Consider the following 55,682-nt stretch of genomic DNA (forward strand, 5'->3'; position numbering starts at 1 on the left):
TCCCCCGAAGGGGAACGCTCTATCTCTAGAGTTGTCAGAGGATGTCAAGACCTGGTAAGGTTCTTCGCGTTGCTTCGAATTAAACCACATGCTCCACCGCTTGTGCGGGCCCCCGTCAATTCCTTTGAGTTTCAGTCTTGCGACCGTACTCCCCAGGCGGAGTGCTTAATGCGTTAGCTGCAGCACTAAAGGGCGGAAACCCTCTAACACTTAGCACTCATCGTTTACGGCGTGGACTACCAGGGTATCTAATCCTGTTTGCTCCCCACGCTTTCGCGCCTCAGCGTCAGTTACAGACCAAAAAGCCGCCTTCGCCACTGGTGTTCCTCCACATCTCTACGCATTTCACCGCTACACGTGGAATTCCGCTTTTCTCTTCTGCACTCAAGTTCCCCAGTTTCCAATGACCCTCCACGGTTGAGCCGTGGGCTTTCACATCAGACTTAAGAAACCGCCTGCGCGCGCTTTACGCCCAATAATTCCGGATAACGCTTGCCACCTACGTATTACCGCGGCTGCTGGCACGTAGTTAGCCGTGGCTTTCTGGTTAGGTACCGTCAAGGTACGAGCAGTTACTCTCGTACTTGTTCTTCCCTAACAACAGAGTTTTACGACCCGAAAGCCTTCATCACTCACGCGGCGTTGCTCCGTCAGACTTTCGTCCATTGCGGAAGATTCCCTACTGCTGCCTCCCGTAGGAGTCTGGGCCGTGTCTCAGTCCCAGTGTGGCCGATCACCCTCTCAGGTCGGCTATGCATCGTTGCCTTGGTGAGCCGTTACCTCACCAACTAGCTAATGCACCGCGGGCCCATCTGTAAGTGATAGCCGAAACCATCTTTCAATCATCTCCCATGAAGGAGAAGATCCTATCCGGTATTAGCTTCGGTTTCCCGAAGTTATCCCAGTCTTACAGGCAGGTTGCCCACGTGTTACTCACCCGTCCGCCGCTAACGTCATAGAAGCAAGCTTCTAATCAGTTCGCTCGACTTGCATGTATTAGGCACGCCGCCAGCGTTCATCCTGAGCCAGGATCAAACTCTCCGAAGAAATGTTTGACTTGCTCAATTTAAAAAATAAAAATTAACGTTGACGTTTGTCGCTTTGTTCAGTTTTCAAAGTTCAACCGCCGCTCTTAAGCGACTTTACTATCATAACAAGTTGCAACCTAGTTGTCAACAAGTTTTTTTATTTATCACTTCGATGTTTGCTTCAGCAGTTCATCTTAGCGACATTTAATAATATACCATGCCTTCTTTTATTGTGCAATAGTTTTTCGATATATTTTTAAAAACTATTTTCTCATACACGAAACGTTAGCCAATTAATAGATACTAGCATATCTAGACCCAAACTAGCATAATGTCTATTAAATCATTATCCGCCAAGGAGGCGTTCACTTGGATACCTTAATTGCAGCTGCACTCTATTTGTCCTTTTGTATGTCTATTCTCTTAATTTCACTTGCTTATTGGGAATCAATTCAAATGTCTAATAAAGAAGGCAAAGTCAACGGCCTTTCATTTATTTCACTTTCAACATTCAGCATGATTTTTTGTTTGTTTACTTCATATTTTTATACCATTCTTTATTAACATGATGTTACGTTGTCTTCTTATAAAAAGGAGACATTTCTTTATTTTATTACAATATTCGCATTCGGTATACTTACTTATTGAAATCAATACGATAAATTTAGTCCCCCCCCCTTCTTCATACCTGCGATGGACAGTGAAGGAATTTGTCGAATGATTTTTTGGAACACTTTCTTTAAATTTGATAAACTACTTTTAGAAAACGCTTTCATGTATACTTTAACATTATTCAAGGAGGAAACCAAATGAAACCATTGCTTGAATTAACGGTTGGAGAACTTTTAAAAGAAAGTACAAAAAAGTTTGGGCATCAAGAAGCGGTTATCTACTCTGAACAAAATATTCGCTATACGTACGCAGAGTTTTATCAAGAAACCTCTCGAGTTGCAAAGGCACTTCTAGCCACCGGTCTCAAAAAAGGCGATCATATCGCTATCTGGGCTACCAATGTGCCGGAATGGTTGCTTCTGCAATTCGCAGCAGCTAGAATAGGCGCTGTTTTGGTTACCCTTAATACAAGCTACCAATCCTCTGAATTAGAGTATGTATTGAGTCATTCTGATACAGCAGCGCTATTTTTCATTGATGAATTTAAAAGCACTTCTTATACGTCTATTATCACCGGTATTGAACATAATCTTCCCAAACTAAAACATCTTATAAACTTAAGTGGATCAAGCAAACATACTTCTTGGGACGAGTTCTTAATGAGTAGCTCAATGGTATCGGATGAGGTTCTCGATAAGCATGAGCAATCCCTACATATCCATGAAGTTATCAATATGCAATACACTTCCGGAACAACAGGTTTTCCAAAAGGAGTTATGCTAAGTCACCATAATATAGTAAACAACGGCTTTTTAGTTGCTCAGTCTATGAAACTGACTAACGAAGACCGCTTATGTATCCCAGTTCCTTTCTTTCATTGTTTTGGATGTGTGCTGGGCGTTCTAGCATGCGTATCCGTAGGTGCTACTATGCTACCGATTATTGAATTTCAGCCTTCCTCTGTTTTACGCACCGTAGAGAAAGAAAAATGTACAGCGCTTCACGGTGTACCAACTATGTTTATTGCGGAATTAAATGCACTTGAATTTAATCAATATGATTTATCTACTCTTCGCACAGGAATCATGGCTGGTTCTAATTGTCCAGCAGAAGTAATGAAGCGAGTCATAAATGACATGGGTATCAACGAAATTACTATCGCCTATGGTCAAACCGAAACATCTCCTGTAATTACCCAAACAACCCCAACTGATTCTATCGAGCGGCGAGTACAAACGGTTGGCAAAGTGCATGATCATGTACAGATTCAAATTATTAATCCAGTTACAGGTAAACAAGCTTCTTTCGGAGAACAAGGAGAACTTTGTGCAAAAGGATATTTAACAATGAAAGGGTATTATAAAATGCCGGAGGAAACAGAAAACACAATTGTAGAAGGTTGGCTACATACAGGAGATTTAGCTACCATCGATAAAGATGGCTATGTAAGAATTACGGGACGTTTAAAAGATATGATTATTAGAGGAGGCGAAAATATTTACCCAAGAGAAATTGAAGAGTTTTTATATAGAATACCCGAGGTAGAAGATGTGCAAATTGTCGGCATTCCTGATCCAAAGTATGGAGAAAGAGTTGCTGCATGCATTAAACTCAAGCAACATTCTTTTCTTACCGCTCAAGAAATCAAAGACTTTTGCAAAGGTAAGCTTGCTCATTTCAAAATTCCGGAACATATTTATTTTATAGACGACTTTCCCATGACGGCATCCGGCAAGATTCAAAAATATAAATTAAAAGAAAAGATCATAGCGCTTTATAAATAATCAGATTTTTTCGAATTTCACCTGTCATTATGAAGAAAAGTTTACTATACTGATACATATCTGTTTTTCTTCTTTCATACAGATATAAACAACAATGTCTATTGAAATAGGTGAAAATAATGGAAAATGAAATGTTGCTCAAATTAGGTGTTTCTGCTGTACTTGGTCTTATTATTGGAATTGAAAGGGAACTAAAACGAAAGCCTGTTGGTTTAAAAACATCTCTCGTAATTTCCATTATTAGCTGTTTACTCACGATTGTTTCGATTGAGTCTTCTCAAATTTTTAATAAAGGTGATCATATCACAATGGACCCGCTTCGTCTGGCTGCTCAAATTGTTTCTGGAATTGGTTTTTTAGGAGCCGGTGTCATTTTACGAAAAGAAAATGACAGCATCTCCGGGCTTACAACAGCGGCTATTATCTGGGGGGCAGCAGGTATAGGCATTGCTGTAGGTGCAGGGTTTTATCCTGAAGCTATTACCGGAGTTGTACTGCTCATCATCAGCGTTGAACTTCTCCCTTTCCTTATTACGATTCTAGGGCCTAGGCAACTGCGCGAGAAAGAGCTTATTCTTCAACTCAAGCTGGCTGATAAGCACAATATTTTTGATACAACTAACAGCATTAGAGAAAAGAATATTACGATAAAAAATATTCGAATCAAAGATTTAGACACCAATGAATTATATATACGTATGAAAGTGTCAGTTAATAATCAGCGTCCTACTACAGAAGTGTATTACGAGATTCAAAAAATTAGCGGTATTCGTAGCATTGAAGTTGAAAATGTATAAATGAAAAACGGCCAATTGGCCGTTTTTTTATTTATATTTTTCAATCTGTTGTAAAAATTCCCTCTGTTTTACTAGAGACAGCCGGTATTGATCATCGATAATTTCTGTTAATAACTCATGTTTACGGCTCTTTGACACATTCAATCTGTGGATAAGAACTCTGCATTCATATAAAAACTGTGTATACTGTGTGTAACTCTCATCATAATTTGAAGATAATTCTTCTTTAATTCGTTTTGTCAACAAAGGACTAGCGCCATCTGTGGATATTGCTAGCGATAATCTCCCTCTAGAAAACTGTGCAGGAATTTGAATATTTCCATCGGAAAAACTGCTGGCCATATTAACCAACTGATCATTTTTAATATGCTGCTTAACAAACTCGTTCACAGCTTTATCATTTGTAGCTACAACAATAAAAAAAACATTAAGTAAGTCTTCTACTTCTACTTTTTTTATTTTTACACACAGCTGACCTTTAGCTTCCCACTCATTTATTTGAGATGAAACAGTTGGAGCAACCACTGTAATGGCTGCTCCTTCTTGTAAAAAACCTTTAATTCTACGAGTTGCGATTGTTCCGCCTCCAACTACTAAGACCGAACGATCCTTTAAATCAAGCATAACGGTATACATCGTATTGATTTCCTTTGCTCGATAATAACGTTTTTACTTGATGACTTAAAATGCGTGCAAGTCCATCATGATAACCTAGGTAGTTGGCTAAGATAAACTGCTGGTCATCTGTTGATAACTGCTCCAATTCTTCCTTAATTTCGTTCATTAAAATACCGGTAAACAAAAGGTAAGGAAGAACGAATACTTGCTTATACGAAGTTTGTTTCGCAAGGTGCAGGCCTTCTTTTAAATTAGGGGAAGCCGCAGCTAAATAGCATGTGCTCACTTCTTTAAAAGCTCCTTTACCTTTTAGCAGTTGAGCTATTTCATTAAAATCTTTTTTTACAGCAGGATCACTGCTTCCTCTGCCGACCAACAATACCATCGAATCTTCATGCTTATCCACATTGGTTTCATTGATTCTCTCTACCAAGATATCAACAATTCGTTCGTCCACGCCGAACGGTTCTCCGTACAACACTTCTACCTGGGGATAACGTTCATATACTTTGTGTATTTCTTCAGGTATATCATGTTTTGCATGCGCAGCTGTTAATAACAGAAGAGGCACAATTGCAATACGAGTAGCACCTTGTTCAATACACGCTTCAAATCCTTGTTCAATAGTGGGGGAAGCTAGTTCTAGGAAACAAACTTCTTGAATCGGTACATCTAGATTTTTTTTACATCTTTCAATAAAAGCAACTGCCTGATCAGCGCCTTCTTTTACGCGGCTGCCATGGCAAACATATAAAACTGCATCCATATAATCAACCTCTTTAGTAAGCTTCTTGTGCAAACGAATAGTAATGCTGTCCAGTCTTCTCAAACCAATTTAATCGGTCATGAAAATTCACAACTTCACCAACGATAATCATACTTGGATTTTCAATTTGTTCTTCTTTAACAATATCAACAATTGTACCAAGAGTTCCAGTTACAGTGCGCTGGTCCGTACATGTTCCCCAGTGAATCAATGCAATTGGCGTAGCTGAAGTTTTTCCGTGTTTCATTAATTGTTGGCAAATGTACGGTAAGTTCCGCACCCCCATATAAATTGCAAGAGTATCTACACCTTTGGCTAGGCTATCCCATTTGATTGCATCATGCTCGCTATCTTTACGATGGCCTGCTACAAAAGCAAAGCTTGCGCTGTATTCCCGGTGAGTGACAGGGATTCCTGCATAAGCAGCAGCTGCGATGCCTGATGTAATTCCTGGAACAATTTCAAATGAAATGCCCTGCTGCACGAGAGCTTCTGCTTCTTCCCCTCCGCGTCCGAAAACAAATGGATCTCCGCCTTTTAAGCGCGTTACAATTTTTCCTTTTTTAGCGAATTTCACTAAAAAGTTGTTAATTGTTTCTTGCTTGAGGGTATGATAGTTTGGAAGCTTTCCGCAGTAAATGATATCTGCATCACTTTTAGCATACTCCAGCAGGTCCTTATTCACTAAACGATCATATAAGATAACATCTGCTTGCTGAATTGCTTTCAACCCTTTTAATGTAATTAAATCTGGATCTCCCGGCCCTGCACCGACTAGATATACTTTCCCCATGAATGCCTTTCACCCTTCCATCATTTCCACGTCTCCGCAATGCTCCCAAATTTCAAGTTGAATTAGAACAGCGGACAAAGTCCGCTGTCATTTAGATAAATTTTCGGTTAGCTAAATATTCAATAACAGTTTGTACACATTCTTCTACAGACTGTGTGCTTGTATTAATTGTTAATTCAGGGTTAGCCGGTGACTCATACGGAGAATCAATTCCTGTAAAATCACGAATTTCTCCGCTTCTTGCTTTTTTGTAAAGGCCTTTTGGATCTCTTTTTTCACATTCTTCTAACGGACACTCCACGTATACTTCCAAAAATTCATTCCCCTCTAAGATCTCACGCACTTGAGCGCGGTCCTCTTGGAATGGAGAGATAAATGCTGTTAGTACCACTTGACCGCTGTCTACAAATAGCTTAGAAACCTCACCGATACGGCGAATATTTTCTGTACGATCTTCAGCAGAAAACCCTAGATTCTTATTTAAGCCGAACCGAACATTGTCACCATCTAATACATAGTTGCGAATATTTTTATCAAAAAGCGCTTTTGCCACTGCGTTTGCTACGGTAGATTTACCTGAACCCGAAAGACCTGTAAACCATAATACAAAACTGTGATGATTATTTTGCTCGCGTCTTTCCTCTTTTGTAATTCCAGCATCATGCCACGTAATGTTTGTTGATTTGCTCACTTCAACCGCTCCTTATTTTGAAGATACTTTTTGTTTTGCTAATCCTTTAATTAACACTTCAATTACTTCTTTACGGCTGAATGTGCTTGGTGGCACTTCTCCGTTTCGAAGCATTTCACGTACCTTTGTTCCAGATAGAATCATATGATCTTCCTTGCTGTGAGGGCACGTTTTCGTTGATGCCATCGCTTCACACTTCTTGCAGTAGAAGCTGTGTTCAAAGAATAAAGGTGTAATTCCTAATTCATCTGCTGTAAAGTTACTGAAGATTTTTTGTGCATCATATGTTCCGTAGTAGTCACCAACACCAGCGTGATCACGACCTACAATGAAATGCGTGCATCCAAAGTTTTTTCGAACCATTGCATGAAAAATCGCTTCTCTAGGTCCAGCATAACGCATCGCAGCAGGGAAAACTGCTAAAGCTACACGATCGCTAGGATAATAGTTCTCTAAAAGTACTTCATAACTTTCCATACGGATATCTGCTGGGATATCATCTGACTTTGTTTCTCCTACAAGAGGATTTAAGAACAGGCCGTCTACAATTTCTAATGCCGTTTTTTGAATATATTCGTGCGCACGGTGAACAGGGTTACGAGTTTGGAATCCAACAACCGTTTTCCAACCGCGTTCTTCAAATGCTGCTCTTGTTTCAGTTGGATCTAGGTAATATTTTTCAAAACGCGTTTTAGGTGTACGTTCTACAAGTACGATTGGACCTGCTACATATACATTTGGGCGTTCCATCATTTTCTTCACACCAGGGTGGGCAAGTTCTGCTGTGCGGTACACATTTTCCGCTTCTTTTTCTTTATTTGGCGTATATACCTCAGAAACTTCTAGAACACCATATGTCACACCGCTTTGAACTAGTTTTACTTTGTCGCCAATGTTTAATTCTTTAGCTTGCTCTTCTGTTACGGGAAGAGTAATAGGAATACTCCATACAGTTCCATCTGCTAGACGCATATTTTCAACAACTGATTGATAATCTTTTTCTCCTAAAAACCCTGTAATTGGGCTGTAAGCACCAATTCCAATTAGTTCTAAATCACTTAGAGCCATGTTGTCTACTTCAATTTCTTTTGTTAGTGAAGTGTAGTCATATGTTGGTTGATATAAATTAATTAATTCTCCACCGTGTGCTTGAATTGTTGTCATTTTGTAAAATCCTCCTTAAGTAATTAACACAATATAATAAAAAGCAATTGAATCACGCAGTCATTTTTTCTTTTTCCGACTGCAAGCTTGCTCTTTTTCTTCTAGTCGTTCTAGCTAAGCTTAGAACACCTGCTGTGGCAATGCAGCCACTAGCTAGCACCACAAATGAATATAAGTCGCTTTCAAGTACTAATTTCACAAGAACATATGAGATTACGAGTGAAAATACAGGGGATACCACCCAAACCTTTAACATTTGAATGACCACTTCGCGCTGTTCTTTCGTAAATCCCGTTTTCGCTGCGCCTATCCCAATAATAGAAGACGTAGTGACCTGTGTAAGCGGTACTGGCAAACCAAACAGTGAAGCTGCTGTAACAAGAGAAGCACCAGTACCTGAAATAATGCAGCCTTCCCCTACAGAATAGCGAGTAATTTTTTTTCCGTTTGTTTCAATAACTCGGCCTCCTAGTAAAAGAGCTCCGAGTGCCACCGCCAATCCTCCTGCTATGACACCCGTTGTAGCATCCATTAACCCAGCTCCTACTAGAGGACCGACAGCATTTGCCACATTATTCATTCCAGCTGAGAAGGCTTCAAAGAATCCCGTCGCTATAACTAAAATCGTTAAAACTCTTTTCCACTTTCCCTCTGCTTCTTTTTTATGCGCTCTGCGTTTTATCACTTTCCCAATCAAAAAAGCAATGACAAATGAAACTAGCGGAACAATAATCCAAAAAGACATGACAATTAAAAGTTTTTCTACATACAGAGATTGATAAGCTACTCCTACTCCAACAACTGAGCCAACTGTTACTTCACTTGTTGATAGAGGGATACCAATCAAATTCGCGAAAAAGAGTGACAGCGTTGCAGCAGCCAGAATGATAATAACTAATTCTACTGACAGCAGTTTTTCAGGTATGATACCTGAACTGATGGTTTTTACCACCTCACCGCCTCCGGTAACAGCTCCGAGCACAATTCCTACAGCACAGATGAACAGGGCCACTCTTCGCTTTTTAATTGCACCGGAGCCGTATGAAACGCCCATAGCAGCTGCTGCACCGCTTGCCCCAATATTCATTGCAAAAAAAAGCGCAATGATAAAGGCAACATATAAAAGCATCATTTATTCAGCTCTTTCGTATTTAAGATTCGTGTAATCCGCACTCAACTTTTTGTGTACCCGCCCATCTTCCTGAACGTAAATCGTCTACATTATAGGCAGGTGCGGTACAGGGCTCACAGCCGATACTTGGGTAGCCTTGATCATGAAGTTTGTTGTACGGCAAATCATGCTTATACACATAGCGCCAAATTTCTTTCCATGACCAATGAATTAACGGACAAACTTTCACCTTCTTGAATTTCTCATCTTTATTAAAATAATTCGTGTTGGCACGAGACTCAGACTGCTCGCGTCTCAAACCGGAAATCCACGCATCATAAGGAGCAAGGGATTCTCTTAGCGGAATGATTTTTCGAATTTGACAGCATAAGTTAGGCTGACTCTTCCAAAGCTCATCTCCATGTTTTTCAGCTTGTTCTGCAAGAGTTAAATCCGGCTTTTTCATATGAATACGTAAATCAGGGAAGCGTTCTTTAATTGCATCAATCACTTCATATGTTTCTTTAAAATGAACGCCTGTATCTAAAAAGACAATTTCAGCGTCTTTTTTCACTTTTGAAATTAAATCAATTAACACGATTCCTTCGATCCCAAAGCTTGACGCATAAATAATTGAATCTCCGTAGGTATCATACGCCCACCGCAATGCTGAAAGGGCTCCTTTTGTTTCATCTTTACTGTCGAACTCTGGAAATGTATCGCTCCAGTTTTCGTACGTATATAAGTCTGCCATTTTCTCCACTCCAATTCTTAGTTATCCGCGTTATCCAATAAAAAAAGACGGTTTTACCCACTAGAATTGGATAAAACCGCCTCTAGTGTGTCTAGTCAGCGAAACTATTTAATTCTTACTTTGCTTCGGCGTGTTCAAAAATTTGTTTTAAGTCGGGGTTTACAGTCATTGGTTTCCCTTCTCAAATTATCGCTTGCGCTATATCAAAATAAAAAGTCTTCCGTATTGAAAGACTGGGTAGGCAATAAATTTTCACCTTATCTTTCAAAATGATACACACTTTGCTGGAATTAGCACCTTGCTAAGCAGGTTGCCGGGGTTCAGCGGGCCAGATCCCTCCACCACTCTTGATAAGCATTTTTTAAAAATTTTAGCATATTTAGAATATTTGTCAACATTAAAAATCATATATCCGATAAGAAAACTATACTTTAAATTCACAGAAATATCTATACTTTTATTTAAAACAACATATGTAAATTTAACCCAAATGTGAACATATCAGTTTATAAAACGCTTTCTTTTTTCTCCAACTTTTGATGTTCTCTTGCTAAATAAAACGCAAAATCTCTCTATAAAATTAATAGCGGATTTATAAGCTTTACGGATAATTCACCCACATTAGCACACATTACAGATAACACTGACTGACAGATAGGAGCTATATAAGATGGAGAGACAACCCTTTCAATTAGACGATACAATTAAAAATAATGTACGAACATATTTACAGCAGATTTCAACTGAAGCCTCTAATTTAATTAAACATTTAGACACGAGTGATCATTGTATCCTATGTGATTTTGAGGAGATGAGAAGGTTATTTCAAGATGTTCAAGCTACGGCCGCCTCTTATTACTTGCGTCATTACTTATCGCCTTATACATTTGAATATGCTGCTCTGTCCTTAGCTATTCATAACCTCTCTGAGAAACGTCACGGCGCTTTAATTGTCATTGAACGGGAACAAAATGTAGATCCTCTTATTCAAAAAGGAATGCCTATTCAAGCTCCTGTCAGCGCTACGCTAGTTGAGACGCTGTTCTATCCAGGAACACCCTTACATGACGGAGCTGTCCTAATTAGAAATAATCAGCTTATTTCGGCTGCTAATGTTTTACCTCTCTCGTCTATTATTTCAACGAACAAAAAATTGGGAACACGTCACCGTGCAGCCATTGGAATGTCAGAAAAATCGGATGCATTAATTTTAGTTGTATCTGAAGAAACAGGCAAAATTTCGTTTGCGCTTGATGGAAGCCTCTACCCTATTCACTCCAGCAAAAATATGATTTAAGAGCCCTTTCCTGATAAGCAGCCCTATCTTGACTTCTATATCCTTTCTCTTTAATATATTTCATAGTTTTTACATACTATAGATACGGGTGATGCATATGGCAATTTTAAAATTTGAACATGTAGGCGTTCAAGTAAAGGATATAGAAAAATCTATTGAGTTCTATACACAAAAGGTGGGATTAGAGCTCATCGAAACACTACCACATACCGATCCGTCTTTGAAGCTAGCTTTTCTAGGTTTAGAAGGCAATGTAATCGTAGAGTTAATTCAAGGGTATAACTCAAGCTTACCTAATGAAGGTAAAGTTCATCATTTTGCGCTGGCAGTAGATGGAATTGAAGAGGAGTTTGAGCGTTTAAAATCAGCAGGCGTTTCATTTGTGGAAGAAAACATTGTAACTTTGCCAAATGGAGCAAGATACTTATTTTTCTATGGTCCAGACAAAGAATGGATTGAATATTACGAAGTAAAAAGATAAAGATATCTTATACCTTCAGTGAAAAATGGTCATACTGTGGCTATGACTAATCACTGGAGGTATTTTTATGATGGAATGGCTATTATTTCGACTTTTTCGTCGTTCTATTTTAGTGCGGCTTCTTTTTATTATCGGCTGCCTTGTTTTACTTTTCGGCATGCTTATACATTTCCTAGAGCCGCAAACGTTTGGGAATGTGTTTGAAGGAATTTGGTGGGTTATTATTACAATCTCTACTATAGGGTACGGTGATTTTGCTCCCACCACTACGATTGGAAGGTTAGCTGCAATTATTTTAGTCCTCATTGGAACGGGATTTATTACTACTTATTTTGTCACGCTTTCTAAAATTGCTGTTTCCGCCGAGAGCGCTTATCTGGAAGGAAATTTAAAGTTTTATGGAAAAGATCACTTCATCGTTGTGGGGTGGAATGAGCGCGCCAAACTCGTGTTAGAGTCTTATCGCGACGCATTTCATAAAGAAGACATTGTTCTTATCGACGACTCTTTGACTAAAAACCCCATGATCTGTGATCGCGTTCATTTTATTAAAGGAAGTCCCTCTCACTATGAGGTATTAGAACTTGCTAATGCTCGGTACGCAAAAAAAGTGCTGATTACTGCGGATCAGCATAAGACAGAAGAATATGCAGACATGAATACTATTGTTACGCTAGTCGCTCTGCAAGGACTGAACCCTTCTATTTACAGCATCGTTGAACTGTTAACAAAAAAGCATATTCAAAATGCGCAAAATTTGGGGGTAAATGAAATGATTAAAACAAACGAGTTGATTAGTCAGGTCATGTACGAACATATTTTTGTAAAAAAATTAGAGAGTTTAAGAAAAGAATAGTCCCTTCAATTACCGAAGCAGCGCCTCTTCTGCCTCTCTAATTAGCTCTTCTCCTAAGCTGATATACTTTTCTGGAAATGAAGCGTCTGCGTCTTGGGGTTCTGCAAACTGATTAAATGAAGCACCCACGTTTCCATTGTGAACATTGTCATCTAGGCCAATTTGATACTTATGTGAAAGTAAAAATGGCGTACCAATCTGTACGGTTGTTCCTTTAGAATCCAGTTCTCCATTCGTAGCTGTAAACGGGATACGTAAAAACTGATAGCCGACTTCATCGTTCATCTTATAGTCGAATGAACCATGATCATAATCCCAATTTCCTCCAATGTTATACCCAAGCGGCTTAAGCGTTTTTTCTAATTCATAAAGCTTGAATAATGTGCCGTCTAATCTTGAAGATAATTCAATCATCTTATCCCTCCTCTGTTTTAACATGTCCTTTTTCCAGCTTTTTATCCTTTATCTCAAAAGCAAAAAAGTTCACCTTCTAACAAGAAGGTGAACTTTTTATTTATTTCAAACGCTTTTCTAATTCTGCTTTTTTCTCTTCAAAACCAGGTTTTCCAAGAAGAGCAAACATATTTACTTTATATGCTTCTACTCCAGGCTGATCGAACGGATTTACTCCTAGTAAATAGCCGCTGATTGCGCATGCTTTTTCGAAGAAGTATACAACATATCCAAACGTATACTCATCTAACGCCGGAATGTTTACAACTAAGTTTGGAACGCCTCCGTCTGTGTGAGCAAGCATTGTACCTTGGAACGCTTTTTTATTTACAAAGTCAACTGTTTCCCCAGCTAAGTAATTTAGTCCATCTAAGTCCGCTGCATCTTCTTCAATTGTTAGCTCATGACGAGAATCTTGAACTTGTACAATTGTTTCAAAAATATCACGACGACCTTCTTGTACATATTGACCTAAAGAATGAAGATCCGTTGAGAAGTTAGCAGATGAAGGGTAAATACCTTTTTGGTCTTTTCCTTCACTTTCACCAAATAACTGTTTCCACCACTCAGCAAAGTATTGAAGAGCTGGCTCATAGTTAATCAGCATTTCAATTGTTTTTCCTTTATTATAAAGAACATTACGAGCTACAGCATATTGATAAGCTGCGTTTTCTTCTAGCTCTGATGATGAAAATGCTTCTTGAGCATCAGCTGCCCCTTTCATCATTTGTTCGATATCAAGACCTGCAGCGGCAATTGGCAATAAGCCAACTGCTGTTAATACTGAATAACGGCCGCCTACATCATCTGGAATAACAAATGTTTCATAGCCTTCTTCGTCCGCTAATGTTTTTAATGCGCCGCGCGCTTTATCTGTTGTTGCATAAATACGCTTGCGTGCTTCTTCTTTGCCGTATTTCTCTTCTAATAATTTACGGAAGATACGGAAAGCAATCGCCGGTTCTGTTGTTGTACCAGATTTTGAAATAACATTAATAGAGAAATCTTTATCCTGTAAAACATCCATTAAGTCTTTCATGTATGTTGAGCTGATGTTGTTACCAGCAAAAATAACTTGCGGAGTTTTACGCTGTTCTTTTGATAATGTGTTATAGAATGAATGCTGAAGCATTTCAATAGCAGCACGAGCACCTAAGTAAGATCCTCCAATACCAATAACAATTAATACATCTGAATCAGATTTAATTTTTTCTGCACTTTTTTGAATGCGTGCAAATTCTTCTTTGTCATACTCCGTAGGAAGGTCTACCCATCCTAAAAAGTCGTTCCCAGCACCTGTTTTTTCATGAATTGAATGGTGAGCTACTTTCACGGCATCACGTAAGTATGTAAGTTCATGTTCACCAAAAAATGATAACGCGTTTGAATAATCAAAACGAACATGTGTCATAGTCTGTTCCTCCATTAAAATATCTTTATTTTCCACTTTATCGAAACTGTTAGCTGAATTCAAGTGAATCCACTTACAATTTGACACAATCATTATAGTTTGTTGAAACTGCAATCATTGTATGTACCCTTTTATTTAACGATAAATTCCGTTATGAAGTCAACTAATGTTCTTTGATTACAGAACGTAATTCATGCACGATGACGCAAATAATAAGCAAATAAAAAACGACTAAAGAGTGGTCTTCAATCGTTTTTTATTTGCTTACCGGATGGTGCAATATAGTTCATTTCACCTATCTTTACATATTGTCTCGGTTTATAAGAGGCTTTTAACAGGGAAGAGTCTATTGATATGGAATTTTCAGCTTCACTTTTAGAAGTGATTAGCATCCTGTTTTCTTCTTTCATTTCCAAGTGATTATTTAGCACAAATCCACTCATACATAGTGCGGTAAAAATGAGAAAACTGATGGCTATTTGTTTCCTATACATTTCCATCACCTCACTCTTAGAGTGACAATTTCGCATGATTTTTATACGTCGAAAAAAATTTTTTTATGTTTTTTTTATGGATTTTGTGACGAGTTTCTATTTATTTAATAAGCCTTGAAAATTCTGCTGATACTAAGAATTAGCATGGATGCATGCATAATTAAATTATTATATAATCGGTTACAGAATTGAATATCACAAGGAGGTTTGTCTTTTGTCGTGGTTGCACTTGGTGATTTTATCGCCTTTTTTATTAGCCTTTTTTGTCCCGCTTCTGTATAGGAAATTCCAGCGTATTCATACAGGGTGGTTCGTTTTACCTCTTCCACTTGTGTTGTTCATTTATTTCACACAATATATCAGTGGTGTTTCTAAGGGGGAAACATATCTACATTCAATGAAATGGATACCTAGTCTGGGCATTAACTTTGATGCTTATGTGGATGGACTCGGTCTTCTATTTTCTCTGTTAATCACCGGAATTGGGACACTTGTTATTCTTTACTCCATTTATTATCTTTCTAAAGACAAAAGAAGCGCTGCATTCGTTTTATGTCTATTTGCTTCTTTTTATGGGATCTATGCTAGGAGTTGTATTATCAGACAATTTAATGAGTCTTTACAGCTTTTGGGAATTAACAAGCCTTTCATCTTTTTTATTGATTGGTTATTGGTACAAACGAGAGAAATCTCAATACGGAGCCTTAAAATCTATGCTCATTACCGTATTCGGAGGACTTTCCCTATTAGCAGGAATTGTGCTTTTATACGTCATGACAGGTACTTTCAGCATACGCGAAATTATCTCAAACGTAGATGTGGTCACATCAAGTCATCTATTTATTCCAGCTCTAGTCCTCATTTTATTAGGGGCCTTTACAAAATCTGCTCAGTTTCCTTTTCATATTTGGCTGCCAGATGCAATGGAAGCTCCAACCCCAGTGAGTGCATACCTTCATTCAGCTACAATGGTAAAAGCGGGAATTTATCTTTTAGCAAGACTCAGCCCTGTTTTTGCTATAAGCGCCACTTGGTTTTTTGTTATTTCAATCACAGGACTAATTACACTGTTTTGGGGCTCGTTTTCAGCAGTAAAGCAACAAGACTTGAAAGGGATTTTAGCTTTTTCAACAATTAGTCAGCTTGGGATGATTATGTCACTTATAGGAGTAGGTAGCGCAGCTATTCACTACGATTTTTTAGACGATAATATCTACTTAGTGGCTCTTACTGCAGCGGTTTTCCATTTGATTAACCACGCTACCTTCAAAGGCAGCTTGTTTATGGTAGTAGGCATTGTCGATCATGAAACAGGCACGCGTGACATTAGAAAGTTAGGCGGGTTAATGAGCTTCATGCCTGTGACATTTACCATTGCTATCATCGGGGGATTTTCAATGGCAGGTCTCCCTCCCTTTAACGGATTTTTAAGTAAAGAGATGTTTTTTACAGGCATGGTAAACGTGACAAAAATGGATATGTATAGCATGCAGACGTGGGGAATTTTGCTGCCTATCATCGCTTGGGTGGGAAGTATTTTCACTTTCGTCTATAGTATGATTCTTGTCTTTAAAACCTTTACAGGCAAATACCAGCCCGAAAAGTTGGAGAAGAAGCCGCATGAAGCACCAGTAGGCATGCTTATTTCACCTGTTATTTTAGCATCGCTGGTTGTTATTTTTGGCTTTGCTCCTAATTTATTAGAATCAACCCTTATTGAGCCAACAATGGCCTCTATCGCACCTAGCCTGCTAGCTGAAGGTAAAGAATATCAAGTGCATATTAAATTTTGGCACGGCTTTACGCCAGAATTATTTATGACGCTAGGTGTCATCACATTTGGTGTTTTGTTATTTATGACGCTTCAAAAGTGGTCAAAAATTTATACACGATTTCCTTCTTCTTTAACGCTTAACAACGGATATAATTATGGCATTAAAGGGATGGAAAAAGGCTCAACACGTATCATGAAAACATTAATGACAGGATTTATTAGAGACTATCTTTTAATTATTTTTACTTTCATAGGCATTTTAATTCTCGTAACGCTCTTTTCTCAGAATGCCTTTGCGATTGATCTAAAAGATACTGCTTCTATCGGCGTTTATGAAGCCATACTAGCAGTTGTAATGGTTGCGGCTACTATTACAACTTTATTGGCAAAATCACGCCTCACAGCCATTATTTCGCTGGGAGTTGTCGGGTATACGCTTTCTTTATTTTTCGTATTATTCCGTGCTCCTGACTTAGCTTTGACTCAATTAGTTATTGAAACTGTATCAGTATCACTGTTTTTACTATGTTTCTACTACTTGCCGGAGTTTCGGAAGCGAAAAGTAAGGGTGAAGTTTCAACTGCCAAACTTACTGGTTGCCCTTCTTGTAGGAACGACCGTTACATTGCTTGGCATATCAGCAAACAGTACAAAACTATTTGAATCGATTTCACATTACTTTATTGAAAACAGTTATGAAAAAGCAGGCGGCGAAAACATGGTGAACGTGATTCTTGTTGACTTCCGCGGATTTGATACATTATTTGAAATTACCGTACTTTGTATAGCAGCTCTTGCTATCTATGGCATGATTCGTCTTCGGTTAACAAAGGAGGAAGAAGAATGAAAAAAAATGATTTGATACTACAAACCACAACGAAAGTAGTCACGTTCATTATTATCATTTTTGCCATTCATCTTTTCTTTGCAGGTCATTATACACCCGGGGGAGGGTTTGTTGGGGGACTTACTACCTCAGCAGCCCTTGTATTACTACTGCTGGCTTTCGATATAAAAACGGTATCGAAAGTCATCCCATTTGACTATAAGAAGGTGGCGGCCTCTGGACTGCTGCTAGCTATTTTAACGGGGCTTGGGTCATTTATTTTCAAAGTCCCATTTCTGACTCACACATATAGCTACTTTAACCTTCCCCTTCTCGGGAAAACATCTTTAGCTACCGTTGTACTGTTTGATTTAGGCGTATATCTAGTAGTTGTTGGTGTTACGATGACCATTATTCAAACGATTGGAGAGAGTGAATAGTGGAAATATTAATGTCCATAGTGGCAGGGATTCTATTCACTGCCGCTGTATATCTCATGTTATCCCGCAGTTTACTGCGAATTATTATTGGAACAGGCTTATTAAGCCACGGTGTTCACCTGTTGATTTTAACGATGGGCGGATTAAAAGGGGGGAGTGTTCCCCTTCTGGGAGAAAAGGCTTCTTCTTATACAGATCCTTTACCTCAAGCACTAATTTTAACTGCCATTGTCATAAGCTTTGGCGTCACTTCTTTTTTCCTTGTACTAGCTTACAGGGCTTATCAAGAACTCGGAACAGACGATATGGACAAGTTAAGGGGAAATGAACATGACGAGTAATTTTGTAATCATCCCACTGCTTATCCCGTTTGTTGTAGGTGTTGTGCTCATTTTTTTCAAAGACAATATTAAACTTCAAAGGATAATCAGTGTTTTATCATTAATCACCACCACCGCTTTTGCTGCATATTTAGTACAGTTGGTTCAATCAAAAGGTGTTTTAACTCACGAGCTTGGGAACTGGAAACCTCCTTTTGGAATTATTCTAGTAGCGGACATGTTCGCTTCCCTTCTCGTACTTACTGCTAGTATCGTAACACTATGCTGCGTTCTTTTTGCTTTTCATACAATTGGCGAGAGGCGTGAACGCTTTTACTTTTATTCATTTGTGCAGTTTTTATTAGTAGGCGTATTTGGCGCCTTCTTGACAGGTGATATCTTTAACTTATTTGTCTTTTTCGAAGTCATGCTTATGTCTTCGTACGCTCTTATTGTAATTGGCGGTACAAAAGCACAGCTTCGAGAGTCTCTTAAGTATATTTTAGTCAATGTCATTTCATCCGCTTTGTTTGTCATTGCCGTTGCTTATTTATATGCCGTAACAGGAACTCTCAACATGGCGGACCTTTCACAGCGAATTGCTGAGGCGAACCAGCCGGGGATTTTAACAACCATTGGCATGCTTTTATTTATCGTCTTTGCCTTAAAAGCAGCTTTATTTCCAATGTATTTCTGGCTTCCAGGTTCATATAGTGCGCCTCCACCCGTGATCATCGGGTTGTTTGGTGCTTTGCTCACAAAAGTAGGCGTTTATTCGATTTTCAGGACTTTCACTTTACTGTTTTACCATCATCCTGAATTCACTCATCAAATTATCGGCTACGTTGCGCTTTTGACTATCGTTGTTGGTGCAGTAGGCGCCATTGCTTATTCGGATGTGAATAAAATTTTAATTTATAACATTATTATTGCTGTCGGAGTCATTGTCTACGGTGTAACTTTAACAACAAAAGCGGGTTTTGAAGGAGCCATTTATTATTTAATTCACGACATGATTATTAAAGCAGCTCTCTTCCTTCTTGCTGGAAGCATCATTCGAATAACTGGAACAACAAAATTAAAGAAAATGGGTGGGTTAATTAAAGACTATCCGCTGCTTGGCTGGATGTTTTTTATCGCTACTATTTCGTTGGCAGGAATTCCTCCCCTGAGCGGCTTTATTGGAAAATTCCTTTTAGTTCAGGGCGGCTTAGAATCAGAGAGCTACACGTTTGTAGGAGTTTTACTAGTTTCAAGCCTGCTTGTTTTATATTCTGCCATTAAGATTTTCATGAGCTGCTTCTGGGGTGAACCTAAGCTTTCTTCTGAGCATGAAAAAGTATCCCTTAAAGGTATTCTATACCCATCCGCTATCTTACTTGCTGTTTCTGTCTTTTTAGGACTAGGTGCAGAAGCTGTTATTCCTTATGTGTCAACAGCCGCTCAAACGCTTATGGATCCTTCAATTTATATCCAATCGGTGTTAAAGGAGTAGATCTGCATGTCATTTCAACTATTATTAAACGTAATCATTGCATTCACATGGATGTTTTTGAGAGGGATTTGGACACTCCCTTCCTTTATTATAGGTTTTTTCTGGGGAGCGGTACTGCTGTTTGTTTTCCGCCGTTTTTTTCACAGGCGTTTTTACTTGCATAAAGTGTGTGCGATCATTAAACTGCTGTTTATTTTCATACGAGAATTATTCAAAGCCAATATTGCAGTTACTAAAGACGTATTGCGCCCTAAATTAAATATTCAGCCAGCCATCTTTGCAATGCCAACCCGTCTGGAGAGTGAATGGGAAATTACCATTCTTTCTCTTTTAATTACGCTAACGCCAGGCACACTGGTGATGGATGTGTCAGATGATAATTCTACTATCTATATTCATGCAATCAATACAGACGATATTGATGACATTATTACAGATATTCAGCAAACATTCGAAAAAGCTATTATGGAGGTGAGTCGTTAAATGCTCGATATTTTTTTAAACGTTTCGCTCATTCTCATTTCTGCTTCAACTATTGGGTTTGTTTATCGAGTGGTAAAAGGTCCGTCAACTGCTGATCGAGCAATGGCCCTTGATGCTATCGGAATTAACATCATTGCTATCACGGCCATCATCTCGATTATTTTTCGAACCCAGGCTTTTTTCGAAGTCATTTTACTGCTAGGTATCATAGCCTTTGTAGGTACCGTTGCTTTTTCTAAGTTTTTAGAGAAAGGAGAAGTGATTGAATATGAACGTGATCAGTGAAATCATTGTAGGAGCTTTGGTACTAATAGGGTCTCTTCTGACAGTTGTGACTATGATTGGGCTTATTCGCTTGCCTGATACGTATACAAGAAGTCACGCTGCCTCCAAAAGTGCTACCTTAGGCGTCCTGTTTATATTAGTGGGCTGCTTACTCTACTTTTGGATTGACACTGGCCATATTAGTGCACGGTTAATTTTAGCGATTGTCTTTGTGTTTATCACCTCTCCTATTGCTGGGCATTTACTAGGAAGAGCGGCTTATTACAGCGGAGTTCCTCTTTCTGATAAAACCGTTCGGGATGATTTAAAAACCAAACAGCAGAAAAAGCTTACCCATCATGAATAGAAAAAACGCCGTGCGGTTTGCACGGCGTTTTTTATCGAGAATCTTATAAAGAAGCGCGTAGGATTGCTAGTACATCTTCTTTGTTTAATTTTTTAAATTTACCAAATTCACCTTTAGCCATCGCACGATCAGCCATAAGATCTAATTTGTCTTCACCAATATCATAATCAGCTAAGCGAGTTGGTGCACCTAGGCTTGACCAGAATTCGCGAAGCTTATCAACACCTTCAAGTGCTACTTCTTTATCCGTCTTGCCTTCCGTATCTACGTTAAATACGCGTACAGCTACTTGCTTGAAGCGATCTACGTTCTCATCCATTACGTGTTTCATCCAGTTCGGGAATATAATTGCGAGTCCACCCGCATGTGGAATGTCATATACAGCTGATACCGCATGCTCAATATTGTGAGTAGCCCAATCGCCTTGGTGTCCCATTTGTAACATACCGTTTAATGCGATGGTACCATTGTATAAAATCGTTTCACGTAACTCGTAGTTCTCTAAGTCGTTTAATAATTTTGGTCCCGTTTCAATAACCGTTTGCAGTACTCCTTCACACATGCGATCTTGAAGCGGCGTATTTGTTGCAGCATGGAAATATTGTTCAAATACGTGGCTCATCATGTCAACCATGCCATAAACTGTTTGATTTTTTGGTACAGTAAATGTATTAACCGGATCTAAAATAGAGAATTGAGGGAATGTTGCCGGACTACCCCAGCCGTATTTTTCTTGTGTTTCCCAATTTGTAATAACAGAACCAGCATTCATTTCTGAACCTGTTGCTGCTAATGTCAGCACTGTTCCAAATGGAAGAGCTTCAGCTGCGAATGCGTCGCGGTTAATGATGTCCCATACGTCTCCATCATATTTTGCGCCTGCTGCGATTGCTTTTGTACAATCGATTACGCTTCCTCCACCAACTGCAAGTAAAAATTCAATACCGTTTTCTTTACAAATATCGATTCCTTTGCGAACAGTTGTCAGACGAGGATTCGGCTCTACTCCCGCTAACTCATGTACTTCTGCATTCATATCATTCAGTACATCCATTACTTGATCGTATAAACCGCTGCGTTTTACGCTTCCTCCGCCGTATACTAATAATATCTTTTTACCAAAGCGACTTGCTTCTGTTTTTAATTGCTCTAATTGACCTTTACCAAAAATTAATTTTGTAGGATTATAAAATGTAAAATTGTTCACTATAAACTCCTCCTTACGAGCTTGATTACATGCATCATTATGAAGAACAACTTTTTGATTGTAAAGAAAATTGACTTCCTAAAGATTATTCCCTGTTGACTAGACGCTCACCCCATCCAAATCAACGTTTATTTGTCTGTATCTTCCAAAAGTAAATATGCATATTTACTTCGAAAAAAAGCAGGCTAATAAGTGAACTACAAAACAAGGAGGGTTCATCATGAGTGGTATTCAACGTATTGCGCTCGTATTAACGATTATTGGAGCAATTAACTGGGGACTTATTGGCTTTTTTCAATTTGATTTAGTAGCAGCAATCTTCGGCGGTCAAACATCTGCTTTCTCCCGCATTATTTATGGATTGGTTGGAATCGCAGGACTGATTAACCTAGGTCTATTATTTAAACCTTCTGCTGAAGTAGAGCGTACAGAACCTAGAACGGAACATTAAAAAAAGAAGGATAGCTAAGCTATCCTTCTTTTTTTCTTATTTCTTAATTAGATCTTCGCGGTTTGATTGCTCAATCCACTCTTCTAATTTTTCTTTTAATGTGTTGAATCCTTGAGTAGATTCAGTGTGAACTGTTGCTTGACCTTGACGCTTTTTAGCAGGTTTTTTAGGTGCAGAAGCTTCAGTTTTTTCTGGAGCTGGCTCAGTAGCACGAATAGATAAACCAATTTTACCAGTTGACTCATCAACAGATAAAACTTTAACGTTTACTTCGTCTCCTACTGATAAATGTTCGTTAATATCTTTAACGAAGCCATGTTTCACTTCTGAGATATGAACTAATCCTTGAGTTTCTTCATTTAATGCAACGAATGCACCGTATGGTTGAATTCCTGTTACTTTACCTTTTGTAACAGTACCGATTTCAAATTTTGACATATAAACACTCCTAGATACCTTATTATTTTCACCATTATAGCCAATTTAAAATTATAGCACAGTTCATAGATTGAATCAAAAAGTAGTTATACTATATTTATTATTTACCAATTTCGTCACAAATATAAACTAACACTACATTTCATCATAGCAAAAAAGATATTATATCAAACCGTCTATACGATATGACATAATATCTTATTTTTATTATAACTTATTTTCAACAAAACGGCTAATCCGTTTTATGGATTCTTCTAATGATTCCATTGAAGAAGCGTATGAACAGCGAATATGTCCCTCTCCGCCTTTTCCAAATACATTGCCTGGCACCACGGCTACTCGCTCTTCAAGCAAAAGCTGCTCAGCGAATTCTTCCGACGACAATCCAGTTTTCTTGATAGACGGGAACACATAAAACGCTCCTCCGGGAGAATGGCATTCAAGACCAATTTGATTTAATGACTTCACCATATAGTTCCGTCTTCTGCGATAGCTTTTTCTCATCTCTTCTACGTCATGCTGCCCATTTTGTAGTGCTTCAATTGCTCCATATTGTGCCATGGTAGGCGCACACATCATTGTATACTGATGAATTTTCAGCATTGCTTTAGCAATCTCAGTTGGTGCACATATGTACCCAAGACGCCATCCAGTCATGGCAAATCCTTTAGAAAAGCCAGAAATAATAATGGTTCGTTCTTTCATTCCTTCTAAAGAAGCAATAGATGTAAATTCTTCATCATATGTTAATTCTGCATATATTTCATCCGTGATAACAAGCAAGTCATGCTTGATCACAATATCCGCAATAGCCTGCAGCTCTTCTTTAGATAGTGAGCTTCCTGTTGGATTATTAGGAGAGCATAAAAGAAGAGCTTTCGTGTTGCTTGTAATGACTTCTTCAATCTGTCTAGGCTGCAGCTTAAACTCTGTTTCTGCCGTTGTTTCAATTGCCACAGGAACTCCTCCTGCTAGCGAAATTAACGGGCTATAAGACACGAAGTTTGGCTCCACGACAATAATCTCATCTTCAGGGTTAATCAAAGCCCTCATTGTAATGTCTAAAGCCTGACTTCCTCCAACGGTCACGATAATATCATCTTTATAATCATACGAGACGTTAAAATTTCTTTTCATATACTTCATAATTTCAAAGCGGAGCTCTAAAAGCCCCGCATTTGCCGTATAAGAGGTATATCCTCTTTCCAACGATAAAATACTCGCTTCTCGAACAGCCCAAGATGTGACAAAATCAGGTTCACCTACTCCAAGAGAAATGACGTTATCCATACTTGCTGCTAAATCAAAAAAGCGGCGAATACCTGAAGGTTTCAGCTGTTGCACAGTTGTTGACAAGCGCTCTTTCATTACGGAGACACCACGATTCTGCGATCTTCATCACCTTGGTCGTAGATGGTACCATCGTGCTTGTATTTTTTCATGATAAAGTGAGTCGTTGTAGATAAAACAGAGTCTAGCGTAGAAAGCTTTTCAGAAACAAAAAATGCTACTTCAGACATTGATTTTTCTTCAATAATAACAGACAAATCATATGCTCCTGACATTAGGTACACGGATTTCACTTCTTGAAAACGATAGATGCGCTCCGCAATCTCATCAAAGCCTACTCCTCGCTTTGGTGCAACTTTTACATCTATCATAGCCGTGACGCCCTCATGTCCATCTACTCGTCTCCAGTTAATATCAGCTGAATATTGCACAATTACTTTTTCTCTCTCTAGCTTTTTAACAATATTAGAGGTTTCTTCAAACGTTAAATCCACCATTTTTGAAATACTATCTATCGAAATACGGCTATTTTTTTCTAGAATTTCTAAAATTTCTAACTCTTTCTCTTCTAAGAACACCGCGTTCCCCTCCTACACCGATTAAATTTTTTCACTTTTTCCATTATATCAAATTTAAACACATCTTTAATGTGAAATCTATACCGTTAATTGAGTTTCATTTTATAGATTGCTGGAAATTAGGACAGACTAGAAAGAAAAAGATGGAGTGAACCAAATTGACTGAATCTAAAATTACTTGCCACCAGCGTACTTTTAATGGAGTCAATGTGTACTACGAATGCCATAACTATCACCCTGATAAACCAGCTATTGTATTTATTCACGGCTTTTTATCATCCAGTTTTAGCTTTCGGCGTTTAATTCCTTTATTTGAAGACACGTTTTCTATCATTACGCTGGACCTTCCGCCATTTGGGCGAAGTGAAAAATCGTTAACCTTTCAATACTCGTATAAAAACTTAGCCAGAATTGTGATCGAGTTAATTGAATATCTAAAATTAAAGGATGTTGTACTATCGGGACACTCAATGGGGGGACAAGTTTGTTTAAACGTAGCCAAGTTAAAGCCTTCTTGCGTATCAAAACTAGTTCTTCTGTGCAGCTCAGCTTATTTAGGACCCTCACACTATGGGTTGGTCATGTCTTCTTATGTTCCTTTCTTTTATCTGTGGGTAAAAACGTGGCTGTCTCGCAAAGGTGTATTAGGTAACTTGCAAAATGTCGTATTTGATCATAAGTTAATCGACGAAGAAATGATTGATGGCTATACTGAACCATTTTTGGATGACCGTACGTTTATGGCTTTAACAAGAATGATTCGTGATCGAGAAGGAGACCTATCCTCAAAGGATTTGCAGCACATAAAAAAACCCAGTTTACTCATTTGGGGAGAAGAAGACCGGGTTGTTCCTTTGCATCTCGGACGTAAGTTAAAAGATGATTTAACAGACTCTACCTTTATCTCTTTAAAGGAAATTGGACACCTTTTACCAGAAGAGTGTCCCGACATTGTGCAGTCTCATATGGTCGATTTCTTGTACGGTGAAAAAGCCCTGTCTCAATAATGACGGGGCGAGTTCGTATATTGCACACGAGGCGCTAACTTTAATAAAAAATTTATTAGTGGTGCATCAGCAATTTTTTCACTTTCTTTATTGACTTCACAAGTTAACTTCGTTGACAAACGTATTAAAAATAAGCAAACTATTATATTAAAAAAGGGGGTACTTTTATTGTCTACTTATTCTTTTGATCAATTAATTAACCGTACAGGTACGCAGTCCGTAAAGTGGGACAAAACTGATCTTGTTTTTGGAGCAAAAGATGTTCTGCCTTTTTGGGTAGCTGATATGGATTTCCAAGCGCCGCCTAATGTTCTTCAAACCATTAATGAGCGTGTCAAACACGGTATTTTCGGCTACACTTCCCCTACTGAATCTACGGCAAATGCTTTGTCATCTTGGGTAGAAAAAAAGCATCAGTGGACCATTGATCATGAATGGATTACATACAGTCCAGGAGTTGTATTTGCCCTGAGTATGGCTATTCAAGCATTTACGGAACCCGGAGATTCAATTTTAATTCAGCCTCCAGTCTATACTCCATTTTTTAACATGATAAAGGTAAATGATCGAGAAGTTGTTGAAAATCCATTAAAACTTGCAGGCGATAAATACGAAATTGATTTTGCAGATTTAGAGCAAAAATTTGCAGAAGGCGTAAAATTAATGATTCTTTGCAGCCCTCATAATCCAGTAGGACGCGTGTGGACAAAAGAAGAACTGAAGAAGCTTGCCGATCTTTGTGAAAAATACAATGTATTAATTGTTTCAGATGAAATCCATTCTGATCTAATTTACCAGCCTTATAAACACATTCCCATTAGCATGGTGAGTGAAGATGCAGCCAATCGAACCATTACGTGTATGGCCCCTAGCAAAACATTTAATATACCGGGACTTCAAGCTTCAGCTATTATTATTCCAAACGAGAAACTGCGCACACAGTATGTTCAACAACAGCAAAAACAAGGGTTTTCTAATTTAAACACATTCGGAATAATTGGGTTAGAGGCGGCTTACAGTGAAGGTGAGGAGTGGCTAGAAGCACTGCTTGTGTATCTAAAGAAAAATGTAGATCTAGTGACGCGTTTTATAAGTGAAAACTTGCCTGAACTGCGAGTGGTTCAGCCTGAAGGAACTTATTTACTATGGATTGACTGCAACAAGCTGCACTTATCAGAAGAAGAATTACATGAACGCTTATTAGAAAAAGGTAAAATTGCCGTAGAAAAAGGCGAAAAATACAGTTCCACATATGGAAAAGGTTTTATCCGCTTGAACATTGGCTGTTCACATGAACAGCTTCAAGAAGGATTAAATCGCTTAAAAGTAGCTTTAACGTAAAAAACAGCGTTCTTTCTCACGAAAGAACGCTGTTTTTAATGTTTTTTTGAAATAACTCCGCAGGCGATTCGCTTGCCAGAATTACCTGATGGCTCTGTCATTCCGTCATCACCTTGTTCGGTAATAACAAGGGATGAACCATCCATACGCTTAACGAGCGATGTCTTTCCTTCTTTTAACGTGACTTGAGGAACCATATCTGTTCCTGTATACGTTTGATCGTCTTCTACCACAATATTTTTCATATCGCCTAAATGCGGTCCTTTTGGATTTAACAGTCCGTGTTTCTTTTTATCAGGATCAAGGTGATTGCCCGCACTTTTAAAGTTAGGAGCTTTGCAAATTCCCATTTCATGAATATGTACGCCGTGTTCGCCAGGTGGAAGTCCGCTTAAATTGTACGTAAACTCAATTCCATCGGCCTGTTCTTTCAACTTGACTGTACCGATGCTATCTCCATCTGCGTTATAGACTTTGACTTCTTTATTGGATATTTCTTTTTCCATACACCCCGTTAACAAGAAAAAAGGCACGGTTCCAATGAGTAGTAGTTTTTTCATGTTGCCCTCCAATCGCATATGCACTAGCGAAAGTTTTAGATGTCTTTCCATAGATTGTCCAGCAACATATTATTTTAAACGCTTACATTTTATTTGCATTTCATTACAGTGATTTCTTATTATCCTGTTCTTTTAGCTTTGCTTCTAACTCCTTCGTTTTTTCTTCTTCTTTTTTCGAAATCTTAATGATTAAACGCCATACTGCAACTGCTGCTAGTACAAAAATCGCCATAGTAGCAAAAGCAGGAATATATTCTGTTTTATCTTCCGGAAAATAGAGCAAAAACATTAAATACATCATGTACAACATCCTTTCATAGAAACGGTAGTGGGTTTTGATTTATACTGTTTATAACAAACACTTTACTTAAAGGAGATCTGGCAATATGACATTTACAATTGGCCAAACCGTTACGGCACTTTATAAAACCGGGAAATACATCGGTGAAATTACACAAGTTCGAGATCTGCATTATGTTGTACGAATTCAAGCTGTGTTGAAGCATCCAGAACAAGGTGACTTACATAATCCTGGACAAGTGGACGTACCTTTTTTTCACGAGCGAAAAGCACTTGCGTTTCGAGAGCAGGCCAACATTCCTCAAAAAATGGTTCATCTCTATGAAGACAGCGTTCCTGATTATAAAGATTCACTAGAAAAAGCCCTTGAATTAAAGATAGCTGAACAACAAGGCAAAGATGGCGCTTTTGCTCAAGCAAGTATTGCCTGTTTAGAAGAGTTAAAAAAAGAGTACGGTATTCATTAAGCAAAAAGCCAAATTCACATAGAAGTGATTTGGCTTTTATAATGCAAATTTATTTAATACTTTTGAGAAATCGATTCGATCTCCTATGGTCGTTGGCTCCGGCTTTTGAAGGTACCTCTTATCTTTTTCTACAAGCTTAAAGATGTTGAGTGTCGTCATCGCATCATCAAGCGCGCAGTGGTGCTTTCCGGTTCCTTCTTTACCATACTCTTGCACAGCTTTCCAAAGGCCGGTTTGATTTTGATCTCCAAAAAAGCGCTTATACTCCATCGAAAGATCAATTTCTTTACCTGTAAAAGGAAACGGCACCTTATTTTTTTGACAGCACTGCCTTAATACTTTCATATCCATGTTCCCCCACGTAATAATCGTGCTGTTTTTATACATGCCCAGTCGCTGTACAAGCTGCTCTAGCGTGATTCCTTCATTTACTTGATTTTGTTCGATATGGAGAAATGATTTACAGCGCTCAGTCAATTTTGTAAAGTGTGTAGGCTGTACGTAAGAGGAGAAACGATCAATGATTTCTTGATTTTTAACAAACACCAAACCAACTTCAATGATTTCCGGAAAAAAGCCTTTTGGAAAACCTTTATACTCTGGCATTGTAAATTCAAAATCAATGAATAAATACTGAGAGTTCTTATCCAATATTATCACCCCTTTGTAAAATAAACCGCCCTACTATATTAATGCTATTATAGCACGATTGAACAATCGGAAGGTCTATTTTCTGTTCTTATTTTTAATATTATGAATATTCTAGTTGCTGAATAAAAAGAATACTTTACTACTACTATATTCTAGAGCATGTCTCTATGCGCAGGGTAACTGTCACGAATAGACATAATTTCGCTTCTTTTTTTTACCTATTTTTTCACTTTTTTATGTATCCGCTCTTCCAAATTCTCTTTAAGCTCTCACATCAGTGTGTGAGGTGGCTCTTTCTGACTCCAAAAGCATACCTCACACCTTTTAGACTAAGCCTTTCTTATATTTAAGCTTTAGGCAGAATAGCAAGCGTGCAACGGGATATACAGATTAAATTCTCTTCTTCATCTTGAATTTTCACTTCCCAAACCGCTGTTTTTTTTCCTTTATGTAAAGGAACGCCTATAGCTGTAACGATTCCGTCTTTTTTCCCTTTGATATGATTGGCATTGATTTCTAAACCTACACAGATTTCTTTTTCAATATCTACACTTTTAATAGCACCTAGACTAGCCACAGTTTCGGCTAACGCCACCGATGCTCCTCCGTGTAAAAGCCCGAATGGCTGACGCGTTCGCTCATCAACAGGCATCGTCGCTTCCACTCTTTGTTCACTTGCGCTAATAATCTCAATTCCTAATGCTTCTAACAGCGTATCTTTCGTTTTCATATCCATACCTCCCTTTGTATCTAGTATACAATAACGGTTTTGCTACAACATATACGAACCCTCTACATATACATAATAAAAATCCGTTTTTTAGGAGGATTCTTATATGAAACCATTTGCTCCCTTGTCTTACTATTGGCCATCGTACTACATGCCTCACCCTTATACATACAGGGTACCTAACTTACCTGAGGCGGACATCGCGACATTTCAGCAATCTCTTAAAGTTATTCCCTCTACCATGCAAAGCGCTACTATCTTTATTCAAAGAGCTAATGCTTCGCCAAATTTAATAAAAAAAATAAAAGCTGCTGCTCAAGAATCCAAAATGAATGAAGTAAAAAAACTCATTCTTTCCACTGGTGTTAAGACCAAAATCGATGTTTTTTATACACCAGACTATATTAAAATTACGTTTATTCATCCCGATAACCAATTTGACTGCTGTCACGTATCGTTAAATATTAGATGGTAAAATACAAGGAAAAAAGTCTTATTTTCTTCAAAAAAAGATGTACATGTTGTTTTGTTTTGAATATTATAATACATGCCATTTTTGGATGTAAAAACAAATTACACGATAATTGTATTTAGGATATAAATATGATATTGTATTTGGAAATATATTTTTTCTTTAGGAGGGATGACATGATGAGACATGTTACGCTAGTAGAAATTTTCACGCATCCTATCGCTCAAAAATATTTAACTCGCTCTGGCGTTGCGCATGCTGTATCCGTCGCCTATCATGCGTTTCGTCTATCTGTACAGCATAATGTAAATCCTGATTTAGCTACAAAAGCAGCGTTGCTTCATGATATTGGCCACTACGAATGGTACACAAATGGTCAGTGGGATTATGAGAAGTATCGTCAAAATGATATTCACGCTATTAAAGGTGCTGAACGTGCACATAAATTACTCATTCGTTTAGGTGAGGAACCTCAGGCGGCAAAAGAAATTGCCTTAGCTATTTTACTACACACAGACTCATATTTACCTGAAGGAACCATTCAACAACGCCCTCTTCAAAAAGTAGTCAAACTTGCTGATGAAGCTGATGAAGAGCCAGGAGGCAAACATCATTACCGTGAAATGGAATATAATCTGGCTGTAAAGAAAATTAAGGAGCTTGATAAGAAAGTGCTTGAACTTCTACATTCCAACCAATTTAAACAGTTAGGCTGACAGGATTAACTCCTTTCATAAGAGTTAATCCTTTTTATTATTTCTCCTCATAATTCCCTGCAAATTACTCATACTACTTATTGATTCTCATTTTTGGTTAGTTAGGAGGAAGAAGAATGTCTAAAAACGCTAGAGGTTACGTGCAAGATTCTTGTACATCATTAAATCAGGCAAAAGCAAGCCTTGAACAAGCTCTTCAAACAGTAGAGAAAGATTCAAATCGTGAACGTATTGAACAATCTCTTCAGGCTGTAGAGCAAGCATTAGGAGCTTGTGACAGCACTGCTTCTACTCTTTCTCAAGCATGAAAAAAGCAGCCGGTTTTGATCGGCTGCTTTTTTTCATTATAGGCCCTCTATTTACAAGATAACTGAGGCAATCCACCCAAAAATAATGAGTGGGATGTTATAGTGAAGAAAAGTTGGTACACACGTATCCCAAATATGATCATGTTGACGATCGACTGCTAATCCAGATGTTGGTCCAAGCGTACTGTCTGAAGCTGGTGAACCAGCGTCTCCAAGCGCTCCTGCTGTACCAACAATACAAATCGTTGCCATTGGACTCATACCAAGTTCTAAGCAAAGAGGAACAAAAATCGTCGCGATAATTGGAATAGTAGAGAAAGAAGAACCAATGCCCATTGTGACTAAAAGCCCGATGACAAGCATAAGAAATGCACCGAGCATTTGGTTTCCGCCAATAAGAGCAACAGAGCCTTTTACAAGCGCTTCTACATCTCCAGTTTCTTGAAGAACTTTTGCAAAACCAGAGGCTGACAGCATAACAAATCCGATGAAAGCCATCATTCTCATTCCGTTCGTTAATACTGGATCTGCTTCGTTCCACTTCAAAGCTCCGCTGAAGTAAACGACAACAATCCCTGCAAGCGCTCCGAAAATCATAGAATCTACTAAGAGCTGCACAGTTAAAGCCGCTACAATCGCAAGTAAAGCTACTATAATTCCTCTTGTTGTGTAACCTGTACGCTCCTCTGCGCCTTGATCAATGTCAATGTCTTCATAACTGCGCGGCTTGCGGTACGAAATAAACACAGCAAACAATAAGCCCGCTACCATTCCTAAAGCTGGAAGAGCCATCGCCGCGGTAATATCTCCTTTATTAATTGTTAATCCACTTTCTTTGATGTTAGTAAATAAAATGTCGTGATAAATCTTACCGAATCCTGCCGGCAAATACATATAAGGTGTAACCAGTCCAAATGTAATCACTGTTGCGACTAATCGACGATCGATTTTCAACTGATTAAATACTTTTAATAGAGGTGGAATTAAAAGCGGAATAAATGCAATGTGAACCGGAATAACGTTTTGAGAAAAACATGAAATAATAAGGATGATCAACAAAATTAGTACTTTTGACAGTGACTTCTTTTTCGTTTCTCCTTCTTTCCCTACTATTTTTAACGCTAGCTGAACAACGGCATCAGGCAGCCCTGTCCGCGAAACAGCCATTGCAAATCCTCCAAGCAAAGCATAGCTTAATGCAACAGAAGCACTGTTTCCAAGACCATCTGTGTATATACTTACTGTATCTGTGAGGCTGATACCGCCAACAAGTCCTCCAACTAGCGCTCCGACTGCTAAAGAAAAGACAACGTTGATACGCAATAAGCTCAAAATCAGCATCACGAGCACAGCTATTAATACTGCATTCATTTTGAAACCTCCATTTTCTTTTTTACTTTATCTCATTAAAACATTAGAGAGATAAACAACATGTTCATTATATTAGGTATAGAAAAAAAGTCAATCATCTTACTAAATAAACGTTTGTTTAACTTCTATCCAACCTTAACAATATAAGGATTTTTCTAAATAATTTTTTCTTCCTAAAAAGAAAAAAACATTATGTAAACATATTAAAAAAGAAGCATCATCGATGCTTCTTTTTACGTTTCTTTCTATCCCTATTATATTTTTTCATTAATTGGGTTCAAATGAACAAACCATTGCAGCTAGTGTTCGGACCATCACGCCTGTTGCACCTGAAGGTCCTAACTCATGAGAAGCAGCAGATGTGGCAGTTCCAGCAATATCCAAGTGCACCCATGGTGTTTGTTCTGCAAACTCACCAATAAAGGTTCCTGCCATAATGGCGTGCCCCTCCCGTCCAGGAGAATTATTTAAATCTGCTACCTTACTTCCCCGAACACGCTTTTTGTCTCGTTCTGTAATAGGCAGCTCCCAAATCGGTTCGCCTGTCTCAATGCTCGCTTTCGCTACTTGCTGCAATAAAGCAGAATCATTTGTCATTGCCCCAGTTGTATGTGTACCAAGAGCTACGATTACGCCACCAGTTAACGTCGCCACGTCTACTAAATAGTTTGCTCCGTGGTGTTTGGCATAGGAGATACCGTCAGCTAACGCTAAACGCCCTTCAGCATCTGTATTCAGTACTTCTATTGTCTTTCCATTCATGGCTGTAATTACGTCATCTGGCTTAAAAGCACGCGCGCTAATAACGTTGTCAGTTGATGGAATGACAGCTACTACGTTTTGATGAGGTTTTAATTCTCCAATCGCTTCCATTGCACCAAGAACAGATGCAGCTCCGCCCATATCTGTTTTCATACCTACAATCCCGTCTTTAGATTTAATAGAGTAACCACCTGTGTCAAAGGTAATCCCTTTTCCTACCAACCCAATAACGTCTTCCCATTTTTCTTTTCCTTGATATTTGAGGACAATCATTTTAGGAGGCTCTGCGGAACCTTGATTGACTGCGAGCAACGCGCCCATTCCCAATGTTTCCATCTCTTCTTTTTCTAAAATTTCATATTCAAAACCATATGTATGTGCCATTTCTACTGCATAATTAGCTAAATCTGTAGCCGTTAGCATATTGCTTGGTAAGTTAACAAGGGTGCGCGCTGAGTTTGTTGCTTTTCCATACGTATATCCAACCAAAGCAGATTGTACAACGTCTTTATAAAAAGAAAACAGTTCAATTTTTTCAAGCTGCTTGTCAGGTTCGTTTGATTTCTTTTTGTAGTTTTCAAACTCGTACATAGCAAGCTGTTGAGCTTCTCCTAATAAAGCTGCAGTTTCTTGCTCTGACCACGCTCCTGTATCAAATGTAGAAAAGGCGACCGATGCGTTTGAAATCTTCGCTTCTTTTAACTTTTTAAATAACAGCCCAAAGCTCTCTTTGAGCCCATTTTTCGTTAGCGCTTGCTTTCGTCCGAGTCCCACAAAATAAAGACGTTTTGCTCCTAATTTACCTAGTGTATGAATCGTTGATATACGTTTTTCTTGTACACGTATATCCCCTTCTTTAATCAAATGAATGAGCTGTCCACCTAAAGCTTCATCAATTTCTTTTAGAAGGCCTTCAAACTGTTGGTTTTGATTAAATAAACCGATTACGAGCGCTTCTGTTTGGTGATCAACACCAAATGTTTCTACATGCGAAAACATAAAATTCCTCCCTTTTACGTATAGAGATTTTATTTTTATTTATCATCTGCTTTGTTTAATCTATTCAGCAAGTGGAATATATATCATATTCACTACTGTTTTCATCTATATACATATGATAGCAGAAATACAATTTTTAATCACAGTTCAAAAACCTTAGTTTCACACATATACTTTCATCTACCGCTTTTTTCATCATACAGGTTTAGCTTTTCAGACATTTTAAGTTGAGGGAGGACGTCTCAATGGAGTTATTCTCAAATTTTCCACTTTGGAGTTCATTAATCGCTATTTTCTTTGCTCAATTTATTAAGATTCCCCTTTCTTTTGTAGCTACTAAGAAAATAGACGGCAGCTTATTTTTTAGTACGGGAGGCATGCCAAGCTCTCACTCCGCAGCAGTAACTTCCTTAGCAACTGCCATTGGGCTAGCAGAAGGCCTTAAATCCCCTATTTTTGCTCTCTCCGCTATTTTTGCCATTATTGTCATGTTCGATGCTAAAGGAGTAAGAAGACACGCAGGAGAGCAAGCAACGGTTTTAAATCGTTTGGTTGAAGATTTTCAGCGCGCGGTAAAAGAGGCAAAGCTATGGACGACCAATGAAGAAGACGAAAAACAAGTGAAGCTAAAAGAGCTGCTTGGACATAAGCCTATTGAAGTTTTCTTTGGAGCCTTAACAGGGATAGCAGTTGCTTTTGTAACGTATTATGTATGGCCATAAAACATAAGAAAACACATGAAGAATTCTTCATGTGTTTCTCGTTTATTTTACCTGCTGACGAAAAACCTGCATCGATTTCTTTTCATTCAGCATTGTTAACTCTTCTTCAGTTAAGCGGCCGTCCCCTGATTTCACTACATAGACGTTTAATTCTTTTTTACCCCATATGTTGTACACATCGGAAACAGTCTCAAAATATAAATCAAGATGATTGCCTTTAATAGCCCCACCTTTATCTGCTACCACTCCATAGCCATAGCCCGGAATAAACAAGATCGTGCCGATTGGAAATATGGTCAAATCAGCAGCGATGGTTGAATACAAGTCACGTTTTACTTTAACGCCCGAATATGTAATACCATACCCTGGATGATTGGGATTTTTCCCAGTTGATTCATAACCAGCTGTGTAACCCGTAGCCAATACATTCTTAGTTGGATAACGCGACCAATCAAATGCTTCTTCAATCGTCAGACGCTCTTTGTCATTGCTAGCTGCTTCAGCTCTTAGTGGTTTTAGAAATGATGGCAAGAACCTTTCATTCATTAGAGGATGCCCTGTACTGTTTATAAAAGGCATATATTTGATGACTGTGGTTATTGAGACGCCAGTAATTGCTTCATATGTTGTAAACAGCGCTCCGACCAGTAGTAGGCACATAATGAATCGCTTTGCTATTTTTCCAATCATTGTGATTTCCACAACTCCTCTCACGAATCTATTTGTTTCCAACATAAAAACAAATTATTCGTTTGCGAGAAGAATTTACATTTAAAACATTTGGTACCCTCTTGTTCGTAAAGATTTAATGGTAATGCCTGAAGCTAATGCACCTATAAAACCAGCCATTAAAATCGCAATGTCAGCTGTGGCTAAAGATAGCACTTTTGTCCCTAGCTGTTGAAAGGAGTGAGCGGGATGTTGAATGTAATCAACCGCTCTTACATCATCGATAATAAAAATAAAAATCACGGGATAAATAATGGCCATAATCCAAGACATGCGAAGCAGCATATTCAATAAGAAACCGATTCCAAAAAACAAAACAAAAAACAACAAGATGGAGATAATTAGTACAGGCACACTCATTTCCATTGCTTTTCGCCTCCGTTACTCTTTATACTCTCAGTTTACTTAAGAGTAATGAAGGCGTCAATCACAGAAAAGTAAGTTAATACCAAAAAAGCAAAAGGTTTAAAGACCTTTTGCTTTTTGTTTTAAAAGAAATTAAATTTTCCTTTTTTCAGTACAAGACCTGCTCCGCCTTGAAGGAAAAGCGAACGATTATCAACAACTTTTTTCATAAAAGATGCGCTTGAACCAAATAGTTTTCGACCATATACAACGCCAATTGCGTCATCATGCCCTAACGAACATACCGTTCCTTTAATATCTGGTTTGAACTCGCTTAATTCTTTTTGCCCTTTCATCAAACGGCTAATATTTTCAGCGCAGGTACCGCCTTGTTGCATAGCGATTTGAGCTGTTGGCGGATAAGGACGTTCTGTTTCAGGGTTAATCATTAGTGAACAATCTCCAATAACAAACACATCTTCATGTCCTGGTGCCAGCAAGCTATTACTTACTTTTACACGTCCGCGCATGTTCTCAAATCCAGCTTTTTCAATCACATGACTGCCTCGAACCCCTGCAGCCCATACAACTGTTGCTGATTTGATTTCTTCTACTTGGTCATCTTTTGATACAATAATTCCTTCTTCTGTACACTCTTTAATCGCTGTTCCGATCTTGAACTCGATTCCTTTTCGTTCTAGTTGTGTTACCGCATATTCTACAAGTTCTGGATCAAAACCTGGTAAAGCCGTAGGCGCTGCTTCTACACAAATAACGCGTACTTTTTCACGCGGAATATCAAACTCTTTGCAAAGCTGAGGGACTCGATTTGCTAATTCTCCCACAAATTCAATGCCGGTAAAGCCAGCACCCCCAACAATAATTGTCAGAAGTTCGTCTCTTTTTTCCACTTCATTGTTGTACGTCGCAAACACATAATCAATATGCTCACGAATTTGACGTGCTGCATTAATGCTCGTAATGGTAAATGCATGTTCTTTTAAACCCTTAATTCCGAAAGTTTCTGCTTCATACCCTAAAGCAACAACTAAATAATCGTACGTTAGCTCACTGTTTTCAAGAAGAACACGCTTTTCATCTAACTTAATATCTACGACCGTGTCTTTGATAAATGTAACCTTATTTGTGTTAATTAAATTTTTAACAGGAACACGAGAGCGATCTTGATGAATTGTACCTGCTGATACTTCATGAAGCCATGTCGTTTCGTAATGGTAATCGTTTTTATTTACCAAAACAATTTCCGCATCGCTAGCACCCAGTTTCTTTTGTAAATTAACAATTGTCATAATGCCGCCATACCCGGCACCCAAAATGACGATTTTAGGCTTTTTCATAGGAATGTCATCCACCTTTTTTAGTTATAGTCACAAGTATGTCTTACAAATATAATGATAAGAGCAATTTTATTTGGTTTGCTTTTTTGTGTTAGTTTGAGCAAGAACGATCATCGCTATCCATTTATTATTCATATAAGAAAAATAATGTGAATCACTTCACGTTCTTTTTTAAAAAAATACATTTTTTCTTTTTCAAAAAAATGTAAGCATAAGTCCTAGCTTGATTTACACAAACATCTTATGCTTTTTTCATCGGTTTTTCAACCCTTCACTTTGTATTTACAAGCTTTTAAATTTTCAATTACTTTCCTGTATACCCAGTTTTATATTTGACCAAAACGTGTGGTTATGTTAATGATTGCAAATACTGATCTTTAAGTTGAGAAAGTTTCTCAAACATTCCAGCGTGTTTTAATGATATTTTATAATTTACTATGCTATCATAAAGTAGAATATGCATTGGCACAGAACAATCTAGAGGTGATTATAAATGAAAGAAGATAAACAAGTATATGATATTACCATCATCGGAGGCGGCCCTACAGGCTTATTTACAGCATTTTATGGCGGTATGCGTCAGGCGAGCGTGAAAATTATTGAAAGCTTACCACAGCTTGGTGGACAGCTTTCTGCTTTATATCCTGAAAAATATATTTATGACGTAGCTGGTTTTCCAAAAGTACGCGCTCAAGAATTAGTCAATAACCTAAAAGAGCAAATGGATCAATTTAAACCTGCAGTTGCGCTAGAGCAAGCAGTAGAAAAGGTAGAAAAACAAGCGGACGGCGTGTTTCGATTAACTACTAATTCTGAAGTCCACTATTCAAAAACAATTATTATTACGGCTGGAAACGGTGCATTTAAGCCCCGTAAAATCGAGCTAGAAAACGCAGAACAGTTCGAGCAAACGAACCTTCATTATTTTGTGGATGATATGAATAAATTCAAAGGCCGCAAAGTATTAGTATGCGGGGGCGGGGATTCTGCTGTCGACTGGTCTCTTATGTTAGAGCCGATCGCAGAAAAAGTAACGTTAACGCATCGCCGAGACAAGTTCCGCGCTCATGAACATAGCGTAGAAAACTTGCATAATTCATCAGTTGATATTAAAACACCATATGTACCGGTTGAATTTATTGGAGATGACCGTATTACACAAGTTGTGTTAGAAAATACAAAAGGTGAAGAAAAGACAGTAGTAGACGTAGATGATGTTATTGTAAACTTTGGATTTGTTTCTTCTCTAGGTCCGATTAAAGAATGGGACTTAGATTTAGAGAAAAATGCAATTGTTGTTAACTCAAAGCAAGAAACAAATATTCCTGGCATCTATGCAGCAGGTGATGTCTGCACATATGATGGAAAAGTAAAACTCATCGTGGCAGGATTTGGCGAAGGTCCGACTGCCGTTAATAACGCTAAAGCATACATTGATCCAAAGGCTCGCTTACAGCCTATGCACAGTACGTCAATGTTCTCATAAAAAAGCAGGCTCTCGCCTGCTTTTTTTCATTGCTGGATTGGTGTAACCATTCGATGAATGATTTCACTCATCATTTCTGCATCACTGCTTATTAAACAGATTTCATAAAAGGAATGGTTTCCTTCTTGACTAGTTACGCTCATTCTGTAGGCCTTCAAACCTTCGAGCTTGCTTAAATATTTCACTACCTCTGGTTGACCGACAATACATTCAATCAGCAGAATATGCTCTCCTTCAACTGCTCCGTAGCTTTCAGCCAGAGATGCGTTAGCATTTTCATAATAGCGGATGTAAGGTTCAGAATGATTAAGAGGCGCAGAGGACGAGTTTTGATGACAGGGTTCACCTGAGGAAAAAGGCAAATGCTGAACAAATAAATGCGATTCACTGAAGTGAATCTTTTTTGCATCCTTAGACTCCACTTTCCCATTTTCAAGTTTTAACCAGTTTATAAACCCCTTCCATAGAATAGGCAGGATGTTTTTTTTACGAAAACTTCCGTAACCTCCTACTTGTTCCGCGTCGTAACGAGTCGCATCTATCAAATACGTTCATCTCCTCTTTTTTATTGAGTATAAAAAAGACTGATTATTCAGTCAACACTTTTGATAGATGATGTAACATACAAAAACTTCTCACTAAAAAAGCTTTCTTCACCTCATCTGGTGAAGAAAGCTTTTTTATAAAAATATACTTAGCACTCTTCCGGAGCACCTGCGTTGCTTGCTGTACGGAAAGAAGAACCGCAGCCGCATGCTGCAATGGCGTTCGGATTATCGATTGTAAATCCTCCGCCTAGCATAGATTGCTTGTAATCAATTTTTACATCTTTTAAAATTGGAGCACTTTCGCTATCTACAAGAATCTTAATGCCATGTTGTTCAAACAGCGTATCGTTTTCATTTACTTCGTGAGCAAAACCCATGCCGTAAGAAAGACCTGAACAGCCCCCTCCATTTACATTCACACGTAAATAAGCATTTTCTTCTTCATGTTCTTTCATCATATCTTTTATTTGAAAGCTTGCAGCTTCTGTAATTGTTAGGATATCTTGACTCATTTTTAAACAGACCTCCTTTTTTGTTTAGTATACGACGAAATGTCTGTGACGACAAATCGTCTGCTTCTTCATTTTTTAATAATAATACGTGCCGTCACAAATCACATTGGCTGGACCCGTCATTAATACATTGCCTTTATTTTTCCAAACAATCGTTAAATCTCCTCCAGCAAGGTGTACGACAGTAGGAACATCTTTTTTCGTCTTCTTATTTAACACGGACGAAACAACAGCAGCGCATGCTCCTGTCCCACATGCTTGAGTGATACCCGAACCTCTTTCCCATACGCGAAAGTTAAGCTCGCTTTCATTCACTACCTCGACAAATTCAACATTCACTCCTTCTGGAAAACGCGAATCTTTTTCCACCACGGGGCCTAGTGTAGTAAGAGGCGCTTGTTCAATATCATTTACGTAAAAGACGACGTGAGGATTTCCCATTGATACAGCCGTCCCTTTTAACCGTTCTTTTCCAAATTCCATCTCTTCATCAACGACTTGGTGTTGGCTTGCTCCTGTCATCGGAATTTGTTCTCTAGCTAAAATCGGCTCTCCCATATCGATTGTTACTTCTGGAACTTCATTGCCCTGCGGATGAACCGTTGCTTCTACAATTCCAGAGAGCGTTTCGATAAAAAATCTTTCGCTTGCTACTAAATTATGTTCATATGCATATTTAGCTACACATCTTAAACCATTTCCACAGTTTTTTGCTTCGGAGCCGTCATTATTAAATACGCGCATTTTCACATCTGCACGTTCAGATGGACAAATAAGAATCATTCCATCTGATCCTATGCCCGTATAAACATTTGAAACTTTTACCGCAAGCGGCGCTAACTCTTGCTCTTCTATATGTTCTTCAAACATATTTACGTAGATATAGTTGTTACCAAGCGCATGCATTTTTGTAAACTGAAATTTTTTCATATTATCACCCATTATTTTTTTATGTAGCTCTAGTATAAAGTGATTCTCTTTTGTACACAATAATATCATCCCCCGTTTTTTTAGCTCCTTAATCATAACGATTAAGGGGTTTTTTATTTTCTTCTCCTTTGGAATACTAAAGAAAAAATCAACATGAGGATTGAAAAAAAGATGGTTAAAGCGCAGATATTTGCTCCAAAACGCATAAAAAAGCACGGCAAAACTAGCCGTGCTTACATCATCTATTCTATTAGCCTCATGTCCCTCTCCTGATAAAAAAGGATACGACAGCGGGGATAGTTTAAAACATTGGGTTTTCTTCTAAATGAATGTAAATATTATCTACTAACTGTTCAGGTGTTTCCCCTGTAACAATCTCTCCATTTACCAAGGCAAATAAAGATTGTGAACATTTTCCGCAATAACCTAAACATCCGTATTCAATAATATCTAGATTTGGATCTTTTTCAAGCTTTTCTAAAGCTGTTTGAGAACCGCTGGCTAAATTGCTAACGCAAAATTCAATAATTGGCTGTATCACGTTTTTCACCTCTCTACTATTAGTTTATCCTATCTCCTTTCATTTTCAACGTCAACTTTGGAAATTTACGTTCATTTTGCGCACGCTTTTTGACTTCACAGACTTTTTTCACAAAAAGTATAAAGAAAGCTTTATTACAAGGGTAGCTTGAAATTATGTTGAAACATATTGTGGTTTTTTATTAATTTAGTTATACTTTTATGTATAGAAAACCAAACGAGGTTATATTAAATTATTATTTAAGTAAAATATGTTATCTTATATAGCCTTTCATATCTTTTTGGCAACCATCCTTATTAACGGTAATTTGTACTCTTCTATTCTTAAAAGCAAGAATAATAGAGAGAAAACAAAAATGCATGAAGCTAAAGGGGAAATTCACATGAAGAACCTTGTCATACTGGGCGGCGGATACGGTGGTATGCGCGTTTTGCAGCGCCTTTTTCCGAATCAATTGCCTAACGATGTAGAAGTAACGCTTATTGACAAAGCACCTTATCACTCACTAAAAACTGAATTCTATGCACTTGCAGCTGGAACAATCTCTGATCAGCATGTTCGTGTTGCTTTTCCTGAACACCCTCGCTTAAAAATTCGCTATGGCTGTGTAAAACGCATAGACCTGAAAGAAAAATGCGTCTATGTAGATGATCAAATGATCGCTTACGATGACCTGATTGTAGGACTTGGATGCGAAGACAAATATCATGGAGTTCCTGGAGCTCTTGAGCATACATACAGCATTCAATCCATTGATGCTTCACGAGCAACTTATCAGACATTAAACAACTTGCCAGCCCACGCTACTGTTTCAATTGTAGGAGCGGGATTAAGCGGAGTAGAACTAGCGAGCGAGCTAAGAGAAAGCCGCCCGGATTTAAAAATCATCTTATTTGACCGCGGTAAATTAATTTTGTCTGCTTTCCCAGAACGTTTAAGTAATTACGTTCAAACTTGGTTTACTTCAAACGGTGTCGAAATCGTAAATAGTGCTAATATTACAAAAGTAGAACCAAACATTCTTTATAATCATGATGAGCCCATTCAAAGCGATGCAATCGTGTGGACAGCAGGTATCCAGCCAAATAAAGTAGTACGCGATTTAGACGTAGAAAAAGACCCTCAAGGACGCGTCGTATTAACGAAATACCATAACTTGCCTGACGACGAAAATGTCTACATTTTAGGTGACTGCGCAAGTCTACCGCATGCACCAAGCGCTCAGCTGGCAGAAGGTCAGGCTGAACAAATCGTGCAAGTACTTCTTCACCGCTGGAAAGGCGAAGCGCTTCCGGATGAATTACCAACTATTAAATTAAAAGGCATACTTGGTTCATTAGGCAAAAAGCATGGATTTGGCTTAGTTGCCGAACGTCCAATTACAGGACGCGTAGCTCGATTATTAAAATCAGGTATTCTTTGGATGTATAAACACCACAGTGGATAAAATAAAAGCCGTTAGATGACTGACAATCTAACGGCTTTTATCGTTATGAAGCGCAGAAACCATGCTTCTCCATTTCCTCAAATACGCGCTTTAATTTCGGGTTGCCTTCCCCAACAATTTCTCCGTTAATGACCACTACAGGATAGAATAAATCTTCCTCAATCACATGCTTGGCAAAAGCTGCTTTCTTCGGATCAGCAGGCGGCTCGTTTATATCTACATATGTGATAGCAAACGGCTGATTCGGATATTTACGAGAAATAGCTGCCTCTAGCCAATCATAGGTGTCTTTTGAAGACGGCAGGTTAACGCAGCTTGCACAAACAATTTCAGCTCCATAAATACACACTTCTACCTCAGTTGATTGCATAGCACATCCCCCTTGAATCTTTACATATAAACTGTACGATTATTCACACTTTTACTTCATTATGAATACTATTTTACACAAAACTGATTCATTGCACATCTTTTTCTTTTAAGGTAACATTACGATGTATACTCCGATAGATTTTTCATGAAAGACCGTTTATAATAAGAGTAGAAGAAAGGAGTCGATAGTTATGTCAGAAATGCACGAGCAAGTTCAAGAAGTATTAGAAAAACTTCGTCCGTTTTTACTTCGTGACGGTGGAGACTGTGAGCTAGTAGACGTAGAGGATGGTATTGTAAAATTACGTCTTTTAGGCGCTTGCGGAAGCTGCCCAAGTTCAACAATTACGCTAAAAGCTGGTATCGAACGTGCCCTTTTAGAAGAAGTACCTGGTGTAGTTGAAGTAGAACAAGTATTCTAATCTCTTTGATTTTATTATAAAAGCAACCTCCCATTGTACTGGGGCTTGCGAATGAAAAATCCTCATTCAAATGAATGAGGATTTTTTTATTAACTCGTTGTGACTTCAGCTTCTACAAATACACCTTTGCGATCAATTTGTAAAACATCTATTTCGCAGTTCGGCAGTAAAGCATACATATGTTCAGCAATCGCTTTTCCTTTTCCTTTTGGCGCTAAACATAATACACTCGGACCGGCTCCGCTTAGTGACACACCGTATGCGCCGAGAGCTTTTGCTTCTTTTCGCACAAGAGAAAGCTCTGGCACGAGTCTCATACGATAAGGTTCGTGATATAAATCTTTCTCCATAAATTCGCCTACCAGAGGTAAATCTTTATTTAACAGAGCTGCTACTAGCATATTGCCGATCGCTCCTGCTTCTACTGCATGACGATAATTAATATCGGAAGGCAGCACATCACGAGCATCCGTTGTTTTTAACTCATATTCTGGAATAGCCATCACGATATCGACATCAAATTCAGGTATTTGAGCAATGTACGTTTCATCTTCATGATGGTAACCAACAACGATGCCACCGTAAATAGACGGGCTGACGTTATCGGGATGTCCTTCCATTAAGCTGCTGATGCGAAGCTTTTCTCTTTTAGATAAACGCAAGTCACACAGTACATTTGCCAGTTCGATTCCAGCTACGATAGCCAATGCACTGCTTCCAAGTCCCCTCGCTAATGGAATGTTGCTCCAAACAGAGACCTTCGCACTTGGAAGATCAATGTTAAATTGACGAGCCACGTCTTGTGCCACTTCATACATTAAGTTATCTGTACCTGTAGGAATACTTTGCACTTCTTTCGTTTCAGGGATAAAAATCCATTCGTCATGACGCTCTACTGTTAATCTTAAGTAGCGAGATAAAGCCACTCCAATGGAATCAAATCCTGGTCCTAAATTAGCAGAGCTAGCTGGGACCGTAATGACAAAGCGCTCATTTTCTAGCATGAAGCAACGACACCTTGGATATACTCAAATACTTTTTCTTCATCATTTGGTAAAACTACTGGCTTTACATTATGAGCATCGATTGCTACGTTTGGATCTTTTAATCCGTTACCTGTTAGTACAGCTACTACCGTTGAACCTTTTGCAATTTTACCAGAAGCTACATCTTTGAATACACCAGCAATTGAAGCGCAAGAACCTGGCTCTGCAAATACGCCTTCTTTGCGTGCAATTGTACGATATGCTTCTAAGATTTGTTCATCTGTTACTTCATCAATTTTTCCGTTTGATTCTTTTGCTGCGTTTACAGCATAATCCCAGCTTGCTGGATTTCCGATTCGAATAGCCGTTGCAATTGTTTCTGGGTTTTCGATAACTTGGTTACGTACGATCGCCGCTGCACCTTCTGCTTCAAAACCATGCATGTGAGGAAGAGACGTTTGATGACGCTCACTGTACTCTTTGAATCCTTTCCAGTAAGCTGTAATGTTCCCTGCGTTCCCTACCGGAATAGCTAAAACATCAGGCGCTTTTCCAAGCTGTTCACAAATTTCGAAAGAAGCTGTTTTTTGCCCTTCAATACGGTATGGGTTTACAGAGTTTACAAGTGCAACAGGTGATGTTTCACTTAGCTTACGAACCATAGAAAGCGCTTGGTCAAAGTTTCCTTCAATTGCTACAATTTCTGCACCATACATAACAGCTTGAGCTAATTTCCCCATCGCAATTTTTCCATTTGGAATAACAACGATACAGCGCATGCCAGCGCGTGATGCATAAGCTGCTGCAGCTGCGGATGTGTTACCTGTGGATGCACAAATAACCGTATTGCTTCCTTCTTCTTTTGCTTTGGCTACAGCCATTACCATTCCGCGGTCTTTAAATGACCCCGTTGGATTTAGCCCTTCTACTTTTACATGTAAGTCAATGCCTAGCTCTTTTGATAAATGAGCAAGATGAATTAAAGGCGTATTTCCTTCATGTAGTGTAAGCATAGGTGTTTTCTCTGTTACAGGTAAAAATTCTTTATATTCAGCTAATAGACCTTTCCACATCATACTGTGCCAACTCCCTCTACGCGGTAACTGCTTTTTACATTTTCTACAATTGGTAAATCCCTAAGCTGCTGAAGGATTTCCTCATAATCTTTTTGAGATGTTTTGTGTGTAACAACAACAATCTCAGCTAATTCGCTTCCTTTCACAGGAAGTTGGATAATTTTTTCGAAGCTCACGCCACGCTCTGAAAATAGTGTTGTTAATTTTGCAAATGCGCCAACTTGATCTTTAACATGAATACGTAAGAAATGCTTTGAGAACATTTCATCTTCTGCTTTTAACTGTTTTGGATATTGAGGTGTTACCGCACTTTTACCATTCACACCTAAACGCATGTTTTTCATAACGCCTACTAAATCTGATACGACAGCAGTGGCAGTTGGCAGGCTTCCTGCCCCTGGTCCGTAGAACATCGTTTCTCCAACAGCTTCTCCGTATACATACACAGCATTGTACTCATCGCTTACGGAAGCAAGGGGATGTGTATCTGCTAAAAGAGTTGGCTGAACACTAACTTCTACATTGTCGCCGTCACGATGTGCATATCCAATCAGTTTCATCGTATAGCCTAATTGTTTACTATATTGCAAGTCTTCTTCCGTTACTTCTGTAATACCTTGAACACGAACATCGTCCAAGTCAATTTTCATTGAAAACCCTAGTGTAGCCAAGATTGCCATTTTGCGAGCAGCATCTAAACCACCTACGTCAGAAGTTGGATCAGCTTCAGCATATCCTAAATCCTGCGCTTCTTTTAACACTTCATCATAAGCGCTTCCTTCTTTTGTCATTTTCGTTAAAATGAAGTTTGTTGTACCATTTACAATTCCCATCATTTTGGTAATACGATCAGATGCTAACCCATCTGCTAATCCACGAAGAATTGGAATACCGCCTGCTACACTTGCTTCATAAAATAAATCACAGTTGTTTTCAGAAGCTACCGTTAACAATTCTGAGCCGTAAACTGCCATTAAATCTTTGTTTGCCGTTACAACATGCTTTTTATTACGAAGGGCTGTTAAGATATAATCCCTTGTTTCTTCAACTCCACCCATTACTTCAATGACAACGTCAATCTCCGCGTTATGTAAAACGTCTTCAACATTCGTTGTTAATCTATCTTCACTAATTTCTACGTCACGTTTCTTATCAATATCTTTAACTACTACTTTTTTAACTTCTACTGGGCACCCGACTTGATGACTTAATTTGTCCTGATGATTTTCAATAATTTTGACTACTCCGCTTCCTACCGTTCCTAATCCTAATAATCCTACTGAAATACTTTTTGTCATATTCCTCACCTCTGTGTTCTTTCTACGTATACATTTGTTCTCTTATAGAGGACATTATAGACCTTATTTTTCTTTTTTACAAGGTTTACTGGCCATCTTTTCTCGTAAACTCGTAAAAAAATCGGTATATAAAGATAAATGTAAATTTTTAAAATATTTCATTTTATTATCATAACATGGCTCCCACTGTTTTTTAATAAAAAAAAGACAATTTCACCGAAATGAAATTGCCTTTTTCTGTTATGATTTTTTCGCAAACGCTTCTTTGTTTACAATTGTAATAGGAGACTCGTTTGTAAGTACTGCTTTAATATTTTTAACACATAAAGAAATCATTTCCGTACGTGTTTCGATACTCGCACTGCCGATATGAGGAAGCCCTATAACATTAGGCAACTGAAGAAGAGGGTGAGAAGCAGAAATAGGCTCTTGATCGAATACATCCAAGCCAGCTCCAGCAATTTCACCGGATTGAATCGCTTGTAACAATGCTTGCTCATCAACCACCGCTCCTCTTGAAGCATTAATAAAAATCGCAGTTTTTTTCATCTGTTCAAATGCTGAAACATTAAATAAATGTTTGGTTTTCTCCGTTAAAGGTGTCAAACACACAACAAAATCAGATCGTTCGAGCAGCTCATTTAACTCACAATAAACTGCATCGAGCTTTTTCTCTGCTTGAAGGTTGCGGCTTCGATTGTGGTACAAGATTTCCATATCAAAACCTGTAGCACGTTTCGCAAGCGTCTCTCCAATTTTACCCATTCCAACAATACCTAATGTTTTATGATGAACATCTCTACCCGCTAACAAAAATGGACTCCAGCTTTTCCACTGATTTTCTTTCACATATTCAGCAGCTTCTACTAAACGTCTAGCTACACTCATTAATAAACCAAACGTTAAATCTGCTGTTGTATCAGATAAAACATCAGGCGTATTAGAAACGATAACTCCTCGTTCAGTTGCCGCTTCTACGTCAATATTATCGAATCCGACCGCCAAGTTAGCTACAAGCTCTAAATGAGGAGCTTGCGTAAGTAATTCACGATCAATACGATCTGAAAGCATTGTTAATAGCGCATGTGCGTGTTTAGCTTTTTCACGAAGCAGCTCATGAGGGACTGCCTCATCTTCTTTATCCCACATTTCCACATTCGCTACTGCCTTTAAAGGTTCGATTAATTCATTCGGTATTTTTCTCGTAATAAATACAAACGGCTTGTCCATATGTACGCCACCTCTTTATCCTTTTTAAACTGCATGCACAAAAACAAAATAGAAAAACGGGGTTGGATTATCCAACACCTATTTTTCTATTTTATCATATTCTATAGTAATCGCTTTTTAATGAATCCATGTTAATTCAGGAATGTGATAACGAGACGTTGAAATACCCACCGACTGGTAAAAGCGCTTCAGAAAAGCTTCGTAGTGAGAAGAATGAGCTAATACTCCTTCCAGCTTCTCATAATACTTTTGTTTTTGCCGCTCATCTTGTACACTGTAGTACCCTTCAATAACCTCAAAATAATGAACAGGAAAAAGAAGTCTAGCATATAACAGTCTCCATGAAAAAGAAGAAAGTGGATTTACCTTTTCGTATTCACTTAAAAACTGATGCATGTGCCTTTCATCGACAGCGTATGTTAATAAATATTGTTCCCTTATATATTCAGCTATATCTCTGCTAGGATGATCGAAGACCCAGTCTGCTGGGAGCTTGTAAACGTAGTCTTCCCCCCATGTTTTTTGCCCGAACCGATGGTGACAAATCGTTGCAGCGTCAACTGAACGAGGCAAATCGTCAATTTCCGTGTCTACTAGGTATTGAATAGCATTTTCCGTTAATCCTAGGTAATAAGGAAAAGTTTCTAAAAAACGTTTTTCCATCTCTTGATTAGGTAAAGCACGTAATCTTCCATACCAAAATTGCTCCATCTGGTCGAGACGCTTCTCCCACATGGACTTCCATTGCCCTAGCCGGTTTGCTTTTTCCACTTCATAAGGAAACAGCCTCCCTTTTTGATGAAAAACAGCTAGCTCGTGCCCAGGTGAAAAATTGGGGTTTTTCTCTTCCGCAAGACAGCGGCAAATGATAAATTTTTCAGTTTCAGTTTCTGTAATCATTTCACCATTCAAATTAGGCATAAAGGTTGCCACATGGCGATCACCTTGCCCCATCAGAAATTGGCTCATTTGATATAGTTCATTTAACTCGTCTTGCTCCATTTGCTTTACATTAATGATTGTATATAAAATATCTCGATACTGAAAACCTTCAAATTTACCAACGGGCATAAATTCATTTGGACGTAATCCGTAATGCTCATAAATGGTTTGTATCATTTTAATCCCTCTCTTCATTCATTCAAGAAATTATATGATGGAAAACAACATTACTTGTCATAATATTTACGGAGGAATGAATAGATTAGAAATACACCATTTATAGTTATTTACTCCGGGTTAGTAGTATGAAACAACTTTAGACTTAAAAATATATAGAAAACAGGTGATGATACTTGGAGAAAAAACATACACAAAGTGAGTTAGAAAAAAAAGCAAGAGAATGGTTAATAGAACGCGGCGTGGCTCTTACAGACATTGCTGAACTGGTCTATTACTTGCAAAAAAAATATCACCCAAACCTAACAATCGAAGAATGTTTATATAACGTTGAACGCGTCATTTCTAAACGAGAAGTTCAAAATGCTATTTTAACGGGTATTCAACTAGATGTCCTCACGGAAAAAAAAGTGATTGAGCCACCTCTGTTAGATATTCTTGAGAAAGACGAAGGTTTATACGGTATCGACGAGATTTTAGCATTATCGATTGTAAATGTGTACGGATCAATCGGCTTTACCAATTACGGGTATATTGATAAACAAAAGCCAGGTATTCTAGAACGATTAAACGATAAATCGACTGGAGAGTGCCACACTTTCTTAGATGATTTAGTAGGCGCAATTGCCGCCGCTGCTTCTAGCCGGTTAGCGCATCGGGCTGCCAGTCAAGAATAGGTTTTAAAAACAAAAAAAGCTGTCAATTGACAGCTTTTTAAATTCGCTCCATCCACTCTTTTAGTGAATCTACCGTATAAGTTGGTTTTTTCTCATATCCTTCTAGTAACTCTCTTGTTGTTACCCCTGTATGGACTAATAATGTATCTAAGCCTGCATTCATCCCTGCTAAAATATCTGTATCATAGTAATCACCAATCATGATTGTTTCTTCTTTTGGCGTACCGATGACTTCAAGGGCTTGCTCCATAATAATACTTTCTGGTTTGCCAATAAATACTGGATTTGTTTGAGTAGAAACCGTAATAACGGACGTGATAGATCCATTACCAGGCAGTAAGCCTCTTTCAGTAGGAATTGCAATATCTCCGTTCGTTGAAACAAAAAAGGCGCCGTTTCGAACGTTTAAACATGCTTTTGCTAATTTTTCATATGTAATTTCCTGATCCAAACCAACAACTACGAAATCCGTATCTTCCTCTTCAATGGTAAATCCTTTTTCAAGCAACGCATGTCGGATTCCTTCTCCACCAATTACATAAGCTGAAGCGTTTGCTTTGCGTTCATGTAAATAATTAGCTGTTGCCTGGCTCGTTGTAAACACTTGCTCTTCTGTTGCAGGAATGCCAAATGCCTCTAGCTTTTCAGCTACTTTATCGGGCGTTTTTGTTGAGTTATTTGTTACAAATAAATAAGGAATTCCTTTTTCCTTTAATTTAATAACAAAATCACGCGCCTCAGCAATTAGCTCTGTTCCTTTGTACATTGTTCCGTCTAAATCAATCAAATATCCTTTATATTCCTTCATGTTGTGTGATCTCCTTTCAAGTCTCATACTTGAAATCATAGCTTATTTTTTATACAACTACAAATTGCTTGCCTTTAGTTACGAAAAGCAGACACAGGCCCTAACTCTGTCTCTAGATATGTCCTTACGCGCTCTGAAAATGCTGCCAGTACGTCTTTATGCTGCATCACTTTTTGATAAATGTCCTGATGATTAACATCCACATATTCTTGAACAAGGCTTTTACGCAATTGAACGATCTCTTTTAATGGCGTTTCTTCTTCTTTTTTAACCACTTTCTCATCAACTAAAATGTCAATGATATCGTCGTAACTGCCTGGATCTCTCATAATAAACCCATCAATCATGGCATTTCCTACATCTAAAACGTTTTCAATTAAAAGGTGTACAATTCTCTCTAATGCCTTTTTCTCTATTTCTGTGTTCCAGCTCCCATGCTCAGCAAACAAACGAACGTGCTCATCAAAAAAAACAAGCGTAGCTTCTATTTTTTCACGATCTACAAAGTACATATTATTTCCTCCCTAGTTGTCAGCTCTCTATAAATCTTTTTTCATAAACAAACGGGGCTCCTGTTCTATTTTATCATGACCCATTATCCATTTGATAAATTCATTTTTGTTTTTGACCTTATTTGATATGATACAAATACAACCTATGAAAGGAGTATACCTATGAGCGAACGCTTTTATCTATATGACGATGTTGTATCTACAAAGACCCGGTTTGTCAGCTTTATGGGCGAGAATCAACGATTTGATTTAGCTATCATCCAAACCGACCGTTATTATGGCAAACAAGTTGTTCTTGATATTCAAGGAGGACGCTTTGCCATCATTGGACAAGATGACCTTGAAGAACCAAACTATCTTGAAGAAGTATTTAAATTAAACAGTGAAGACGGTCAGGAACTTCGCGAATTTTTATATGAAATCATCTAAAAAAAAAGGCAGCGTGAAGGACAATTAGTGTCTTCGGCTTGCCTTTTTTTACTTATGGACTTTTTTTAAGACAAAATACGCACAGCCAAAGTTACAATATTCATGTAAATAGTCTTGAAGCGTACTAATCTTCGTATCATACGTTGCCTTTTGATTTCGGTCATCAAAAAAGCCTCGCAGTCGAAGCTGATTGTATCCCCAATCTCCCACAATATAGTCATAGCGGCTCAGCACGTCGATAAAGCGACCTCTAAACGCCTCTTCATTAAATGCCTCGCGCTCATCTTTTAATACTTCATAACAAATATTATTGATACAGACCATTGCTCACACCTCTTCTCTTAAAATTTACCATACCATAATTATGATGATGAAACCATCAATTAACATGAAATTTTTCACGTATAAGCAGCACTCTAATCCTGTAGGAGTTTTATCGGTACACCTACTGATCTTTTATGCTCCACATGAAGGTTCGCCGGTTTACCTGGCGTACGATATTTAACTACAGGAGGTGGAAATGGTGAAGAAATCTATTCTTGGAATCGCTTTGATAACAAGCATTTTAACCATTGGCTGTCAAAATAAAAACACAGCTGAAAATGAAAATTTATCACCAAACAACCCAGATGCCATTAATGTAAACGAGCCTAATCACTATTATAATCCAAATAATAATAGCGGTACAAATTATGGATATGTTCGATACACTAAAAACACAAATGAACAAAATTCCAATATGAACCAAGTAGGAACATTTAATCGAGAAGAAGCAGCCGACAATATTAGTAAACTGAGCACCGCTATACCAGATATTAAGCAAGCCGCTACGCTAGTAACTGATAAAGATGTGCTTGTTGCTTATAAAACAGATGCTAAAAACAGGAATAACGCAGCCGATCAGGTAAAACGTACAGCTATGTCTGTAGTTCCTCGTTATTATCATGTATACGTCTCAGATAATCCGAAACAGATGGATCAAATTGAAAATATCAGTGAAATGAATACGCAAACGAATGATGCTAGAAAACGAATCGATGCCGTTATTCAACAAATGCTAAAATCTCCCCAAGGGCGTAAAGTGAACGGCGGAGAAGATGCAAATGGAAGAGAGAAAAACGAATTGAATGAACCAATGACGGACAAAGATATGGTGGAATAAACAAAAAAGTTGAGACGTAACTAAAAGAATGTGATCGAAAGACGAAGAAATGAGACACATGAGCTGAACCGCTTGTGACACCGCAGTTGATTTCCGTGCAAGGCTTCGCTTTCCGCGGGCGGGCGCTGAGCCTCCTCGTCGCGTACGCTCCTGTGGGGTCTCACCTGTTCCGCTGTTCCCGCAGGAGTCTTCGCCTTGCCCTCCAATCAACTGCTAGAAGGAACAAAACAGATAAATTTTACGTTAACCGTAACAAAAAAAAAACGAACCACTAATCAAACAGTTTGATTAGTGGTTCGTTTTTCACTTCGGCTAAACGACTTTTGTTCCAGCCTCTTTTTACCTTATTTACTTTCTTGTGCTTTGTTTTTTGCAGCAGCGTTAACTTGCTCATCTGCATGGTAAGAAGAACGTACAAGAGGACCTGCTTCAACATGGCTGAATCCTTTTGATAATGCAATTTCTTTTAGCTCTTCAAACTCATTTGGATGGTAATATTTTTGAACTTTTATGTGCTTTTTAGTTGGCTGTAGATATTGGCCTAGCGTCATAATATCTACATTATTTGCACGCAAATCATCCATCGTTTCAATAATTTCTTCTTTTGTTTCTCCTAGACCAAGCATAATACTTGATTTCGTAGGAATATCCGGCTGCATTTCTTTTGCACGGCGAAGGAACTCAAGAGAACGCTCATATTTAGCACGAGCACGAACACGAGGCGTAAGGCTGCGTACTGTTTCAATATTATGATTTAAAATATCAGGACGTGCGTCCATTACAATACGTAAGTTCTCTTCCACACCGCCCATATCAGAAGGCAATACTTCAATTGTTGTGAATGGATTTTTACGACGAATCGCACGAATTGTTTCAGCTAATACGCTTGCTCCTCCGTCTTTTAAATCATCGCGAGCTACTACTGTAATAACCGCATGTTTTAAGTTCATTAGCTGAACAGAATCTGCTACGCGTTCTGGCTCTTCTAAATCTAATTCTGTTGGTAAACCTGTCTTAACCGCGCAAAAACGACAGGCACGTGTACATACTTCTCCTAAAATCATAAAAGTTGCCGTACGACGAACAGCCCAACACTCATGAATATTCGGACATCTTGCTTCTTCACAAACTGTATGAAGGTTTTTCTCACGCATCATTTTCTTTAAGCCTGTGTAATTTTCGTTTGTGTTTAGCTTAATCTTCAGCCACTCGGGTTTGCGGACATGCTCTTCTTTTGTTGCCATATTATCAACTCCACCAATCTAGAAAATGTCTATAACCTATATGCTTAATTTTAACTACATATTAAAAACATAACTATATGTCACTTTATCATAAAAAAGTGAGATTCGACAAGTTGTCTGCTCTTTATTTTCCTCGGTTTTCTTCTATTTTCCATTCAAATGTGTGCGTTTTCATCCTCCGTATAATTTCCATTTATCTTCTGAATAAAATTCTTTAAAAAAGTTTTGACGCGATTTCCATTAATTAATATTTATGAAATCTTTTTTCTCGCTGCAAACTAGTGTTACACACTATTTTTAGAAAGGGGGAAACACGATGCGCAAAACGATTATCTTACTTTTTATGTTCATGTCTATATTCACAGGATGGCACCACGTAACAGCTGAATCTTCAGCAGATCAAGAAAAAATACTTATTCAAAAAAGATTAGAGCTGTATAAACAAATGGAAGCCGCTACTACGATTCCCTGGTACTACTTTGCTGGGATTGACCAGTATGAACGAAATATTCGACGCTCTCATAAAGATATTCCAAGAGAAAAAGGTGCAATCGCCATTTATTATCCTCCAGAAAAATGGTCAGGTTCTTTAAATCCAAATTTGGAAGATACAAACCCACTTACTATTTCTCTCCTCGGGGGAATGGGTAAAGATGGGAACGGAGACAAAAAAGCAGACCAATTTAATGATGAAGATATGCTTTTTACCATGGCAGATTATATTCGGACGTTCGGGGTGTCCGAAGACTATATTAAAATTGCGCTTTGGAACTATTATCACCGGGCTAAAGCGGTTGATATTATTTTGGGGAATGCTAAAATTTTTCGCCATTACGGTCGCATTGATTTAAAAGGTTCTTCATTTCCTGTGCCTCTCCGTGCGAACTACAGTTACCGCAGTACATGGGGAGATGCGCGCGGCTGGGGTGGAAAACGAATCCATGAAGGAACAGACATTTTTGCAGATTACGGAGTTCCAGTAAAATCCCCTTGCTATGGCAT

General features: G+C 38.3%; 64 protein-coding genes, 1 rRNA gene, 1 pseudogene and 1 riboswitch (2 of these 67 only partly in view). Of the genes and pseudogenes, 28 read left to right on the forward strand and 38 right to left on the reverse strand.

Annotation, left to right across the window (positions count from 1 at the left end; genetic code table 11):
* Nucleotides 1–1,047, reverse strand: a 16S ribosomal RNA gene (locus ACO1DI_RS09270); it reaches 505 nt to the left of the window's first position.
* Between the two features lie 350 nt (nt 1,048–1,397).
* Between ACO1DI_RS09270 and ACO1DI_RS09275 the strand changes: the two genes are divergently transcribed.
* The 3 genes from ACO1DI_RS09275 (at nt 1,398) to ACO1DI_RS09285 (ending at nt 4,221) form a co-directional block, all read left to right on the forward strand.
* Nucleotides 1,398–1,592, forward strand: a complete 195-nt coding sequence (locus ACO1DI_RS09275; RefSeq protein WP_013059575.1) for a hypothetical protein — start codon at nt 1,398–1,400, stop codon at nt 1,590–1,592.
* Between the two features lie 245 nt (nt 1,593–1,837).
* Nucleotides 1,838–3,424, forward strand: coding sequence for an AMP-binding protein (locus ACO1DI_RS09280; RefSeq protein WP_209367965.1), 1,587 nt, complete (start codon nt 1,838–1,840; stop codon nt 3,422–3,424).
* Nucleotides 3,425–3,543: 119 nt separating this feature from the next.
* Complete coding sequence (locus tag ACO1DI_RS09285; RefSeq protein ID WP_042991842.1) at nt 3,544–4,221, forward strand: MgtC/SapB family protein; 678 nt, start codon at nt 3,544–3,546, stop codon at nt 4,219–4,221.
* Between the two features lie 27 nt (nt 4,222–4,248).
* On the opposite strand, the gene ACO1DI_RS09290 is transcribed toward ACO1DI_RS09285, so the two are convergent.
* From ACO1DI_RS09290 to ACO1DI_RS09320, 7 genes are all read right to left on the reverse strand, one after another.
* Nucleotides 4,249–4,857 carry an NAD(P)-binding protein gene (locus ACO1DI_RS09290; protein ID WP_226556337.1) on the reverse strand — a complete coding sequence of 203 codons (609 nt, stop codon included), beginning with the start codon at nt 4,855–4,857 and terminating at the stop codon, nt 4,249–4,251.
* Entirely contained in the window at nt 4,838–5,605 is a 768-nt protein-coding gene (locus ACO1DI_RS09295; RefSeq protein ID WP_042991840.1) for a sirohydrochlorin chelatase, read from the reverse strand. Before ACO1DI_RS09295 ends, ACO1DI_RS09290 begins: the two co-directional genes overlap by 20 nt.
* 13 nt (nt 5,606–5,618) lie before the next feature.
* Nucleotides 5,619–6,398 (reverse strand): uroporphyrinogen-III C-methyltransferase, encoded by a 780-nt coding sequence (gene cobA / locus ACO1DI_RS09300; RefSeq protein ID WP_014457933.1) that lies wholly within the window; start codon nt 6,396–6,398, stop codon nt 5,619–5,621.
* A 91-nt stretch (nt 6,399–6,489) separates the two neighbouring features.
* On the reverse strand, nt 6,490–7,089 hold the full coding sequence (cysC, locus tag ACO1DI_RS09305; protein WP_014457932.1) for an adenylyl-sulfate kinase: 600 nt from the start codon (nt 7,087–7,089) through the stop codon (nt 6,490–6,492).
* Nucleotides 7,090–7,101: 12 nt separating this feature from the next.
* Nucleotides 7,102–8,253: a sulfate adenylyltransferase gene (gene sat / locus ACO1DI_RS09310; RefSeq protein WP_014457931.1), complete on the reverse strand. Its 1,152-nt coding sequence runs from the start codon at nt 8,251–8,253 to the stop codon at nt 7,102–7,104.
* 52 nt (nt 8,254–8,305) lie between these two features.
* Nucleotides 8,306–9,385, reverse strand: coding sequence for an inorganic phosphate transporter (locus tag ACO1DI_RS09315; RefSeq protein WP_028412603.1), 1,080 nt, complete (start codon nt 9,383–9,385; stop codon nt 8,306–8,308).
* Between the two features lie 19 nt (nt 9,386–9,404).
* Nucleotides 9,405–10,118, reverse strand: a complete 714-nt coding sequence (locus ACO1DI_RS09320; RefSeq protein ID WP_014457929.1) for a phosphoadenylyl-sulfate reductase — start codon at nt 10,116–10,118, stop codon at nt 9,405–9,407.
* A 254-nt stretch (nt 10,119–10,372) separates the two neighbouring features.
* Nucleotides 10,373–10,475: riboswitch (SAM riboswitch) on the reverse strand.
* Between the two features lie 313 nt (nt 10,476–10,788).
* Between ACO1DI_RS09320 and cdaS the strand changes: the two genes are divergently transcribed.
* From cdaS to ACO1DI_RS09335, 3 genes are all read left to right on the forward strand, one after another.
* Nucleotides 10,789–11,415 (forward strand): sporulation-specific diadenylate cyclase CdaS, encoded by a 627-nt coding sequence (gene cdaS / locus ACO1DI_RS09325; RefSeq protein ID WP_028412605.1) that lies wholly within the window; start codon nt 10,789–10,791, stop codon nt 11,413–11,415.
* A gap of 97 nt (nt 11,416–11,512) precedes the next feature.
* On the forward strand, nt 11,513–11,896 hold the full coding sequence (locus ACO1DI_RS09330; protein ID WP_014457927.1) for a VOC family protein: 384 nt from the start codon (nt 11,513–11,515) through the stop codon (nt 11,894–11,896).
* A 67-nt stretch (nt 11,897–11,963) separates the two neighbouring features.
* Entirely contained in the window at nt 11,964–12,752 is a 789-nt protein-coding gene (locus ACO1DI_RS09335) for a potassium channel family protein (RefSeq protein WP_014457926.1), read from the forward strand.
* Nucleotides 12,753–12,761: 9 nt separating this feature from the next.
* Here the strand turns inward: ACO1DI_RS09335 and ACO1DI_RS09340 are convergent, their stop codons facing one another.
* The 3 genes from ACO1DI_RS09340 to ACO1DI_RS09350 form a co-directional block, all read right to left on the reverse strand.
* Nucleotides 12,762–13,166, reverse strand: coding sequence for a YugN-like family protein (locus tag ACO1DI_RS09340; RefSeq protein WP_014457925.1), 405 nt, complete (start codon nt 13,164–13,166; stop codon nt 12,762–12,764).
* Nucleotides 13,167–13,266: 100 nt separating this feature from the next.
* Nucleotides 13,267–14,616 carry a glucose-6-phosphate isomerase gene (locus ACO1DI_RS09345; protein ID WP_028412606.1) on the reverse strand — a complete coding sequence of 450 codons (1,350 nt, stop codon included), beginning with the start codon at nt 14,614–14,616 and terminating at the stop codon, nt 13,267–13,269.
* A gap of 245 nt (nt 14,617–14,861) precedes the next feature.
* Entirely contained in the window at nt 14,862–15,059 is a 198-nt protein-coding gene (locus tag ACO1DI_RS09350; RefSeq protein WP_232216947.1) for a hypothetical protein, read from the reverse strand.
* Between the two features lie 265 nt (nt 15,060–15,324).
* Here ACO1DI_RS09350 and ACO1DI_RS09355 point away from each other — a divergent pair.
* From ACO1DI_RS09355 to mnhG, 7 genes and pseudogenes are all read left to right on the forward strand, one after another.
* Nucleotides 15,325–17,731: pseudogene (locus ACO1DI_RS09355) on the forward strand (Na+/H+ antiporter subunit A).
* Nucleotides 17,728–18,150 carry a Na(+)/H(+) antiporter subunit B gene (locus ACO1DI_RS09360; protein WP_013085301.1) on the forward strand — a complete coding sequence of 141 codons (423 nt, stop codon included), beginning with the start codon at nt 17,728–17,730 and terminating at the stop codon, nt 18,148–18,150. The pseudogene ACO1DI_RS09355 and the gene ACO1DI_RS09360 overlap by 4 nt, the downstream one beginning before the upstream one ends.
* Entirely contained in the window at nt 18,150–18,491 is a 342-nt protein-coding gene (locus ACO1DI_RS09365; protein WP_013059592.1) for a Na(+)/H(+) antiporter subunit C, read from the forward strand. Before ACO1DI_RS09360 ends, ACO1DI_RS09365 begins: the two co-directional genes overlap by 1 nt.
* A complete protein-coding gene (locus ACO1DI_RS09370) occupies nt 18,481–19,965 on the forward strand; it encodes a Na+/H+ antiporter subunit D (RefSeq protein WP_115655021.1) in 1,485 nt (494 codons plus the stop codon). The genes ACO1DI_RS09365 and ACO1DI_RS09370 overlap by 11 nt, the downstream gene beginning before the upstream one ends.
* A 6-nt stretch (nt 19,966–19,971) precedes the next feature.
* Nucleotides 19,972–20,448 (forward strand): Na+/H+ antiporter subunit E, encoded by a 477-nt coding sequence (locus ACO1DI_RS09375; RefSeq protein ID WP_042991837.1) that lies wholly within the window; start codon nt 19,972–19,974, stop codon nt 20,446–20,448.
* Complete coding sequence (locus ACO1DI_RS09380) at nt 20,449–20,733, forward strand: Na(+)/H(+) antiporter subunit F1 (RefSeq protein WP_013059595.1); 285 nt, start codon at nt 20,449–20,451, stop codon at nt 20,731–20,733.
* A complete protein-coding gene (gene mnhG / locus ACO1DI_RS09385) occupies nt 20,717–21,079 on the forward strand; it encodes a monovalent cation/H(+) antiporter subunit G (RefSeq protein ID WP_013085304.1) in 363 nt (120 codons plus the stop codon). The genes ACO1DI_RS09380 and mnhG overlap by 17 nt, the downstream gene beginning before the upstream one ends.
* A gap of 43 nt (nt 21,080–21,122) precedes the next feature.
* On the opposite strand, the gene ACO1DI_RS09390 is transcribed toward mnhG, so the two are convergent.
* Nucleotides 21,123–22,286 (reverse strand): iron-containing alcohol dehydrogenase, encoded by a 1,164-nt coding sequence (locus ACO1DI_RS09390; protein ID WP_226701652.1) that lies wholly within the window; start codon nt 22,284–22,286, stop codon nt 21,123–21,125.
* 220 nt (nt 22,287–22,506) lie between these two features.
* Between ACO1DI_RS09390 and ACO1DI_RS09395 the strand changes: the two genes are divergently transcribed.
* On the forward strand, nt 22,507–22,737 hold the full coding sequence (locus ACO1DI_RS09395) for a DUF378 domain-containing protein (protein WP_013059598.1): 231 nt from the start codon (nt 22,507–22,509) through the stop codon (nt 22,735–22,737).
* 36 nt (nt 22,738–22,773) lie between these two features.
* On the opposite strand, the gene yugI is transcribed toward ACO1DI_RS09395, so the two are convergent.
* The 3 genes from yugI to ACO1DI_RS09410 form a co-directional block, all read right to left on the reverse strand.
* Nucleotides 22,774–23,175 carry a S1 domain-containing post-transcriptional regulator GSP13 gene (gene yugI, locus ACO1DI_RS09400; RefSeq protein ID WP_013059599.1) on the reverse strand — a complete coding sequence of 134 codons (402 nt, stop codon included), beginning with the start codon at nt 23,173–23,175 and terminating at the stop codon, nt 22,774–22,776.
* Nucleotides 23,176–23,382: 207 nt separating this feature from the next.
* Nucleotides 23,383–24,543, reverse strand: a complete 1,161-nt coding sequence (locus ACO1DI_RS09405; protein ID WP_013059600.1) for an aminotransferase — start codon at nt 24,541–24,543, stop codon at nt 23,383–23,385.
* Nucleotides 24,543–25,043, reverse strand: coding sequence for an Lrp/AsnC family transcriptional regulator (locus ACO1DI_RS09410; protein WP_013059601.1), 501 nt, complete (start codon nt 25,041–25,043; stop codon nt 24,543–24,545). The genes ACO1DI_RS09405 and ACO1DI_RS09410 overlap by 1 nt, the downstream gene beginning before the upstream one ends.
* Before the next feature lie 158 nt (nt 25,044–25,201).
* Here ACO1DI_RS09410 and ACO1DI_RS09415 point away from each other — a divergent pair, with 158 nt between their 5' ends.
* Complete coding sequence (locus ACO1DI_RS09415; RefSeq protein WP_013059602.1) at nt 25,202–26,050, forward strand: alpha/beta fold hydrolase; 849 nt, start codon at nt 25,202–25,204, stop codon at nt 26,048–26,050.
* 168 nt (nt 26,051–26,218) lie between these two features.
* Nucleotides 26,219–27,391, forward strand: coding sequence for a MalY/PatB family protein (locus ACO1DI_RS09420; protein WP_013059603.1), 1,173 nt, complete (start codon nt 26,219–26,221; stop codon nt 27,389–27,391).
* Between the two features lie 35 nt (nt 27,392–27,426).
* Here the strand turns inward: ACO1DI_RS09420 and ACO1DI_RS09425 are convergent, their stop codons facing one another.
* Both ACO1DI_RS09425 and ACO1DI_RS09430 read right to left on the reverse strand, forming a co-directional pair.
* Nucleotides 27,427–27,951: a superoxide dismutase family protein gene (locus tag ACO1DI_RS09425; RefSeq protein WP_013059604.1), complete on the reverse strand. Its 525-nt coding sequence runs from the start codon at nt 27,949–27,951 to the stop codon at nt 27,427–27,429.
* 103 nt (nt 27,952–28,054) lie between these two features.
* On the reverse strand, nt 28,055–28,252 hold the full coding sequence (locus tag ACO1DI_RS09430) for a hypothetical protein (RefSeq protein WP_014457916.1): 198 nt from the start codon (nt 28,250–28,252) through the stop codon (nt 28,055–28,057).
* An 85-nt stretch (nt 28,253–28,337) separates the two neighbouring features.
* Here ACO1DI_RS09430 and ACO1DI_RS09435 point away from each other — a divergent pair, with 85 nt between their 5' ends.
* The gene (locus tag ACO1DI_RS09435; RefSeq protein ID WP_014457915.1) at nt 28,338–28,718 is read left to right on the forward strand and encodes a kinase-associated lipoprotein B; all 381 of its coding nucleotides are present in this window, start codon (nt 28,338–28,340) and stop codon (nt 28,716–28,718) included.
* Between the two features lie 36 nt (nt 28,719–28,754).
* On the opposite strand, the gene kapD is transcribed toward ACO1DI_RS09435, so the two are convergent.
* Nucleotides 28,755–29,369, reverse strand: coding sequence for a 3'-5' exonuclease KapD (gene kapD / locus ACO1DI_RS09440; protein ID WP_013085312.1), 615 nt, complete (start codon nt 29,367–29,369; stop codon nt 28,755–28,757).
* Between the two features lie 346 nt (nt 29,370–29,715).
* Nucleotides 29,716–30,099: a hotdog fold thioesterase gene (locus ACO1DI_RS09445; RefSeq protein WP_013085313.1), complete on the reverse strand. Its 384-nt coding sequence runs from the start codon at nt 30,097–30,099 to the stop codon at nt 29,716–29,718.
* Between the two features lie 106 nt (nt 30,100–30,205).
* On the opposite strand from ACO1DI_RS09445, the gene ACO1DI_RS09450 reads away from it, so the two are divergent.
* The 3 genes from ACO1DI_RS09450 (at nt 30,206) to ACO1DI_RS09460 (ending at nt 31,595) form a co-directional block, all read left to right on the forward strand.
* Nucleotides 30,206–30,574 carry a hypothetical protein gene (locus ACO1DI_RS09450; RefSeq protein WP_116736967.1) on the forward strand — a complete coding sequence of 123 codons (369 nt, stop codon included), beginning with the start codon at nt 30,206–30,208 and terminating at the stop codon, nt 30,572–30,574.
* Nucleotides 30,575–30,750: 176 nt separating this feature from the next.
* Nucleotides 30,751–31,287 carry an HD domain-containing protein gene (locus tag ACO1DI_RS09455; RefSeq protein ID WP_013059610.1) on the forward strand — a complete coding sequence of 179 codons (537 nt, stop codon included), beginning with the start codon at nt 30,751–30,753 and terminating at the stop codon, nt 31,285–31,287.
* A gap of 116 nt (nt 31,288–31,403) precedes the next feature.
* Nucleotides 31,404–31,595: a hypothetical protein gene (locus ACO1DI_RS09460; protein ID WP_013059611.1), complete on the forward strand. Its 192-nt coding sequence runs from the start codon at nt 31,404–31,406 to the stop codon at nt 31,593–31,595.
* A 51-nt stretch (nt 31,596–31,646) separates the two neighbouring features.
* Here ACO1DI_RS09460 and ACO1DI_RS09465 read toward each other — a convergent pair whose 3' ends face one another.
* Both ACO1DI_RS09465 and ACO1DI_RS09470 read right to left on the reverse strand, forming a co-directional pair.
* On the reverse strand, nt 31,647–32,966 hold the full coding sequence (locus ACO1DI_RS09465; RefSeq protein ID WP_116736965.1) for a Na+/H+ antiporter family protein: 1,320 nt from the start codon (nt 32,964–32,966) through the stop codon (nt 31,647–31,649).
* A gap of 267 nt (nt 32,967–33,233) precedes the next feature.
* Nucleotides 33,234–34,727 carry a leucyl aminopeptidase gene (locus tag ACO1DI_RS09470; RefSeq protein ID WP_014457911.1) on the reverse strand — a complete coding sequence of 498 codons (1,494 nt, stop codon included), beginning with the start codon at nt 34,725–34,727 and terminating at the stop codon, nt 33,234–33,236.
* A gap of 245 nt (nt 34,728–34,972) precedes the next feature.
* On the opposite strand from ACO1DI_RS09470, the gene ACO1DI_RS09475 reads away from it, so the two are divergent.
* Complete coding sequence (locus ACO1DI_RS09475) at nt 34,973–35,449, forward strand: divergent PAP2 family protein (RefSeq protein WP_013085319.1); 477 nt, start codon at nt 34,973–34,975, stop codon at nt 35,447–35,449.
* Between the two features lie 42 nt (nt 35,450–35,491).
* Here the strand turns inward: ACO1DI_RS09475 and ACO1DI_RS09480 are convergent, their stop codons facing one another.
* From ACO1DI_RS09480 to ACO1DI_RS09490, 3 genes are all read right to left on the reverse strand, one after another.
* A complete protein-coding gene (locus ACO1DI_RS09480; RefSeq protein WP_014457910.1) occupies nt 35,492–36,139 on the reverse strand; it encodes a 3D domain-containing protein in 648 nt (215 codons plus the stop codon).
* A gap of 81 nt (nt 36,140–36,220) precedes the next feature.
* Nucleotides 36,221–36,544: a YuiB family protein gene (locus tag ACO1DI_RS09485; RefSeq protein ID WP_013059616.1), complete on the reverse strand. Its 324-nt coding sequence runs from the start codon at nt 36,542–36,544 to the stop codon at nt 36,221–36,223.
* Nucleotides 36,545–36,666: 122 nt separating this feature from the next.
* A complete protein-coding gene (locus tag ACO1DI_RS09490; RefSeq protein WP_025752690.1) occupies nt 36,667–37,881 on the reverse strand; it encodes an NAD(P)/FAD-dependent oxidoreductase in 1,215 nt (404 codons plus the stop codon).
* A 493-nt stretch (nt 37,882–38,374) separates the two neighbouring features.
* Here ACO1DI_RS09490 and ACO1DI_RS09495 point away from each other — a divergent pair, with 493 nt between their 5' ends.
* Nucleotides 38,375–39,367, forward strand: coding sequence for an NAD(P)/FAD-dependent oxidoreductase (locus tag ACO1DI_RS09495; RefSeq protein ID WP_013059618.1), 993 nt, complete (start codon nt 38,375–38,377; stop codon nt 39,365–39,367).
* A 26-nt stretch (nt 39,368–39,393) separates the two neighbouring features.
* Here ACO1DI_RS09495 and ACO1DI_RS09500 read toward each other — a convergent pair whose 3' ends face one another.
* The 4 genes from ACO1DI_RS09500 to ACO1DI_RS09515 all read right to left on the reverse strand — a co-directional run bounded on the left by ACO1DI_RS09500 (nt 39,394) and on the right by ACO1DI_RS09515 (nt 41,898).
* Nucleotides 39,394–39,912 carry a hypothetical protein gene (locus ACO1DI_RS09500; protein ID WP_226701653.1) on the reverse strand — a complete coding sequence of 173 codons (519 nt, stop codon included), beginning with the start codon at nt 39,910–39,912 and terminating at the stop codon, nt 39,394–39,396.
* Between the two features lie 149 nt (nt 39,913–40,061).
* Nucleotides 40,062–40,427: a HesB/IscA family protein gene (locus ACO1DI_RS09505; protein ID WP_013059620.1), complete on the reverse strand. Its 366-nt coding sequence runs from the start codon at nt 40,425–40,427 to the stop codon at nt 40,062–40,064.
* A 75-nt stretch (nt 40,428–40,502) separates the two neighbouring features.
* Nucleotides 40,503–41,357, reverse strand: a complete 855-nt coding sequence (gene dapF, locus ACO1DI_RS09510; protein WP_208732842.1) for a diaminopimelate epimerase — start codon at nt 41,355–41,357, stop codon at nt 40,503–40,505.
* A gap of 301 nt (nt 41,358–41,658) precedes the next feature.
* Nucleotides 41,659–41,898 (reverse strand): YuzB family protein, encoded by a 240-nt coding sequence (locus tag ACO1DI_RS09515; protein WP_014457904.1) that lies wholly within the window; start codon nt 41,896–41,898, stop codon nt 41,659–41,661.
* A 382-nt stretch (nt 41,899–42,280) separates the two neighbouring features.
* Between ACO1DI_RS09515 and ACO1DI_RS09520 the strand changes: the two genes are divergently transcribed.
* On the forward strand, nt 42,281–43,345 hold the full coding sequence (locus ACO1DI_RS09520; RefSeq protein ID WP_013085326.1) for an NAD(P)/FAD-dependent oxidoreductase: 1,065 nt from the start codon (nt 42,281–42,283) through the stop codon (nt 43,343–43,345).
* Nucleotides 43,346–43,388: 43 nt separating this feature from the next.
* Here the strand turns inward: ACO1DI_RS09520 and ACO1DI_RS09525 are convergent, their stop codons facing one another.
* On the reverse strand, nt 43,389–43,715 hold the full coding sequence (locus ACO1DI_RS09525) for a YuzD family protein (protein ID WP_226556344.1): 327 nt from the start codon (nt 43,713–43,715) through the stop codon (nt 43,389–43,391).
* A gap of 193 nt (nt 43,716–43,908) precedes the next feature.
* Here ACO1DI_RS09525 and ACO1DI_RS09530 point away from each other — a divergent pair, with 193 nt between their 5' ends.
* Nucleotides 43,909–44,139 (forward strand): NifU family protein, encoded by a 231-nt coding sequence (locus ACO1DI_RS09530; protein ID WP_013059625.1) that lies wholly within the window; start codon nt 43,909–43,911, stop codon nt 44,137–44,139.
* An 89-nt stretch (nt 44,140–44,228) separates the two neighbouring features.
* Here ACO1DI_RS09530 and thrB read toward each other — a convergent pair whose 3' ends face one another.
* From thrB to yutH, 5 genes are all read right to left on the reverse strand, one after another.
* The gene (thrB, locus tag ACO1DI_RS09535) at nt 44,229–45,143 is read right to left on the reverse strand and encodes a homoserine kinase (RefSeq protein ID WP_423145208.1); all 915 of its coding nucleotides are present in this window, start codon (nt 45,141–45,143) and stop codon (nt 44,229–44,231) included.
* Nucleotides 45,137–46,198: a threonine synthase gene (thrC, locus tag ACO1DI_RS09540; RefSeq protein ID WP_025752680.1), complete on the reverse strand. Its 1,062-nt coding sequence runs from the start codon at nt 46,196–46,198 to the stop codon at nt 45,137–45,139. The genes thrB and thrC overlap by 7 nt, the downstream gene beginning before the upstream one ends.
* Nucleotides 46,198–47,499 (reverse strand): homoserine dehydrogenase, encoded by a 1,302-nt coding sequence (locus ACO1DI_RS09545; protein ID WP_014457900.1) that lies wholly within the window; start codon nt 47,497–47,499, stop codon nt 46,198–46,200. The genes thrC and ACO1DI_RS09545 overlap by 1 nt, the downstream gene beginning before the upstream one ends.
* A gap of 240 nt (nt 47,500–47,739) precedes the next feature.
* On the reverse strand, nt 47,740–48,729 hold the full coding sequence (locus ACO1DI_RS09550) for a 2-hydroxyacid dehydrogenase (RefSeq protein ID WP_014457899.1): 990 nt from the start codon (nt 48,727–48,729) through the stop codon (nt 47,740–47,742).
* Nucleotides 48,730–48,846: 117 nt separating this feature from the next.
* Complete coding sequence (yutH, locus tag ACO1DI_RS09555; RefSeq protein WP_013059630.1) at nt 48,847–49,848, reverse strand: spore coat putative kinase YutH; 1,002 nt, start codon at nt 49,846–49,848, stop codon at nt 48,847–48,849.
* A gap of 176 nt (nt 49,849–50,024) precedes the next feature.
* Between yutH and ACO1DI_RS09560 the strand changes: the two genes are divergently transcribed.
* A complete protein-coding gene (locus tag ACO1DI_RS09560; RefSeq protein ID WP_014457897.1) occupies nt 50,025–50,525 on the forward strand; it encodes a phosphatidylglycerophosphatase A family protein in 501 nt (166 codons plus the stop codon).
* A gap of 37 nt (nt 50,526–50,562) precedes the next feature.
* Here the strand turns inward: ACO1DI_RS09560 and ACO1DI_RS09565 are convergent, their stop codons facing one another.
* Entirely contained in the window at nt 50,563–51,333 is a 771-nt protein-coding gene (locus ACO1DI_RS09565; protein ID WP_013059632.1) for a TIGR01457 family HAD-type hydrolase, read from the reverse strand.
* Nucleotides 51,334–51,407: 74 nt separating this feature from the next.
* A complete protein-coding gene (locus tag ACO1DI_RS09570; protein ID WP_014457896.1) occupies nt 51,408–51,845 on the reverse strand; it encodes a DUF86 domain-containing protein in 438 nt (145 codons plus the stop codon).
* Nucleotides 51,846–52,007: 162 nt separating this feature from the next.
* Here ACO1DI_RS09570 and ACO1DI_RS09575 point away from each other — a divergent pair, with 162 nt between their 5' ends.
* Complete coding sequence (locus tag ACO1DI_RS09575; protein WP_013059634.1) at nt 52,008–52,274, forward strand: DUF3055 domain-containing protein; 267 nt, start codon at nt 52,008–52,010, stop codon at nt 52,272–52,274.
* A 48-nt stretch (nt 52,275–52,322) separates the two neighbouring features.
* Here ACO1DI_RS09575 and ACO1DI_RS09580 read toward each other — a convergent pair whose 3' ends face one another.
* A complete protein-coding gene (locus ACO1DI_RS09580; RefSeq protein ID WP_013059635.1) occupies nt 52,323–52,598 on the reverse strand; it encodes a YutD family protein in 276 nt (91 codons plus the stop codon).
* Nucleotides 52,599–52,794: 196 nt separating this feature from the next.
* Between ACO1DI_RS09580 and ACO1DI_RS09585 the strand changes: the two genes are divergently transcribed.
* Complete coding sequence (locus ACO1DI_RS09585) at nt 52,795–53,436, forward strand: YhcN/YlaJ family sporulation lipoprotein (protein ID WP_423145209.1); 642 nt, start codon at nt 52,795–52,797, stop codon at nt 53,434–53,436.
* A gap of 344 nt (nt 53,437–53,780) precedes the next feature.
* On the opposite strand, the gene lipA is transcribed toward ACO1DI_RS09585, so the two are convergent.
* Nucleotides 53,781–54,680 (reverse strand): lipoyl synthase, encoded by a 900-nt coding sequence (gene lipA / locus ACO1DI_RS09590; RefSeq protein ID WP_013059637.1) that lies wholly within the window; start codon nt 54,678–54,680, stop codon nt 53,781–53,783.
* Between the two features lie 316 nt (nt 54,681–54,996).
* Between lipA and ACO1DI_RS09595 the strand changes: the two genes are divergently transcribed.
* A protein-coding gene (locus ACO1DI_RS09595; protein WP_016765822.1) for a M23 family metallopeptidase crosses the window boundary here: on the forward strand, nt 54,997–55,682 show its 5' portion. 316 nt of this gene lie beyond the right edge of the window; the window shows 686 of its 1,002 coding nt (coding positions 1–686); it begins with the start codon at nt 54,997–54,999; its stop codon lies off the right edge, out of view.

This window comes from Priestia sp. 40 (assembly GCF_049368575.1).
Classification (GTDB): Bacteria; Bacillota; Bacilli; order Bacillales; family Bacillaceae_H; genus Priestia; species Priestia zanthoxyli.

Coding starts and splice junctions, on each gene's coding strand:
- ACO1DI_RS09280 (WP_209367965.1), top strand. CDS start 1,838: ATGAAACCATTGCTTGAATTAACGGTTGGAGAACTTTTAAAAGAAAGT.
- ACO1DI_RS09285 (WP_042991842.1), top strand. CDS start 3,544: ATGGAAAATGAAATGTTGCTCAAATTAGGTGTTTCTGCTGTACTTGGT.
- ACO1DI_RS09290 (WP_226556337.1), bottom strand. CDS start 4,857: ATGTATACCGTTATGCTTGATTTAAAGGATCGTTCGGTCTTAGTAGTT.
- ACO1DI_RS09295 (WP_042991840.1), bottom strand. CDS start 5,605: ATGGATGCAGTTTTATATGTTTGCCATGGCAGCCGCGTAAAAGAAGGC.
- cobA (WP_014457933.1), bottom strand. CDS start 6,398: ATGGGGAAAGTATATCTAGTCGGTGCAGGGCCGGGAGATCCAGATTTA.
- sat (WP_014457931.1), bottom strand. CDS start 8,253: ATGACAACAATTCAAGCACACGGTGGAGAATTAATTAATTTATATCAA.
- ACO1DI_RS09315 (WP_028412603.1), bottom strand. CDS start 9,385: ATGATGCTTTTATATGTTGCCTTTATCATTGCGCTTTTTTTTGCAATG.
- ACO1DI_RS09320 (WP_014457929.1), bottom strand. CDS start 10,118: ATGGCAGACTTATATACGTACGAAAACTGGAGCGATACATTTCCAGAG.
- cdaS (WP_028412605.1), top strand. CDS start 10,789: ATGGAGAGACAACCCTTTCAATTAGACGATACAATTAAAAATAATGTA.
- ACO1DI_RS09330 (WP_014457927.1), top strand. CDS start 11,513: ATGGCAATTTTAAAATTTGAACATGTAGGCGTTCAAGTAAAGGATATA.
- ACO1DI_RS09335 (WP_014457926.1), top strand. CDS start 11,964: ATGATGGAATGGCTATTATTTCGACTTTTTCGTCGTTCTATTTTAGTG.
- ACO1DI_RS09340 (WP_014457925.1), bottom strand. CDS start 13,166: ATGATTGAATTATCTTCAAGATTAGACGGCACATTATTCAAGCTTTAT.
- ACO1DI_RS09345 (WP_028412606.1), bottom strand. CDS start 14,616: ATGACACATGTTCGTTTTGATTATTCAAACGCGTTATCATTTTTTGGT.
- ACO1DI_RS09350 (WP_232216947.1), bottom strand. CDS start 15,059: ATGAGTGGATTTGTGCTAAATAATCACTTGGAAATGAAAGAAGAAAAC.
- ACO1DI_RS09360 (WP_013085301.1), top strand. CDS start 17,728: ATGAAAAAAAATGATTTGATACTACAAACCACAACGAAAGTAGTCACG.
- ACO1DI_RS09370 (WP_115655021.1), top strand. CDS start 18,481: ATGACGAGTAATTTTGTAATCATCCCACTGCTTATCCCGTTTGTTGTA.
- ACO1DI_RS09375 (WP_042991837.1), top strand. CDS start 19,972: ATGTCATTTCAACTATTATTAAACGTAATCATTGCATTCACATGGATG.
- ACO1DI_RS09380 (WP_013059595.1), top strand. CDS start 20,449: ATGCTCGATATTTTTTTAAACGTTTCGCTCATTCTCATTTCTGCTTCA.
- mnhG (WP_013085304.1), top strand. CDS start 20,717: ATGAACGTGATCAGTGAAATCATTGTAGGAGCTTTGGTACTAATAGGG.
- ACO1DI_RS09395 (WP_013059598.1), top strand. CDS start 22,507: ATGAGTGGTATTCAACGTATTGCGCTCGTATTAACGATTATTGGAGCA.
- yugI (WP_013059599.1), bottom strand. CDS start 23,175: ATGTCAAAATTTGAAATCGGTACTGTTACAAAAGGTAAAGTAACAGGA.
- ACO1DI_RS09405 (WP_013059600.1), bottom strand. CDS start 24,543: ATGAAAGAGCGCTTGTCAACAACTGTGCAACAGCTGAAACCTTCAGGT.
- ACO1DI_RS09425 (WP_013059604.1), bottom strand. CDS start 27,951: ATGAAAAAACTACTACTCATTGGAACCGTGCCTTTTTTCTTGTTAACG.
- ACO1DI_RS09430 (WP_014457916.1), bottom strand. CDS start 28,252: ATGATGTATTTAATGTTTTTGCTCTATTTTCCGGAAGATAAAACAGAA.
- ACO1DI_RS09435 (WP_014457915.1), top strand. CDS start 28,338: ATGACATTTACAATTGGCCAAACCGTTACGGCACTTTATAAAACCGGG.
- ACO1DI_RS09445 (WP_013085313.1), bottom strand. CDS start 30,099: ATGAAAACGAAAGATACGCTGTTAGAAGCATTAGGAATTGAGATTATT.
- ACO1DI_RS09450 (WP_116736967.1), top strand. CDS start 30,206: ATGAAACCATTTGCTCCCTTGTCTTACTATTGGCCATCGTACTACATG.
- ACO1DI_RS09455 (WP_013059610.1), top strand. CDS start 30,751: ATGAGACATGTTACGCTAGTAGAAATTTTCACGCATCCTATCGCTCAA.
- ACO1DI_RS09460 (WP_013059611.1), top strand. CDS start 31,404: ATGTCTAAAAACGCTAGAGGTTACGTGCAAGATTCTTGTACATCATTA.
- ACO1DI_RS09465 (WP_116736965.1), bottom strand. CDS start 32,966: ATGAATGCAGTATTAATAGCTGTGCTCGTGATGCTGATTTTGAGCTTA.
- ACO1DI_RS09470 (WP_014457911.1), bottom strand. CDS start 34,727: ATGTTTTCGCATGTAGAAACATTTGGTGTTGATCACCAAACAGAAGCG.
- ACO1DI_RS09475 (WP_013085319.1), top strand. CDS start 34,973: ATGGAGTTATTCTCAAATTTTCCACTTTGGAGTTCATTAATCGCTATT.
- ACO1DI_RS09480 (WP_014457910.1), bottom strand. CDS start 36,139: ATGATTGGAAAAATAGCAAAGCGATTCATTATGTGCCTACTACTGGTC.
- ACO1DI_RS09485 (WP_013059616.1), bottom strand. CDS start 36,544: ATGGAAATGAGTGTGCCTGTACTAATTATCTCCATCTTGTTGTTTTTT.
- ACO1DI_RS09490 (WP_025752690.1), bottom strand. CDS start 37,881: ATGAAAAAGCCTAAAATCGTCATTTTGGGTGCCGGGTATGGCGGCATT.
- ACO1DI_RS09495 (WP_013059618.1), top strand. CDS start 38,375: ATGAAAGAAGATAAACAAGTATATGATATTACCATCATCGGAGGCGGC.
- ACO1DI_RS09505 (WP_013059620.1), bottom strand. CDS start 40,427: ATGAGTCAAGATATCCTAACAATTACAGAAGCTGCAAGCTTTCAAATA.
- dapF (WP_208732842.1), bottom strand. CDS start 41,357: ATGAAAAAATTTCAGTTTACAAAAATGCATGCGCTTGGTAACAACTAT.
- ACO1DI_RS09520 (WP_013085326.1), top strand. CDS start 42,281: ATGAAGAACCTTGTCATACTGGGCGGCGGATACGGTGGTATGCGCGTT.
- ACO1DI_RS09525 (WP_226556344.1), bottom strand. CDS start 43,715: ATGCAATCAACTGAGGTAGAAGTGTGTATTTATGGAGCTGAAATTGTT.
- ACO1DI_RS09530 (WP_013059625.1), top strand. CDS start 43,909: ATGTCAGAAATGCACGAGCAAGTTCAAGAAGTATTAGAAAAACTTCGT.
- thrB (WP_423145208.1), bottom strand. CDS start 45,143: ATGCTAGAAAATGAGCGCTTTGTCATTACGGTCCCAGCTAGCTCTGCT.
- thrC (WP_025752680.1), bottom strand. CDS start 46,198: ATGTGGAAAGGTCTATTAGCTGAATATAAAGAATTTTTACCTGTAACA.
- ACO1DI_RS09545 (WP_014457900.1), bottom strand. CDS start 47,499: ATGACAAAAAGTATTTCAGTAGGATTATTAGGATTAGGAACGGTAGGA.
- ACO1DI_RS09550 (WP_014457899.1), bottom strand. CDS start 48,729: ATGGACAAGCCGTTTGTATTTATTACGAGAAAAATACCGAATGAATTA.
- yutH (WP_013059630.1), bottom strand. CDS start 49,848: ATGATACAAACCATTTATGAGCATTACGGATTACGTCCAAATGAATTT.
- ACO1DI_RS09565 (WP_013059632.1), bottom strand. CDS start 51,333: ATGAAGGAATATAAAGGATATTTGATTGATTTAGACGGAACAATGTAC.
- ACO1DI_RS09570 (WP_014457896.1), bottom strand. CDS start 51,845: ATGTACTTTGTAGATCGTGAAAAAATAGAAGCTACGCTTGTTTTTTTT.
- ACO1DI_RS09575 (WP_013059634.1), top strand. CDS start 52,008: ATGAGCGAACGCTTTTATCTATATGACGATGTTGTATCTACAAAGACC.
- ACO1DI_RS09580 (WP_013059635.1), bottom strand. CDS start 52,598: ATGGTCTGTATCAATAATATTTGTTATGAAGTATTAAAAGATGAGCGC.
- ACO1DI_RS09585 (WP_423145209.1), top strand. CDS start 52,795: ATGGTGAAGAAATCTATTCTTGGAATCGCTTTGATAACAAGCATTTTA.
- lipA (WP_013059637.1), bottom strand. CDS start 54,680: ATGGCAACAAAAGAAGAGCATGTCCGCAAACCCGAGTGGCTGAAGATT.